Source organism: Rathayibacter sp. AY1F4, assembly GCF_002931775.1.
Lineage (GTDB): Bacteria > Actinomycetota > Actinomycetes > Actinomycetales > Microbacteriaceae > Rathayibacter.
Genome location: NZ_PSVE01000013.1, coordinates 55,427 through 108,011, shown reverse-complemented (window position 1 = coordinate 108,011; position 52,585 = coordinate 55,427). Strand labels below are relative to the sequence as shown.

Here is a 52,585-nt window from a genome sequence, read left to right as displayed (position 1 = left end):
CGCCGGCGTCCTCGCCGCGGCCCTCGCCGTCGGCGGGCTGACGCTCCTCGTCTGGACGATCGACGAGACGCCGTTCGCGCGGCCCGACGCCGGCTTCGACCGTCTGACGAGCGAGGTCGCCGCGGTGCCCGGAGTCTCCCTCGACGGCGCCGAGCGCTGGGTCGAGGCGCCGGCGTTCGGCCCGCCGACCTCGTGGGTCGGGGTCGCGGTCGAGGAGCCGGCGCTCGCCGACGCCCTCGCGACGGCCTGCGCGACCGAGTACGCGGATCCGGTGCTGTGGTCGTTCCGGGTGACGTCAGCAGGCGGGAACGCCCTCTCCTTCGCGGGCGCGGAGGAGCCGACCGGCGCGTGCCCCGCTCCCGCTGTCGACGCGTCGGGCCTGCTCGACCGGATCGACGGCCTCGGCCGCGGCCTGGAGCTGCACGCGTCGCTCCGCGAGGGGGCCTTCGCCCTCGACTCCTTCGAGGACGTCTCCGGCGGGCTGCCCGCGCTGCTCCCGATCGTCCGGGCGGCGGAGGACCTGCGGGACGCTGCGGGAGCGGAGCGGGGCGCCCCGGTCGAGATCTCCGGCCCGTGGGCCGCGATCACCGTCGGTCCCGGCGAGCAGGAGCGGACCGCCGCGCTGCTCACGACCCTCGTCGAGGAGCACGGCGTCACCGCCTACTGGGCGACCGAGAACGGCCTGCGGATCGTCGCGCCCGACGTCGGGCACGCCGCGATCGAGGCCGCCGTGCGCGACTCCGGGCTGCCGGTGGCCGACCGGCCCCTGCGCTTCGAGGCCGACGAGTCCTGACGCCGGGCGGCCGTCATGCGCGCCAGGCCGCCAGCTCCTCCGGGGTCGCCAGAACGCGATGGGTCGGCGAGAGCTCGTGGACGCTCCCGGCCGAGTAGTCGATCCCGAGCGCGACCGGGTCGTACGGCTCGGAGGGGGCGCGGCGGCGCATCGCGCGCGGGTCGGCCGAGAGCACGGCGCGCAGCAGCGAGCGGGTGTAGGGGTGCACGGGCCCGGAGAAGATCTCGGCCGTCGTGCCCGTCTCGACCAGGTGGCCCTTGTGCATGACCCCGATGCGGTCCGAGATGTACTTCACCATCGCGAGGTCGTGGGCGATGAAGAGGTACGCGGTGCCGAGCTCCTCCTGGAGCGCGCGCATCAGGTTCACGACCTGCGCCTGGATCGAGACGTCGAGCGCCGAGACGCACTCGTCCGCGATCACGAGGTCGGGCTGCATCACGAGCGCGCGGGCGATGCCGATGCGCTGCCGCTGGCCGCCCGAGAACTGGTGCGGGTAGCGGTCGGCGTGGGAGCGGTCGAGGCCGACCTTCTCGAGGATCGCGTAGACCTTCTCGTCGCGCTCGGCCGCCGAGGAGTACCGGCGCTGGGTGGTGAGTCCCTGCGCGACGATGTCGAAGACGGTCTTGCGCGGATTGAGGCTCGACATCGGGTTCTGGAAGATCATCTGGATGCTGGAGCGCAGGTGGTCACGCTGGGCGGCGTCGAGCCGGCCGCTGATCGTGCGGCCCGCGAGCACGACCTGGCCGTCGGTCGGGTCGATCAGCCGGATGATCGAGCGGCCGATCGTGGACTTGCCGCTGCCGGATTCGCCGACCAGCCCGAAGGTCTCGCCGCGCCGGATCTCGAAGTCGACGCCGCCGATCGCGGTCACGTGGTGCCGCCGGCCCAGCCGGAACACCTGGGTGAGGCCGCGCACCGAGAGCAGGGTGGGCGCGGAGTCGGGCGTCGGAGCGAGTGCGGTCACGGGGTCGGTCCTTCACTGGGGTCGAGCATGGCGTCGATCTTGGCGCGCAGCGGCGCCGGCGTCTCGACCGGGGGAGCGGAGGGGTGGCAGAGCCACGAGGCGACCCGGTGTCCGCCGCCCACGTCGAAGAGGGGCGGCTCCTCGACGAAGTCGATCTCGAGCGCGAACGGGTTCCTCGGAGCGAAGGGGTCTCCCGGCGCGCGGTTCACCAGGCTCGCCGGGCTGCCGGGGATGGCGAACAGCTCGGGGGAGTCGGTGGTCAGGTCCGGCATCGCCGAGAGCAGGCCCCAGGTGTAGGGGTGCCGCGGATCGTAGAAGACCTGCTCGGCGGTGCCCTGCTCGATGATCCGTCCGGCGTACATCACGCTGACGTGGTCGGCGACGGTCGCGACGACGCCGAGGTCGTGGGTGATGAAGATCACCGAGAGCCCGCGGTCCGCCTGCAGGCGCTTCAGCAGCTCGAGGATCCGCAGCTGGATCGTCACGTCGAGCGCGGTCGTCGGCTCGTCGCAGATCAGCACGTCCGGGTTGCACGACAGCGCAATGGCGATGTTGACCCGCTGGCACATGCCTCCGGAGAGCTGATGGGGGTACTGCTTGAACCGCCGCTCCGGATCGTCGATGCCGACCTCGCCGAGCAGCTCCACGGCCCGGGCGCGCGCCTCGCGACGGCCGAGCCCGAAGTGCTCCTGGATCCCCTCCATCACCTGCTTGCCGACCGACATCGTCGGGTCGAGGCAGGTCAGGGCGTCCTGGAACACCATCGCGATGCGGCGACCGCAGATCTCGCGGCGGATCGCCGACTCGGGCATCGCCGCGATGTCCTTCGTGGTCACCGTGCCGTCGTCGCTCCGGTGCGAGAACTCGATGCTGCCCGCGGTGATCCGCTGGTTGCGGGCCATCAGGCCGAGGATCGCGCGCGCCGTCACCGACTTGCCGCTGCCGGACTCGCCGACGATCGCGACCACCTCGCCCTCGTGCAGGTCGAAGCCCAGTCCGCGGATCGCCTCCACGCTGCCGCACTCGTTGTCGAACGAGATCGCCAGATCGCGCACCGACAGGAGGACCCTGCCGCGCTCCGGTCCGGCCGTGTCCTGACGGGTCGTGCCCGTGCTGCTCTCGGTCATGTCAGTGGCCTCTCGAGTGGGACAGTCGCGGATCGGTGGCCTCTTTCAGCCCGTCGGCGACGAGCGTGAACGCCACCATGAGCAGGCCCAGCACGACCACGGGGACGATCACGAGGAACGGGTAGGAGAGGAACGACTTGTAGCCGACGCTGACGAGCGAGCCGAGCGAGGCCATCGGCGCCTGGACGCCCAGGCCCACGAACGACAGGTACGACTCGGTGAAGATCGCGGACGGGATCGAGAACATGCTCATCGTCACGATCGGGCCGATGATGTTCGGGAGGATCTCGACGAACACGATCCGGCTGTCCCGCGCTCCGAGGGTGCGCGAGGCGAGCACGTACTCCTCCGTCTTCTGGCGCAGCGCCTGCGCGCGGCTGACGCGGCTCATCGCGAGCCAGTTGCTCAGCAGGAGGCCGAAGACGATGGCGCCGATGCCCGGCCCGACGGCGACCACGAAGAGCGTCACGATCACCAGCTGCGGGATGCCGGAGAGCACCTCGACCACGCGCTGCATCGCCGAGTCGGTGCGACCGCCGAAGTAGCCCGAGACCAGGCCGTAGGTCATGCCGATGACCACGTCGATCGCGAAGGCGATCACGGCGATCAGGAGCGAGACGCGGGTGCCGCTCCAGACCCGCGACCACACGTCGCGACCCAGCTCGTCGGTGCCGAAGAGGAAGTAGGTGCCGGGCGGCAGGCCCGCCGCGGCGTACGCGTCCTGGCCGTCGCGGGTGCCGTCGAGGATCCCGAGGCCCTCGAGCAGCGGCACGCGCGGCGGGAGGAAGCGCGAGCCGACGTCCGCGCCTCCTCCGGCCGCGGGGAAGAAGGGGACCACCAGGCTCAGCACGACGATGACCACGAGCAGCACCAGGCCGACCATCGCGGGCCAGTTGCCGCGGAAGCGCCGGGCGATGTCGCGGCCGCCGCCGCGGATGATGCGGGTGGAGGTGGTCGGCGGGCCGGCGGGCCGGTTGCCCGGCGAGACGAGGCGCAGGCCCTCGGGCGGGACGCCGGCGTCGAGGCCGGCCGTGGGGGAGACGCGGTCGCTCATGCTGCCTGTCCTGCCAGTCGGATGCGGGGGTCGATCAGTCCGTAGAGCACGTCGACGAGCAGCATCACGAGGATGTAGATGATGCTGTAGACGAGGCTGATCGCGATGACGATGTTGTAGTCGACGTTCTGGATCGCCGTGAGCAGCAGCTGGCCCAGGCCCGGCGCTCCGAAGATCTGCTCGATGACGACGGAGCCGGTGATCAGGCCGATCAGCAGCGGCGAGAGCACCGTGATGATCGAGACCAGGGTGTTGCGCAGCGCGTGCCGGCCGATCACCTTGGAGGGGCCGATGCCCTTCGCCTTCGCCAGGAGGATGTAGTCGCTCTCGAGGCAGTCGAGCATCTCGGAGCGGGCGTAGCGGGCGGTCACCGCCATCACGTAGGCGGCGAGCGAGATCGTCGGCAGCACGCTCGAGGTGAAGGGGTCCGACTCGGAGTACCGGATCGGCAGCAGCTTCCACTCGAAGCCGACGAAGTAGACCAGCAGCAGCGCGATGACGAACGACGGGACGCTGAAGGCGATCACCGAGACGAACGTCGAGAGGTTGTCGAACCAGCCGCGCGGGCGGATCGCCGAGACGATGCCGATCAGCAGGCCCAGCACCACGCCGAGGACGAGGGCCTGCAGGCCGATGCGGATCGTCACGGGCAGGCGGCTGCCGAGCATCTCCGAGACGGGGAAGTCCGGGATGAGGTTGTACGAGATGCCGAAGTCGCCGCGGGCGAGGTTCACCAGGTAGGTGCCCAGCCGCAGGAGCACCGGCTCGTCGAGCCCGTACTTCTGCGTGAGGAGCGCCTTCTGCACCGCGTCGAGCTTCTCGCTGTTGAAGGGCGAGCCCGGGAGCAGCTGCAGCAGCGCGAACATCACGATCGCGATCGCGACGATCGTGAAGACCGAGGTGAGCAGCCGGGTGGCGACGTACTTCGTCACCGGCTCGACCCCTCGGCGAGCACGGCGCGCTCGCCGTCCTCGGGGATGCCGGCCCAGGAGCGGGCGTGGAACTGGGTCAGCCCCACGCGCACCAGGGCGCGGCGGGCGAGGGAATCGATGATCTCCTCCACCGAGGCGGGCCGCGTGTAGAAGGCGGGGACCGGCGGCGCGATGATGCCGCCCGAGCGGGCCACCGCGTCCATCGCGGCGAGGTGGCCGCGGTGCAGCGGCGACTCCCGCACCATCAGGAGCGTCGGCACGCCCTCCTTGAGGCAGACGTCGGCCGCCCGCGTGATCAGGTTGTCGGCGAGGCCGTAGGCGATGCCGCTCAGGGTCTTGATCGTGCAGGGCGCGATCACCATCGCCGTGGCGGGCGTGGACCCCGACGCGATGGAGGCGCCGATGTGCGCGGGCCGGTGGGCCGTGTCGGCGAGCGCCTCCACCTGCTTCTGGGTGAGGCCGCACTCCTGGTCGAGCGTCATCGCGCCCGCCTTCGAGACGATGACGTCGCTGCGCAGCCCCGGATCCATCCGCAGCAGCTCGAGGATGCGGACCCCGATCCCGACTCCGGAGGCGCCGGTGATGGCGACGATCACGCGGCCGGGGGGCTCCTGGCGGGTGCGGTTCATGCGAGGCCTTCCTTGTCGAGGGTGAGCACGGACTGCGCGAGCGCGTGCACGCCCACCGCGATGTCCGTGATCCCGGTGTACTCCTCCGGGCAGTGGCTGCGGCCGTCCTGCGAGGGGATGAAGATCATGCCGATGGGTCCCAGTCTCGCCATCTGCACCCCGTCGTGCCCGGCTCCGCTGTAGAGGCGGGCGGCGGGGTGGCCGAGGCGCTCGATGGAGCGGCCGATGCCGTCCGCGAGGCGGGGGTCGATGGCCGTCGGGCGCTCCCAGGGCAGCCAGGTCACCTCGTGGCCGAGGCCGCGGGCCGCCGCCTCGGAGGCCGCGGCCTCGGCGATCTGCTCGCGGGCGAGGGTGAACCAGCCGGGGTCGGGGCTGCGGAACTCCGCGGTGACCAGGGCGCTCTCGGTGACGACGCTGGTCGCCTCCGGAGTGAACGTGACGGAGCCGACGGTGCCGACCGCCTCCGCGGCCCGGGACGCGATGCGCTCGACCGCGAGGACCACTCCGGCCGCGGCGCAGCCGGCGTCGTGCCGCAGCGCCATCGGCATGGTGCCCGCGTGGTCGCGGCGGCCCGAGAAGAGGGTGCGGAACCGCGAGATGCCCGCGATCGAGGTGACGACTCCGAGCGGCAGCCCCTCGCGCTCGAGGACCGGGCCCTGCTCGATGTGCAGCTCGAGAAAGCCGAGCACCTCGTCGGGACTCCAGCGGGTGCCCGAGAGCGGGTCGGACCAGCCGGCGGCCTCGAGGGCGGCGCCGAGGGTGCGCCCGGTGTCGTCGGTCGCCGAGAGGTGCTCGCCCGTGAGGGAGCCGGCCAGCGCGCGGCTGCCCAGGCAGGAGAGCTCGAAGCGGTTGGCCTCCTCGTTGTAGAAGTCGACGACGCGCAGGTCGTGGTGGAGCCGGATACCCGACTCCTGCAGCAGGCGCGCCACCTCGATCGCGCCCAGCACGCCCACGACGCCGTCGTAGCGCCCGCCGCCGTCCACCGTGTCCGTGTGCGAGCCGATCACGATCGCGCGGCGGGCGGCTCCCGTGCCGGCGAGGGTGCCGATCACGTTGCCGATCCCGTCGATCCGGACCTCCAGGCCCGCGGAGCGCATCCGCTCGGCGACCCAGTGGCGGGAGTCGGTGTCGACCTCGGTCATCGCCACGCGGCTCCAGCCGGGGCGCGAGGAGTCGACGAGGCGGGCGATCTCCTCGAGGTCGAGGGCCAGCCGGCCGGCGTCGGGGAAGCGCACGTCGGGGGTCATCGCGGGTCCTCCCCGTCGTCGGCCAGGGAGCCGTGCACGACGACGGCGGGGCGGAGGGCGACTCCGTCGGCGACGAGGGCGTCGCGCACCCGGCGGAGGACGTCCCCGGGCGGGACGGCCAGCTCGGCGCCGAGGGCGCGGTCGCCCTCCTTGCGGGTCGCGTCCATCCCGACCTTCGTCACGGTGCCGCCGACCTGCATCGGCACGTTGCGGTCGGTGGCGACCCCGTCGACCAGCATCAGGTCGCGGTCCCACCGCATCCGGCTCGTCCGGGCCCAGTGCACGTGCTCCATGTCCCAGGCGTCCACGTCGGAGTCGACGACGGTGACCTGCTTGACCATGCTGACGGCCGCGAACGCGCCGAACATCACGCGCTTGGCGGTGCCCGGACGGCCGTTCGCGATCGCGACCACCACGTCGACCCGGCCGCCGCCGGAGTGCGTGACCGCCACGTCGACGATGTCGCAGCCGACGTTGCGCAGCGCGTGCCGGATGCCGGCGGCGATGGGCAGCGCCGCGATGTAGCTGTGCTCCGAGGAGAGGCCGGGCAGGATCACCTGGACCTCGGGGGACTCGCGACGGGTCACGGCGGTGACCTCGAGGGTGATGCCGTCGCCGTAGTCCTCGTACATGCCGTGGTACTCGTTCACGAGGCCCTCGTGCACCGGCCGGTCGGCGTGCAGGATCCCCTCGATCACGATCTCCGCGTCGGCGGGGACGAGCACGTCGCTCGTCGTGGCCCGCGCGACCCGCACCTCCTCGCCGAGCAGGTGGGCGGCGTGCTCCAGCTCGTCGTCGCCCAGGGCGAGGTAGCAGCAGGCGGCGAGCTGCACGGCCGGGTGCGCGCCGAGGACCACGGCGACGGGGAGCCCGCCGACGGCCGCGGCCGAGCGCGAGAGCGCGGTGAGGTGGTGGTTCGGCGCGATCCCGACGAAGCCGGTGGTCGCGTCGAGCGGCTTGATCCGCGCGTAGGAGGCGTTGCGGTGCCCGGTCACCGGGTCGAACGCCACGATGAGCCCGGCGGTGAGGTAGCCGCCGGAGTCCTTCTCGAACCAGACCGGAGCGACGACCTCCTCCCACACGGACGCGGCGGGCAGGCGCACGGCCTGCACCGGAGCGTCCTCGACCACGCGCACCGGGGTGCGGTCGGCGACCGCGGCGGTGAGCCGGTCGAGCAGCTCGTCGACGCGGCAGCCGACGGCGCGGGCGATCCGCTCGCGGCTGGAGAGCACGTTGCCGACGACCGGGTGGGCCGAGCCGGCGACCGAGGTCAGGCGCACGGCCGGGCCGCGGTCCAGCAGCGCGAGCACGCTCGCCAGCTCGAAGCGGGCGTCGACGGTGCGCTCGAGGGTGACGAGCTCGTCGGCGGGCAGCGCGTCGACGAAGGCGCGGAGGGACTGCTCGCCCATCAGGCGGCCCTCGCGACGAAGCGTCCGTCGCCCGGCTCCGCGAGCAGGCCCTCGGCCCGGCTGAAGACGGGGATGCCGCGGACGACGGTGGTCTCGAGGCGGCCGGGGAAGGACATCCCGGCGTAGGGGCTCCAGGTGGCGGTCGAGAGCATCGGGGTGTCGTCGATCACGGTCGTGCCGGACGGGTCGACGACGGCGAAGTCCGCGTCCAGGCCCGCCTCGATCGCGCCCTTGCGGTGCCCGAGGCCGAATGCGCGGGCGGGGTTCGTCGCGAGGACCTCGGCGGCGCGCAGCAGCGAGAGGCGGCCGCCGAGGTATCCGGCGCCGACCACGATCGGCAGCAGGGTCTGCACGCCGGGCGCTCCGGAGGCGTTGTCGAAGATCACGTCGGCGCTCTTCTTCGCCAGCGGCCACGGCGCGTGGTCGGAGGTCACCAGGCCGATGCGGCCGTCGGCGAGCGCCTCCCACATCCCGCGGGCGTGCTCGGCGGTGCGCAGAGGCGGGTTGATCTTGCCGAGGGCGCCGAGCCGCTCCATGTCGTCCTCGGTGAGGACGAGGTAGTGCGGGCAGGTCTCCAGCGTCGCGTCGAGCCCGCGGGCGGCGCTCGCCGTCACGAGCTCGACGGTGCCGGGGAGGCTCGCGTGGAAGATGTGGAAGGGCACGCCGGCCGCCGAGGCGAGCTCGAGCCCGAGCGCCACCGAGGAGGTCTCGGACACGGGCGGGCGGCTGCGGACGTGGTCGAGGGGGGCGGTGCGGCCCGCGGCCCTCGCCGCCGCGACGAGGGCGCCGATGATCTCGCCGTCCTCCGCGTGCACGCCGACGCGGACGCCGCGCTCGGCCATGATCGCGAAGGCCTCGAGCAGCTGGTCGGAGGGGATGCGGGGGAAGCGGATCGGGTCGGTCTCGAACAGCGAGACCTTGAATCCGCAGACGCCCTCGTCGATCATCCCGGCCACATCCCGCGCGCCGTCCCCGGGGCGGACCGTGCCGTGCAGGGCGACGTCGACGACGGCCTCGCGCTCGAGGCGCTCGCGCTTGGCGACGACGGCGGCGGCCGTGTTCACCGGGCTGCCCGCGTCGTAGGGCATGTCGAGGATCGTGGTCACCCCGCCCGCGGCGGCGGCCGAGGTCGCGCCGGTGAACGTCTCGGCCGGCTCCGAGAAGGCGTGGACGTGCGCGTCGACCGCGCCGGGCAGGACGAGCATCCCCGCGCCGCCGATCACGACCGAGGCCTCCGCGAGGGCGCGCGCCGCTTCGCGTCCGCCGAGCACGGCGGCGATGCGGCCGTCCTCGACGACCACCGCCCCGTCCTCGATCACGGCGCCCGGCGTGACGACGCGGCCGTGGACGACCGTCCCGCCCGCGGTCACCGCACGGCTCCGATGCGCGCCTCGACGGCGGTGAGGACGGTGCCGAGCACGACCATCGCCTGCGCGTTGATCATCTGCTCCGACTGGTAGATGTCCTCGCGGGTCATCGGCACGATCGAGCGGACCGCCTCGTAGGCGGCCGTGCTGCCCTCGCCGAGCGCCCGGTCCTCCAGGTGCGGCGACGCGAGGTCGATGCCCTGGGTGGCGAGGATGAACTCCACTCCGAGGATCACCTGCGTGTTGTGGATGATGCTGCGCGCCTTCCGCGAGGAGAAGGTGCACATCGAGACGTGGTCCTCCTGGTTCGCCTTCGTCGGGATCGAGTCGACGACGGAGGGGAAGCACAGCACCTTGTTCTCGGAGGCGATGGCGGCCGCCGCGCAGTGCACGATCGAGAAGCCCGTGTTGAGGCCGAGCTGGCCGCCGACGAGGTTGAGCGGCAGGCCGTAGCTGAGGTTGGGGTCGGTGAGGCGGAACGAGCGGCGCTCCGAGATGGCGCCGATCTCGGCGACCGCGATCGCGATGAGGTCGGCCGCGACGCCGATCGGCTCACCGTGGAAGTTGCCGCCGGAGAGGACGTCGTAGCCGCCCTCGCCGTCCGGGAGCACCAGCGGGTTGTCGGTCGCGGCGTTGGCTTCGCGCACCAGCAGCGTCTGCGCGAACAGGAGCGACTCGCGGGTCGTGCCGTGCACCTGCGGCGCGCAGCGCAGCGAGTAGGCGTCCTGCACGCGCGGCTTGTAGACGCCGCCGACGCGCTGCTCGTCCGGGAGGCGGAGGCGGCGCGCCTCCTCGACGGTGCGCTCGCTGCCCGCGGTGAGGGCACGGACGTTCGCGGCGACGTCGACCTGGCCGGGGGCGTTGCGGGCGAGGTGGATGCGCTCGTCGAACGCGTCGAGCTCGCCGCGGATCGCCTCGAGCGAGAGCGAGAGGGCCACGTCCGCCTGGCGGGTGAGGCTCCACGCGTCGTGCAGGGCGAGGCAGGCGGTGGCGAGCGAGATGGTGGAGCCGTTGATCAGGGCGAGGACGTCCTTGGGCTTGAGCTCGAACTCGGTGGCGAGCCCGGCCGCCGTGAGGGCCTCGACGGCGGGCATCCGCACGCCGCGGTGGTAGGCCTCGGCCTTCTCGTGGCCGACCATCACGCTGACCATGTGCGCGAGGGGGGCGAGGTCGCCCGAGGCGCCGACCGAGCCCTGGCCCGGGATGACCGGGAGGACGTCGGCGTTGAGCATCGCGATCAGGCGGTCGATGCACTCGATCCGGACGCCCGACATGCCCTTGGCGATCGCGTTGGTGCGCAGCAGCAGGAGCGCGCGGGTCTCGTCGAGGGGGAGCGGCTCGCCGACGCCGGCGGAGTGGGAGTTGATGACCAGGCGCTGGAAGCGGGCCTGGTCCTCGGCGGGGACGCGGACGTCCATCAGCCGGCCGAGCCCGGTGTTGATGCCGTAGATGGCGGGGGCGTCGGGGGCGAGGAAGTGCTCGTCGACGTAGGCCCGGGCCTCGTTGGTGACCCGGCGGGCCTCGTCGCTGAGGACGACCTCGGGGAACGTGCCGTCCGAGAGCCCGCGGGCGACGAGGGCGATGTCCTCGATCGTGAGCGTGAAGCCGTCGATCTCGACGAAGTCGGGCTGAGAGGAGCCGATCGTGGCGGTTCCGCTCGTCTGTGCCAGTTCAGTCATGGGAGTGAGTCTCTTTCGTTGATCCGGCTTCGGAGCCTCGGTCGTTCGGTGGTAGTGGCTCAAGTCTGCATAGAACACGAGCGAGCGGCAAGTCAGCCGAACAGAAGCGCCGATGCGCCGCTGCTGCCGAAGCGGATTCGGCTGCGTGCGGCAGTGAGGGCTGCCGGCCGAACGATGTTCGGCGCCGAGCCCCTCGCGCCCCGCGCACGACGAAGGGCCGCCCGCCGCGCTCGAGGCGCGGGCGGACGGCCCTGCAGTGGTGCGGTCGGGCTCAGCCGGCCGGGGCCGTGTGCACGGTCCGCGGGTCGTTGAACGACTGGACGCGGCCCGAGAACTCCGACTCGAGGTCGAGCAGCTCCTGCGCGGCGAAGAACGCCATGCCGCTGTGGCCCGGGTACTCCTCCGGCATCAGCTCGTTCGAGTAGGTGTTGCCCATCTCGGCGAGGTTCGCCCGGCCGGCCTCGATCATCCCGGCCATGGACGCCTTCATCGTGAAGTGCATCGTGACCAGCTGGAAGCCCAGCTCCGCCAGCTGCGCGAACGACATCTGCTCGAGGCCGCGCTTGGCGTTGATGTCGGCGAACATCTTCAGCCCCGGCACCCGGCGGGCCACCTCGGCGGCGTCCGCGAGGGTCGTGACGTTGACCACGACCGTCGCGTGCGCTCCGAGGGCGACGCAGTCGATCATCCGCTGGATGCCCTCCTCCAGATTCGCGCTGCCGTAGTTGCTGCGCGCGATCACCATGCAGTCGGTGCCCTCGACGGCGCGGACGGCGGCCCGCACCTTCGCGTAGTACTCCTCGCGGGGGATCATGTTGTCGGCCGAGACGTCCCGGGCGTAGCCGGGCTCGAACTCGTCCTCCATCAGCACCGCCATCGCGCCGGCCTTGGCCACCCGCCTGCAGGTCTCGTAGACCTGCAGGGGACTCGCGCCGAAGCCGTCCTCGATGTCGACCGCGAGCGGCAGCGGCGACATGTCGACGATCCGCTCCACCGCCCAGAGGAGCTCCTCCAGCGAGAGCAGTCCGAGGTCGGGGATGCCCTTCATCGACATCGACACCTCCGATCCGCTCAGCAGCATCGCCTCGAAGCCGGCCAGCTCGACCGCTCGGGCGGAGGAGCAGTCGAAGACGCAGGGGGCCAGGACGCTCCCGGACTCCATCAGCTCGCGCAGGGTCCTCGTCGCGGTCATCGTGCCGTCTCCTCTCGGGGGGTGGTGCGCATCAGTCGTCCTTCGTGACGAGGCGGTAGTTCCAGGTCAGGCTCACGTTGCGGACCTCCATGCCCTGCACGGCGGGGTTGATCAGCATCGCGATGCCGTTCTGCACGGTCGGGATCACCGCCACGTCGCCCATCAGGATGTCCTCCGCGTCGTGCAGGCTCTGCCAGCGCGCCTCCGGCTGGGAGAGCATGTCGGCGGTGCGGGCCGCGGCGATGATCGAGTCGTACTCCGGGTTCGCATAGCCGCCGAAGTCGCGGGCGGAGGTGGAGGACAGCAGCTCCAGGAACGCCATCGGGTCCTTGTAGTCGGGGCCCCAGCGGAAGAGGTAGAGGTCGAAGTCGCCGGCCGTGGCCTGCTCGTTCGCCGTCGCCTTGGGCTGGCTGGTGAGCTCGATGCTCAGACCGGGCAGGTTCGCCTCCCACTGCGAGGCGATGTACTCGGCCTGCGCGATCGAGGCCTCGTCGTCCCAGTAGGAGAGCTTCAGGCTCACCGAGTCGGTGCCCAGGGCGGCGAGGCCCTTCGTCCAGGCGGCCTGCGCCGCGTCGAGGTCGTAGGCGAGGTAGCTGCCGCCCGTGTCGCGGAACTGCTTCCCGTCGGGTCCGACCGCCAGGTTCTGCCCGACGAAGTAGTCGGCGGGCTGGGCGCCGTTCTTCAGCACCTCGTCGGCGAGCGCCTCCTTGTCGAAGGAGGTGGCCAGCGCGGTGCGGATGTCCTCGTTCGCGAGCGCCGGGTTCTGGAGGTTGGGGTAGAAGTACCACATGTGCACCTCGAGCGCCGTGGTCAGCTCGGGGGAGTCGGTGTAGCGGTCGATCAGGCTTCCGGAGATCTCGGTGAAGTCGAGGTCGCCGCTCTCCTGGAGGAGCGCCGCGGTCTGCGAGTCCTTCACCACCTGCCACTTGATCGCGTCCAGGTCGATGCCGGAGGCGTTCCAGTAGTCGGCGTTCCTGGCGACCGAGAAGTTGTTCGCGAAGTCCCACGAGTCCCAGACGAAGGGCCCGTTGTAGATCGTCGTCTCGGGGGTCTGGCCGTAGGTGTCGCCCACGCTCTCCAGGTAGGCCTGGTTCACCGGGAGGAACGCCGGCCGCACCAGCAGCGCCTGGAAGTACGGCACGTCCGCGGCGAGCTGCACCTGCAGGGTCTTGTCGTCGAGCGCCGTGACGCCGAGCTGGGTGTAGTCCATCCCCTCGTTGACGATCTCGTTCGCGTTCTTGATGCCGGCGGCGACCGCCTCGTTGCTGTTCGGGGCCGCGGTGGCCGGGTTCACCAGGCGCTTCCACGAGTACTCGAAGTCCTGCGCGGTGACCGGCGTCCCGTTGCTCCACGACGCGTCGCGGATCGTGAAGGTGTAGGTGAGGCCGTCGTCGGACTTCTCGACGCTCTCCGCCATCAGCGGGTCGATCTGGCCGTCGGCGTCGAGCGTGTAGAGGCCGTCGAAGACGGCGGTGAGCACCTCGTTCGACATGCCGTCGTTCACCTTGTGCGGATCGACGGCCTGCAGGGGGAGCAGCTTGCCGACGGTGAGGACGTGGGAGGACGTGCCGGCCTGACTCGACGACGTCGAGTCGGTGCCGCAGGCGGACAGCAGGCCGACGGCCGCGGTCATCGCGACCGCCGCCATCAGGAGCTTCGGGAGCCGTTTCATGGGAGGAGGTACCCCTTCGTGTGTGGTGCATCGGGAGACTCGGGGGAGTCGGGAGGGTGCGGCGTCATCGAGGGGACTGGCGCATGCGTTCGGTGATCTCGCAGAAAGTCTGCACGTCGATGCCCGTTGAGGCAAACGGTCTGTATCCTGTACAGCGATTCCCACTCTGGCCGCACAGAAGCAGCTCACGCCCGCGAAAGGTGTCTCCCTTGCCGAACATAATTAGGCCGGTCCGGCTCGACGAGGTCGACCGCGCGATCATCAACGTCCTGGTGCAGGACGGGCGCATCCCGAACAAGGAGCTGGCCGACCGGATCGGCCTCGCGCCCTCCTCCTCGCTGGCCCGGGTGCGGGCGCTGATCGAGAGCGGAGTCATCTCGGGCTTCCACGCCGAGGTCGACGCGCGCCTGCTCGGCAAGGGCATCCGCGCGATCCTCCGCGTCCAGCTGCGCGAGCACTCGCGGGCCGAGAACGCCCGCTTCGCCGAGGCGATGTCGAAGCTGCCCCAGGTGGTGAACCTGTGGCTGGTCGCGGGCGAGGACGACTACCTGATCGAGGTGGTCGCCGCGAGCCCCGACGAGCTGAGCGACTTCGTCCTCGACTGCGTCACCTCCGATCCGGTGGTCGCCGACACCTACACGACCCTGGTGTTCTCCCGCTGGCGCGGCGTCGGGCCGATCCCCACCGACGACGACGCGTGAGCGCCGAGCGCCTCCGCCGGCTCCTCGAGGGCGAGGTGCTGCTCGACACGCACAACGACCTGCTCTGCGGGCTGCGGCGCTACGAGGGGTACCGAGTCGAGGGCTTCGACCGGCCCCGCCCGGAGTTCCACACCGACCTGCCGCGGCTGCGCGCGGGAGGCGTCTCGGCGCAGGTCTGGTCGGTCTTCGTCTCGGCGCTGCAGAGCGAGGGCGACGCGGTGGCCGCGACGCTGGAGCAGATCGACGCCGCGTACCGGTTCGCCGCCGCCCACCCGCGCGACCTGCGCATCGTGAACACGGTGCGGGAGGCGGAGCAGGCGGTCGCCTCCGGCCGGATCGCCTCCTTCCTCGGGATCGAGGGCGGCCACTCCGTCGCCTCCTCCCTCGGCGTGCTCCGGATGCTCGCCCGGCTGGGCGTGCGGACGATGACGCTCACGCACAACAGCTCCCTCGACTGGGCGGAGGCCGCCACCGGCACCCCGGTCGAGGGCGGGCTCACGGCGGACGGGGTGGCCGTCGTCCACGAGCTGAACCGGCTCGGCGTCGTCGTCGACCTCTCGCACACCTCCGAGCGCACCCAGCTCGCCGCGCTCGCCGCCACCTCCGCTCCCGTCCTCTACTCCCACTCCGGAGTCGCGGACGTCGCCGCGCATCCGCGCAACGTCTCCGCCCGGGCCCTCGCGGCGCTCGCCGCGAACGGAGGAGTGCTGCAGATCGCCTTCGTCGCGCAGTTCGTCTCGCGCGCCTTCGCCGACTGGTCGGCCGAGGCCGACGCCGCCCGCGCCGCGCTCGGGCTCACCACGTCGATGCCCTGGCCCCGCGCCCCCCGCCCCGCCGAGGCGCCCGAGGACGCCGCGCGGGCGAACCGGGCCGCGTTCCCGGTGGCCGACCCCGCCGCGCTCGCCGCCTTCGAGCAGTGGCGCCGCGCGCATCCGGCGCCGCTCGTCACCGTCGCGCAGGTCGCCGACCACGTCGACGCCGCCCGCGAGGCCGTCGGGTCCCGGCACGTCGGCCTCGGCAGCGACTTCGACGGCGTCGCCGACCTGCCCGAGGGGCTCGGCGACGTCTCGGGCTACCCGCGCCTGCTGGCCGAGCTGGCCGACCGCGGCTGGAGCGACGCGGAGCTGCTCGACCTCGCCGGACGCAACACCCTGCGCGTGCTCCGCGCGGCGGAGGAGGCCGCCGAGACCCCGGAGGACGCGCGCGCCTGAGCGCCTGCGAGGCCCGGATCCCGCCTCCTGGACCCGCGACCCAGGGAACGCTGGCAGGATGTACGGGACGGTCGGTGCGCGAGAGCGCGCCGCACGGACGGCACCGCCCGCTGAGAGCGGCCCCGCCCGGCCCCGTCCCGCACACCTCCACCCGCTCCCGACAGCGCTCACAGCGCCGGAGCGACACATCACCGCGGCCCGACCGGGCGCGCGGTCGGACCCTGCGCCGCGCGCCCGCGTCCAGCCACTCCCTCCCGGAAGAACCGCATGAGAAACGCCAGAACCGCCAAGCCCGCCCGCCACCACCTCGAGCTCCCCAAGCCCAAGCCCCTCGAGAAGGGCGCCATGCGGATCACTCCGCTCGGCGGCCTCGGCGAGATCGGCCGCAACATGACCGTCTTCGAGCACAAGGGCAAGCTGCTCATCGTCGACTGCGGCGTCCTCTTCCCCGAGGAGAACCAGCCCGGCATCGACGTGATCCTCCCCGACTTCGCCGCGATCCGCTCGCGCCTGAAGGACATCGAGGCCATCGTCCTCACCCACGGCCACGAGGACCACATCGGCGGCGTGCCCTACCTCCTCAAGGAGCGCGGCGACATCCCGATCATCGCCTCGACCTTCACCCTCGCGCTGATCAGCGCGAAGCTGCAGGAGCACCGCATCACGCCGCGCACGCGCCCGGTGAAGGAGGGCGACCGGATCGACGCCGGCGTCTTCGACCTCGAGTTCCTCGCCGTGAACCACTCCATCCCGGACGGGCTCGCCGTCGCGATCCGCACCGAGGCCGGCCTCGTGCTGCACACGGGCGACTTCAAGATGGACCAGTTCCCGCTCGACGGGCGCACCACCGACCTCCCCGGCTTCGCGCGCCTCGGCGACGAGGGAGTCGACCTGTTCCTGGTCGACTCCACGAACGCCGACGTCCCCGGCTTCGCGATCTCGGAGGGCGACCTCGCCCCCGCGATCGACCAGGTGTTCCGCACCGCGCCGCGCCGCATCGTCGTGTCCAGCTTCGCGAGCCACGTGCACCGCATCCAGCAGGTCCTCGACGCCGCGCAGCGCCACGGCCGCAAGGTCGCCTTCGTCGGCCGCTCGATGGTCCGCAACATGGGCATCGCCGCCGACCTGGGCTACCTCAAGATCCCGGCCGGCCTCGTCGTCGACATGAAGGTGCTCGAGAAGCTCCCCGCGACCGAGATCGTGATGATCTGCACCGGTTCGCAGGGCGAGCCGATGGCGGCGCTCTCGCGCATGGCCAACAAGGACCACATCATCGACATCGGCCCCGGCGACACCGTGCTGCTGGCCAGCTCGCTGATCCCCGGCAACGAGAACGCGATCTACCGGATCATCAACGCCTTCACCCGCTGGGGCGCCACCGTCGTGCACAAGGGCAACGCCAAGGTGCACGTCTCGGGTCACGCCAGCGCGGGCGAACTCGCCTACTGCTACAACATCCTGCGCCCCACCGCGGTGCTCCCCGTGCACGGCGAGTGGCGCCACCTCACCGCGAACGCGGCGATCGCGACCCGCACCGGGATCGACGAGAAGGACGTCTTCGTCATCGAGGACGGCGTCTCGATCGACCTGGTGAAGGGCCGCTCGCGCATCAGCGGGCGCATCCCGGCCGACCAGATCCTGGTCGACGGCACCACGATGGGCGTCGCCACCGAGGACGCGATGAACGACCGCATCGTCCTCGCCGAGGAGGGGGCCATCACGGTCCTCGCCATCGCCGACCTCGACCGCGGCACGCTCGGCGAGCCGGTCGAGTTCTTCACCCGCGGCTTCGTCGAGGAGCCGGGCTGGAAGGCCAACGCGAGCAAGGCGATCGACGACGCCGTCCTGCAGGCCGCGGGCAAGCCGGTCGAGCTCGAGGCCATGGAGGCGCTGATCACGCGCACCCTCGGCCGCTGGCTGACCCGCCGACACCGCCGCAACCCGGTCATCACCACCATCGTCGTCGAGGAGTAGGCGCCTTCCACGCCGGCCTCCGCCTCCGCTACCCCCTGCCCCGCGAGGCGCGGGCGGAGCAGAGTGGGAGGGTCGGCAGGTCGCCGACGCGAAGGGAGAGCGCCATGAGCACCGACCGCACCACGGGTGAGGACACCGAGAAGACCGAGGACCTCCCCGACGGCACCGGGACGGACACCTCCTCCGGTGGCGGCGACACCGACACCGTCTCCGGCGGCGAGCCGGACGAGCCCGCCGAGTAGGGCCGTGAACGACGAAGGGCGGGACCGCGAGGTCCCGCCCTTCGTCGTTCCGCCGATCAGATCAGCGGGCCGTCGCTCTCGCTCGAGCGGCGGGTGACCTGCTCGCCGCTGGCCGGGTCGACGGCCGAGCGCGTGGTCGAGACGGCCTGGCGGCGGCGCGTCAGCAGGACCAGCCCGAGGATCAGGCCGACCGCTCCGGCCGCCATGAGGATGTAGCCGACCAGCTTCAGGTCGATCCCGGACACCTGCACGTCCACCGCGAAGGCGAGGACCGCGCCGACGACGAGGAGGAAGATCCCAGCTCCGATGCTCATTGCGTGCTCCTTCTGACTGCCGCCGGAGCGCGCGCGGGAAGCGCGCAGGGGCACCGGCGATCGCCCCACGGTAGACCTCGGGTCCGGCGGCCCCCAGGCCTTCCGGCGGGAGCCTCCGGGGGTGTAGGGCGGTGCCGGGTCAGCGGTCGGAGACGCGGAGCATCACGCGGGTGCGGTCGGCGCGGGTGACCAGGCCCTCGATCAGGAGGAACACGCGGTACTCGAGCCGGTACTTCGCCAGGAACACGCGGCCCAGGCGCTCCACCTCGCCGGGGTCGGCGTCGATCTCCGCGGCGGCCTCGACCGGCACCGCGTAGTCGGAGACGCGGCCGCGGCGGTCGCAGGGGACGAGGGTCACCCGCGCGTCGTTGCGGAGGCGCTTCACCTTGCCGCTGCGGCGGGGAGTGGTGACGATCAGCTCGTCGCCGTCGCGGGCGATCCAGACCGGGGTCGAGACGGCGTCCCCGGACTTCCGGAACGTGGTGAGCGAGACGAAGCGCTCGTCGGCGAGAGCGGTGAGGTCCTGGGAGAGGGGCATGTCCGAAGTAGAGCGGCCGGGAGCGGTCACCGCAAGCCTCCGTGGCACCTCGATCCGCCCCCGTAGGGTGGAGTGATGACCGACGCGACGCCTCTGATCGGCCCGAGCGAGGCGCCCGATCTGCACGTGATGACCTACAACATCCGCCGCCGGATGCCGCGCCTCACCTCCCGCGCCGTCGACCAGTGGGACCGGCGCCGCCCGCTCGTCCAGCGGGTGCTGGAGCAGGAGCGCCCCTCGATCCTCGCCGTGCAGGAGGCGCTGCCGGACCAGTCGGCCGCCGTGCACGAGGCGCTGGGCTCCTCCTTCGAGGCGATGGGCTTCGGCCGGGACGCGGACCGCGGCGGCGAGCGCGTGATGCTCTTCGTCGACCGCAGCCGCTACGCCGTCCGGCACTGGACCCAGATCGCCCTGTCGGACACCCCGGACGTCGCCGGCTCGCGCAGCTGGGGCAACCGCATCCCGCGCACCGCCGTGATCGCGGAGCTGACCGATCACGCGACCAGCCGCGAGCTCACCGTGATCTCGACCCACTTCGACCACATCTCGCGGCGCTCGCGCCAGCGCTCCGCCGAGCTGATCGCCCGCCGCGTCCTCGAGCTCGGACGCCCCGCGATCGTGATGGGCGACACCAACACCGACGTCGACACCGTCCCCTACCGGACGATCCTCGACGAGGGCCGCCTCGCGGACGCGTGGGAGACGGCGGAGAAGCACCTCACCCACTCGTGGAGCACCTTCTCGAACTACCGCCCGCCGGCGCCGGGCAAGCGGATCGACTGGCTGCTCGTCAGCGAGGGCGCGTTCGAGGTGGTCTCCGCCGGGATCAACGCCGTCCGCTACGGGGGAGCGGCGCCCTCCGACCACGAGCCGGTCCAGGCCGTGCTGCGCTTCACGAACCCGTGAGCGGCTCCGCCCTCGTCGAGACCTTCCTCGAGCCCCCGCGCACCCGCGGGGAGTGGACAGCCGACGGCATCCGCGCGATCGGGGCGGCGAGCATCGTGGCGGCCGCGATCGGCTGGGACCTGGTGGACGTGGCGGTGCTCGCGCTCGCGGCGATCGGGCTGGTGCTGCCGCGCTTCCTCGGCATCCGTCCGGCGCTCGACGCCCTCTTCGGGCTCGCGCTGCTCGTGGCGTCCTGGAGCAGCGTCCTCGGCCTGTACGAGGCCTGGCCGCAGTGGGACCTGGTCGTGCACTGCGTGCTCAACGGGCTGATCGCCGCGGTGGCCTACATCGTCGCCGCGCGGGCCGGAGTCGTGCCGGCGGTCGCGGGCGATCGCGGGCCGCTGCTCCCGGCGGTCGTGCTCTGCGCCTGCTTCGGGACGACGGCGGGCGTCCTGTGGGAGTGGGGCGAGTGGGCGGGGCACCGCTTCATCGACTCCTCGATCTTCGTCGGCTACGAGGACACGCTCGGCGATCTCGCCGCCGGCGCGCTGGGCTCGATCCTCGCCGGCGCGCTGATGCGCTTCTGGTCCGCGAAGTCCCGGGTGGTCGGACCGGGCGCCTCGCGCGGCGTCGGAGGTGCGGCGTAGCCTGTCCCGCATGTGCGGCCGCTTCGCGATGGACTCCGAGACCGATGAGCTGATCCGCGAGTTCGTCGCCGCGGGCGGGCGCGCCGAGGACTGGGCGCCCGACTACAGCGTCGCTCCCACCGACATCGCGCCGATCGTCCGCGAGCGGCTCCACGACGGCGAGCGGGAGCGCGAGCTCGAGCTCGCGTCCTGGGGCTTCACCCCGTCCTGGTCGAAGGGCGGGGGGCCCTCGCCGATCAACGCGCGCCTCGAGTCGGTCGCGACGAACGGCCTGTTCCGCGGGGCGTTCGCCAAGCAGCGCGCGATCGTGCCGATGCGCGGGTACTACGAGTGGGAGACCCGCGCCGACGGCAAGCAGCCCTGGTTCCTGCAGGGCGAGGAGCCGATCCTCGCCGCGGCCGGCCTCTACACGGCCCGCAAGGAGGGCGACGACTGGCGCGTCTCCTTCACGATCATCACCCGCGAGGCGCGCGACGCCTCCGGCGAGGTGCACGACCGGATGCCGGTGTTCCTCACGCCCGACGTGCGCGACGCCTGGCTCGACCCGGCTCCGCTCGCCTCCGCCGAGGAGATGCTCGCCACCCTCGACCGGGCGTCCGTCGCGATGGCCTCGACCGTCACGGCCCACCCGGTCGACCGCCGCGTGAACAACTCCCGCACCGTCGACCGCCGCGACCCGGACCTGCTGACGCCGCTCGCCTGACGCCGTTCGCCTGACAGGCTCGGGACGATCCGCGCGGTCTGCGGAACCTCCGGGCGAGGGCGGACGACGGGTGGTGGGTGGACGGGAGGGGCGGAGCCGCGGCCCCGCCCCTCCCGGGCGTCCTACTTCGTGCCGGCGTGACCCGGGAACGGCTTGCCGTTCAGCGAGACCTCGTCGGGGTCGACCTCGACGTCACCCACGTCGTCCGGGCCGCCCGTGCCGGGCACGGCCTTCACCTCGGCCGAGCCGGAGACCTCGGTGCGGCTCTCCGCCGGGTCCGAATCCTGCTTGGCCTCGGTCTCGCGCTCGCTGCCGGGCGACTCCGAGATGTCCTTCTCGATGGTCTCGCTCTCGGAGGAGGTGGCGGGCGCCGCCCCGTCCGGCTTGCCGATGGTCGAGCCCTGGTCGTCCTGCTCCGTGCGGTCCTGGTCCATGTCGTCGCCTTTCGTCGGGACTCTGACGCTACGTCGGGGCGCGCGCGGGGGCACCCGCTTGACAGCCCGGCCGGGGGAGGGCGGCGTGCAGGGTGGACGTACTACCCTGGGTCGACGGTCGCACCGGGGGGCGCGGCACACCCGCCGCCGACCGCGAGGAGGACCCGTGGCATCCCACCGGACAGGCGACACCCGCATCGTCGGGACGACGGTCGACGGCCGGTACACGATCGAGGAGCTGATCGGCCGCGGCGGCATGGCCACGGTCTACCGGGCGCGAGACGGCGTCCTCGGCCGCTCCGTCGCGCTGAAGATGTTCGCCCCCGGCATCGACGACGCGCAGGACCTGCAGCGCAAGGCGTCCGAGATCCGGCTGCTCGCGGCGCTCAACCACCCCGCCCTCGTCACCCTCTACGACGCGCACGACGGCGGCGACGACACCAACGGCCAGGCCTACATGGTGATGGAGCTCGCCGAGGGCCCGAGCCTGTCCGAGCGGCTCGCCGAGGGCCCGGTCGCGCCGAACGACGTCGCCTCGATGGCGGGCGACCTCGGCGAGGCCCTGCACACGGTCCACGCGGCCGGAGTCGTGCACCGCGATGTGAAGCCGTCGAACGTGCTGCTCGTCCCGAGCCCGCTGACCAGCCGCGAGTTCCGCCCGAAGCTGGCCGACTTCGGCATCGCCTCCCTCATCGACGCGACGCGGATCACCGCGCCCGGCACCCTCATCGGCACCGCCGCCTACCTCAGCCCCGAGCAGGCGCACGGCGACCCGGTCACCTCGGCGAGCGACATCTACTCCCTCGGCCTGGTGCTCCTGGAGTCGCTGACCGGCCGCCGCCCGTTCACGGGCTCGGCGATCGAGGTCACGCTCGCCCGCCTGCTCCGCGACCCCGAGGTCTCGGAGTCGCTCGGCAGCGGCTGGACCTCGCTCCTGACCGCGATGACGCGGCGCGAGCCCGGCGAGCGTCCCGCCGCGCTGCAAGTGGCGGAGTCGGCGCGCCGCCTGATCGATCCGCGGCGCGACTCCCCGCCGGCGGCCATCGTCGTGCCCGACGTCCCCGCCACCCGGGTGATGTCGACGGAGCCGCTCGCCGAGACCGAGCCGATCACGCGGGCGGAGGCGCTCGATCCGACCCGCCGGCTCGCGGCCGACGCGTACCCGGCCACGGAGGTGATCGCTCCGACGCAGCGCTTCACCGCGACCGAGCGGATCGCTCCGGCGCCGCGGACCGCTCCGGCGCCGCAGACCGCTCCGGCGCCGCTCCGCCCCGCGGCCGCTCCTCCGCAGCGCCGCGGCCCGAGCCCGTGGCTGATCGTGCTGGTGCTCGCGCTGGTCGCGGTCGCCGTCGGGCTCGCGATCATCCTGATCGACGGTCCCCAGTCGCCACTGCCGCAGGTGGACGGCGAGCTGGGCGACCACCTCCGTCAGCTGCGCGAGAGCATCCGCTCGTGAGGGGCCTCCGACTGTGCGCCGCCGGCGCCGTGCTCGCCTCGGTCCTGCTGCTGAGCGGATGCTCCTCCGCGCCGCAGGGCATCGACGAGGGCACCGCCCAGACCCTCGACGACGCGGTGGTGGCCGTCGCCGAGAAGGCGTCGGCCGACGACTACCAGGGCGCTCTCACCGAGCTCGCCTCGCTGCAGTCGGCGCTCGACGCCGCGCTCGCCGAGGGCTCCGTCAGCTCCGACCGCGCAGCGACGGTGCAGGCGCAGGTCGACGTCGTCCGCGGCGACCTCGAGGCCCTGATCGCGGGAGCCCCGGAGCCGGCGCCGGCCGAGACGACCGCCCCGGCTCCCGAGGTGACGACCCCGGTCGAGGAGGAGCCGGAGGACACGCCGGCCCCCGTCGAGACCGAGGACGACCCCGCCCCCTCGCCCGAGGAGTCGGAGCCGGAGGAGACGCCGACCGAGCCGGAGGAGCCCGCGGAGGAGACCCCGGCCGCTCCCGGCGACGACGCTCCGGGGAACAGCGGCGACGCTCCGGGGAACAGCGGTGGCGCACCCGGCAACAGCGGGAACGCTCCCGGCAACGGCAACGGCAACGGCAACGGCAACGGCAACGGCAACGGCAACGGCAACGGCAACGCGGGCGGCAACGGCAACGGCCCCGGCGCTCGCGGTGCGGCGACCGGAGTCGGCGCACCCGCGGGCAGCGGTGCCGCACCCGGGGCCGCGAAGGGCCCCGGCGGCCGCTAGAGCGCTACTCCTGCGTCGAGAGCACGGCGAACGCGGCGTCGAGCTCGACGTCCACGTCCGTGCCGTCCTCGCGGGTGACCTCCACCTCGAAGGCGTGGTCGGCGTCGTCGCTGCGCTCGGCCTCGGTGACGGTCCCGGAGCCGACGGCGCCCAGCGCCGCCTCGCTCGCGCGGGCCAGGTCGTCGCCGGTGAGGTCGTCCGGGTCCACGGCGGCCGCGGTCGGGTCGCCGGCAGGCACGCCGTCGTCGCCCGAGCCGGCCTGGAGGGCGCGGTCGTCGGGGTCCACGGACACGACGGCGAAGGAGTCGTCGAGGCGCACCTCGTACTCGAGGCCGTCGCGGTCGGTCAGGTCCAGCTCGTAGCCGATGGCGCCGTCGTCGTCGCGCTCGGCCGAGGTGACGGTCCCGCCGCCGATCTCGGCGAGCGCGGCCTCGCTCGCGCGGTCCAGGTCGCTGCCGGTGAGGGAGTCGGACCCCTCGAAGCCGTCGGTCGCGGCGTAGGCGATGCCCGTCCCGGCTCCGATCAGCACGACCGCTCCGGCGATCCCGGCGATGATCTTCGTCTTCTTCTGCACGATGGCTCCGTCCCGGCGCCGCTCGTCGACGCCTCCAGCACTCTCGCGGTCGGGCGCTGAAGCAGGCCTGAAGCGCCCGCTCAGCGGACGAGCGGCACCCGCACCTCGACCCGGGCGCCGCCCAGCTCCGAGTCGCCGACGACGACCCGTCCGCCGTGGGCCCGCGCGATCCCGGCGACGATCGCCAGGCCGAGGCCCGACCCTCCGGCGTCGCGCGTCCGGCCCTCGTCGAGGCGGACGAAGCGCTCGAGCACCCGCTCGCGCTCCGCCGCCGGGATCCCCGGCCCGTCGTCGTCCACCGCGAGCACCGCCTCCGCTCCGTCGATCCGGGTCGAGAGCGCCAGCTGCGAGGAGCGGTGCCGCACCGCGTTGTCCACCAGGTTCCGCAGCGCCCGCGAGAGCAGGGCCTCGTCGGCCACCGCCTGCACGGGCGAGATCCCGCTCGCGTCGACCCGGGCTCCGGAGTCGCGCAGGCGCCGCACCTCGCCGAGGGCGAGATCGTCGAGGTCCACGGGAGCCGCCGCCACGGCCAGGCGCGCCTCGTCCGCCCGGGCGAGCAGCAGCAGGCCCTCGATCAGCCCGCCGAGCCGCACCGACTCCTCCGCGACCGTCCTCGCCAGCCGGGCGGAGTCGAGCCGGTCCGGGTGCGCGAGCGCCACCTCCGCGGTCTGACGCAGCGCCGCGACGGGGGAGCGCAGCTCGTGCGAGGCGTCCGAGACGAAGCGCCGCTGCCGCTCCTGCCCGCTCTGCAGCCGATCGAGCATCCGGTTGAGGGTGTGCGCCAGCCGGTCGACCTCGTCGCCGGAGCCGGGAGCGGCGATCCGGCGGTCCAGGGCGGAGGAGGTGACCGCCTCGGCCTCCTCGCGCATCCGCTCCACGGGGCGCAGCGCCCGGCCGACGACGACGGCGCACACCACCGCCACCAGCGCGATCAGCAGCGGGACGGCGACCGCGAGCAGCCCGATCGTCGTGGACACCGCCTCCTCGCGGCCCTCGTCGGGCACGCCGACCACCACGAGGGAGTCGTCGTCGAGCTCGCGGGCGGCGACCACCACCGGCCCCTCGTCGTCCACGTCGACCGTGACCGGGTCGTCGCTCTCGGCCAGCGCGAGCGGAGGGAGGTCCTCCGCGTCCTCGCCCGCGGCGGCGACCCGCCCGTCGACCACGAGCTGGACCAGTCCCTCCGAGCCGCGGACGGCCCCCGGGCCGCCCTGCTCGACCAGCGCCGCGACCCGCTCCGCCTCGGCGTCGGCGGCGGAGGCGGCGCTCGAGGCGAGCACGGAGGAGAGGACCAGGACGAAGAGCACGCTCCCGAGGAGCGCGGCGGCGGCCACCACGGCGGTCGCGGCCGCGGTGATGCGGGTCCGCAGGCTCCGGCGGCTCACCCGGCCACCAGCGTGTAGCCCGCCCCGCGCCGGGTGCGGAGGGTGTCGCGGCCGAAGGGCCGGTCGATCTTGTTGCGCAGGGTGCGGACGTAGACCTCGACGATGTTCGGGTCGCCGTCGTAGTCGAAGTCCCAGACGGCTCCGAGGACGTCGCGCTTGGAGACGACCTCGCCCGCCCGCGAGACGAAGTACTCGAGGACGCTGAACTCGCGCGCGGTCAGCGGCACGGCGACTCCGCCCCGCTCGACGCTCCGGGACGCCGGATCCAGCACGAGATCGCCGACGACGCGCACCGTGGGCCGCTCGGCGGCTCCGCGGCGGATGAGGGCGCGCAGCCGCGCGACGAGCACCGGGAACGAGAACGGCTTGGTGAGGTAGTCGTCGGCGCCGGTGTCGAGGGCCTCGACCTGGTCGAGGTCGCCGTCCTTCGCGGTGAGCATCAGGATCGGAGTCCAGTCCTCGGCGGCGCGCAGCCGCTCGCAGACGCGGTAGCCGCTGACGTCCGGGAGCATCAGGTCGAGGACGATGGCGGCGTAGTCGGCCTCCTGCGCGTACCAGAGGGCGTCGGTGCCGGTGGTCGCGGTGTCCACGGCGAAGCCCTCGGCCTCCAGGCCCGTCTCGAGGGCGCGGAGCAGGTTGATCTCGTCGTCGACGACCAGGATGCGGATGGCGGCCTCCCCGGGCTCGGCGCGCGGGGCCCCGCGCGAGCCCAGGCTAGCCGCGGCCCCGCTGAAGCCCGCCTGAAGCGCCGGCGGACCACCGCGTCCCGCCGAGGCGCCGGCTCCCCGCCGGGACACCGGCCGGAGCGCGGTGTCCCGGCGGGACGCGCGGCGCCCGGGCGCGAGCGCGGGTCACTCGTCGCGGTCGGTGTACTCGCCCTCGCCCTCGGCGGAGGTGCCCGCGGCGCTGGTGTCGACGTAGCTGCCCTTGTCGGCGGTGCTCTGCTCGTTGACCGAGGTGTCGACGTAGCTGCCCTCGGCCTCGCCGGCGGTGTGCGAGACGCCCTCCGTCGAGGTGTACTCGCCGCCCTCGGTGTCCTCGGTGCTCGTGCCCTCGGCGACGTGACGGCCGTGGCCGACGGTGTGCTCGTCGTGACCCTCGTGGTGGTCGTGGTGCTCGTGACCCTCGTGGTGCTCGTTGTCGTGGTCGTGGTGGGCCATGGCGGCCTCCTCGCTTCGTCGCGTCGGTGCGCGGTCGGATCCGCCGCGCTCGCTCCGAGACTTCTGCATCGGGGGCGGGGGTGCAAGACGTGGCGGCTGCACATCCGTGCCGCGCAACTCCTACCGGCGCCGGATCCGTCCGCCTAGCCTCCGAGGATGAGCAGACCCCCTCGCACCCGCTGGAGCGTCATCGGCCAGCTCGGCCCGGCCTTCGACGACGGCGGTCCGATGCTGCTGGTCGAGGCCCGATCGGCGTTCGGGCGCCGCCCGATGCACCGCGCCAAGGCGCAGCTGCTGCTGTCGGCGCTCCGCCACCGCGCCCGCGAGCTCGGGGACCGCGCCGAGTACGTCCGCTCCGAGACCTTCAGCGAGGCCCTCGCCGGGCGCGACGACCTCGAGGTGATCGACCCGCCGACCCGCGGCGGCCGCCGCCTCGCCCGCAGGCTCGGCATGAGCGTCCTGCCCAGCCGCGGCTTCATCACGGCCGAGGAGGACTTCCGCGAGTGGGCGCTCTCCCGCTCGGGCAAGCGCCTGCTGCTGGAGGACTTCTACCGGTGGAGCCGCGAGCGCACCGGCGTGCTGATGCGCGGCGACCAGCCCGAGGGCGGCCGCTGGAACTACGACCACGACAACCGCCAGCCTCCGCCCAAGGGCGCCTCCCGGCTCGGCCTGCCGGACCCGTGGTGGCCGGAGGAGGACGACATCGACGAGGAGGTGCGCGCCGACCTCGCGCGCTGGGAGGCCGAGGGGGCGGTCCGCCTGGTCGGCGCCGACGGTCCGCGCCGCTTCGCCGCGACGCCCGCCGAGGCCGAGGCGGCGCTCGCTGACTTCGTGTCGTCGCGCCTGGGCGACTTCGGGACCTACGAGGACGCGATGCTCTCGGGCGACTGGACGATGGCGCACTCGCTGCTCAGCGCCCCGATGAACCTCGGCGTGCTCGATCCGCGGACGGTCGTCGAGGCGGCCGAGGCGGAGTACGCCGCCGGGAGCGCGCCGATCGCGGCGACGGAGGGGTTCATCCGCCAGATCCTCGGCTGGCGCGACTACGTCTGGAACCTGTTCTGGCACCTCGGGCCGGAGTACCGGAACCGCAGCCGCGCGCTCGGCGCCTCCACGCCGCTGCCCGCCGAGCTGCTGACCCTCGACCCGAGCGGCATCGAGGCGAACTGCCTGCACGAGACGCTCGACGACGTGCACCGGCACGGCTGGGCGCACCACATCCAGCGCCTGATGGTGCTCGGCAACTGGGGACTGCAGCGGGGGTGGGATCCGGCGGAGCTCAACGACTGGTTCGTGGACGTCTTCGTGGACGGCACGGAGTGGGTGATGCCGGCGAACGTGATCGGAATGTCCCAGCACGCCGACGGCGGCGTCGTCGCGACGAAGCCGTACGCCTCGGGCGGCGCCTACATCAACCGGATGTCCGACTACTGCGGCGGCTGCCGCTTCGACCCGAAGGTGCGCCTGGGCGAGAACGCCTGCCCGGTGACCGCGGGGTACTGGGCCTTCCTCGACCGGGCCGAGCCGGTCCTCCGCGGCAACCACCGGATGGCACAGCCCCTCGCGGGCCTGCGCCGCCTCGCGGACCGCGAAGCGGTGGTCGACCAGGAGCGCCTGCGCGAGACGTACTGACGCGGGGTCGGCGGCACGCCCGCCGCTACTCCGCGCGCACGAAGCGCGACACGGTGACCGCGACCGTCACCGCGGTCGTCCCGTCCACCGCCGCGAGCCGCGCGTCCAGCGCCTCGGGATCCACGTGGTGGGCACTCGGCCCCATCAGCACCTCGGCGCGCAGCTCGTCGACGCTCATGAGCACCGTCGTGTCCAGCTCGATGCGCTCCCCGAGCGCGAACCCCGCCAGCTGCTCGTCGAGCCGCTCCGCCTTGCCGGCGTCGATGCCCAGCATCCCGAACCGCTCGCGGATCTCGTGCAGGTGCCTCTCGCGCGGAGTGACGACGACGGCGACGCCGCCCGGACGGAGCACCCGCCGCATCTCCGGGGCGTTCCGCGGCGCGAAGACGGTGAGCAGCGCGTCGGCGGAGGCGTCGGCCAGCGGGAGGGGCTGCCAGAGGTCCGCGGTCGCGATCGCCGCCCGGGGGTGCGCGCGGGCGGCGCGGCGGGCGGCCGGGGCCGAGAGGTCCAGGCCCAGCCCGTCCGCCGCCGGACGCGCCTCGAGCACGGCCGCGAGGTACGCCCCGGTGCCGCAGCCCAGGTCGACCACGAGCCGCGCGCCGGCGGGGACGGCCGCGGCGACCGCGTCCTGGATCACCCGGTAGTGGCCGGAGCCGAGCAGGTCGGCGCGGGCCTGCACCATCGCCGCGGTGTCGCCCGAGGTCGCGTGCCTCCCGCGCAGGAGCGAGGCGTAGCCCTGGCGCGCGAGGTCGGCGCTGTGCCCGAGGGGGCAGCGGAGCGAGGAGGGGCGGGGCAGCGCATCGGGGGCGAGCGCGCCGCCGCAGACCGGGCAGGCGAGGGCGGGCAGCACCGTCGATCCGGGTCGGGCGGCCGGATCGAACGCGCTCACTCCGCGCCGGGCGCGCGCGCCCGCATGGCGGTGACCGCCGCGTTCAGCGTCGCGATGGTCGGCACCGCGAACAGCGCCCCGGCGAGCCCGGCCACCTCGAGCCCGGTCGCGACTCCGAGCACCACGGCGAGCGGATGCACCTTCACGGCGGTCCCGAGGATGAGCGGCTGCAGCACGTGCCCCTCGAGCAGGTGCACCAGGATCACGACGCCGACCATCACCAGCGCGGCGACGGGCCCGCTGAACAGCAGAGCGACCAGTGCGGCGAGCGCACCGGTCACGATCGCACCGAGGATCGGGACGAACGAGCCGAGGAACACCACGATCGCGATCGGCACGACGAGCGGCAGCTGCAGCGCGAGCGCGCCGATGCCGATGCCGACGGCGTTGATCCCGGCGACGCCGAGCTGCGCGATCACGAACTGGCTGAGGGTCCGCCAGCCGGCGGCGCCGCCGCGCTCCATCGCGGGGCGCGCGCGGCGGGGGAGGAGGCGGAGGAACCAGTGCCAGATCCGGCGGCCGTCGAGGAGCAGGAAGATCAGCGAGAACAGGGTGAGGAGGGTCCCGGCGAAGACCTCGGCCAGCTGGGAGCCGACGGCGAGGGCCCCGGACGCGATCGTCGACGCCTGCGCGTCGGCCCAGTCGACCGCGCGCTGCGCCCAGTCCGAGAGCTGGACGTCCGAGAACGACAGCGGCGGGCTCCGCAGCCACGCCTCGACGCCGTCGACCGCGTCGAGAGCGCGCTGCCCCACTCCGCTGAAGCCGGAGCGCGACTGCACGATCACCAGCCCGACGAGGCCGGTCAGCAGGAGGAGCATCAGGACGATCGAGACCAGGACCGCGAGCGGGCGGGGGAGCCGCAGGCGCTCGAGCCGGTTCCGCAGCGGGGTGAGGAGCGCGGTGAGCAGCAGCGCGATCAGCACCGGCACGACGATCACGGGCAGCAGCGAGACGAGGCGGACGAGGAGGTAGAGGAGCCCGGCGACGGCGAGGAAGCGCCACGACCAGGCGGCGGCGATCCGCATCCCGGTCGAGACGTCGCCCGAGGCGTCGTCCGGCGAGTCCGAGGGGGCCGGAGCCGTGACCGCAGCCGGGGGAGCGGCGGCCGCAGGCGGACTCGCCGCCGTGCCGTGCCGCTCGTCGCGCGCTCGCCGTCCCCGCATGACCCCTCCGATCCTCTCGCAGTGTACGGCGGAGCGGCCGTCCGGGACCGGGAGTGAGCCCCGGGGGCGCCCCGCCTAGAGGGATCGGGGCGCCGGATGCGCCGGCAGCGGCTCGTCCGGAGGGCGGAACGCGCCGGATCGCGCCGTCTCCGCCCCGTTCCCCGCCTCGGCCGCGGGAGGCCGGTCCGCGCCGGTAGCGTCGCGCGGGTCGATGCCGAGCGAGGAGGGCGACGGATGCTGGAGGCGGTTCTCGCGATCGCCGCGTGGTGCGCGGGCGCGGTGCTCGTCGTCAGCGGCGCCCTGAAGCTCGGCCGCACGGAGCGGTTCCGGGCGAGCCTCGAGGCGCTCGGGGTCCCCCTCCTCCTCCGGCGCCGCGGCTGGTTCGCGGCCGCCTTCCCCGTCGTCGAGATCGCGCTGGGCGCCGCGGTGGTGCTGGCGCCCGCTCCGGCGCACCGTGCCGCCCTCGTGCCGGTGGCGCTCCTCGACGCCGTGTTCCTCGTCGTCGCCGTCCGCGCGGTCCGCGCGACGGAGGACGTCGACTGCGAGTGCTTCGGCGGGCTGGGCTCGGCGCGGATGACCGGACGCACCGTCGCGAGGAACGCGGTGCTGCTCGCGCTCGCGGTCGCCGGGGCCCTCGGCGGGCTCGCTCCGGCCGCGCTGCTCGGCGGCGGCGGTGCCTCGGCGGCGGCGTCCGGGCTCGCCGCCGCTCTCGCCGCGGTCTCGCTCGTGCTGGTGCGCGACCGCCGTGCGGCGTCGACGGCCGCTCGTGTCCGGGCGGCCGCCCGCCTGTCCGCAGCCGACAGGGAGTCCGCGCCGGGGCCCGAGCCCGAGGGCGACCTCTCGGCCGCCGACCTCGCGTTTTTCACGGTGGCCGGCGAGCTCCTGACGCTCGAGGAGCTGTCCCACCCGGCGACGCACCTCGTCTTCTTCTCGCCCTCGTGCGCCGCCTGCCACGAGCTCGTCGAGCGCTTCCGCTGGTGGCCTCACGGCCTGCGCCCGGGCGAGGAGCTGCTGCCCGTCCTCCTCGGCAGCCGCGAGGACTTCGCGGTGCACGCCGTCTACGGGCCGCTCGTCGACCACGCCCTCTACGATCCGGAGGGCCGCGTCGCCGCCGTCCTCGGCCGAGCGGGGACGCCGGGCCACGTGCTGCTCACGCCCGAGCATCCGCTCGGCGACGGCTGGACCTCGGGAGCCGCGTCGATCGAGGCGCGCGTGCTCCGGCCCGGATTCCTCGCCGAGCTGCAGGCGGGCGGCCCGGACCCGGCGCCGGCGGCGGGTGGCGCGGTACCGGCGGGGTGACGACGGCCGGCGGGCCGAGCAGTGCCGCCGGGCAGACGACGACCGACCGATGGCGGCCGGGCTCAGCGGCGCTCGAACTCGCCGGACATCGAGCCGTGCACGGGGTGGGCGGGATCGTCACCGACGGCGCGGGCGGGATCGTCGATCTCCACGGCGCGGGACGGGGCCTCCTCGTCGCTCGCCTCGAGGCCGAAGCCGTCCTCGAGCAGCTCCTGGGCGATGCGGCTCGACAGGCCGCTCCTCTCGCCCGGTCCGGGGTCGCTCTCCGGGTCGACGGGGGCGGCGAACGCCTGCTCGAGTCCGGACGCCGGCATCCCGGCGTCGTCGATCGAGTCGGCTCGCCCGTCGGAGGGTCCTCGTGCAGGTCTCGGCATGCGCCCGAGCGTAGAGGACGGGCCCCCGGAGGTCGACGCTCCGTCACGCACTGCCGGGCCGCCTGCGCGCCGGGTCAGTCGTGCAGCGACCAGGAGTGGGGAGCGACCTGGACGCCGCCGACGGTCGCCGTCTCGTCGCCGATGTTCAGCGCGAGCCGCGCGGTGCGTCCCTCCGGGCCCTCCGCCACGAGCATCACGGCGGTGTTGGAGAGGTCGACCGTGCGGGTGCTCGCGCCGACCAGCCACGGGTTCCGTCGGCGGAACGCGACGACCTCCTGGTGGGCCCGGTAGGCCTCCCCGCCCGGCCACTCGGCGGGATCGGCCGGGAACTCCGGGCGGATCGCGTCGTCGCCTCCGATCCGCTCCTCCTTGATGCCGCGCAGGCCCCGCTCGTCGCCGGAGTAGATGCTCGGCACGCCGGCGACGAAGCCGAGGATCGCCGTGGCGTGGCCGTGGTGGCGCTCGTCGCTGACGGCGCTGGCGATCCGGGTCACGTCGTGGTTGCCGACGAAGGTCAGGGGCAGGAACTCGCGGACGAAGTCGTCGTGGCGCTTCAGGGACCAGGCCAGCTCGAAGAGGTTCGCCTCCTCGAGGGAGTTGCGGACGGCCTTCCAGAGCTCGTACTGCGTGACCGAGTCGAGCCCCGACTCCCGCACGTAGCCGGTGTAGTCGCCGTGGATGACCTCGCCGACGAACCACGCGTCGGGGAAGCGCTGCCGCACCGGGTCGATCGCCGCGTGCCAGGCCGCCGGCGCGACCGCGTACGCCGCGTCGAGCCGCCAGCCGTCGATGCCCCGCTCGAGCCAGTGCGCGAGCACGGAGGACACGTGCTCCGCGACCTCGGGGTTCCCGTTGTCGAGCTCGACCAGGGCGTCGTGCCCCTCGAACACGTCGACGCGGAGGCCGTCGACCTCCTGCGACCGCTCGCTGCGGGAGAAGCGCGCCGCCTCGGGGGAGCCCTCGCCGGCCGCGACCGCGGCACGCCACCAGGGGTGCTCCCGTCCCACGTGGTTGAAGACCCCGTCGAGCAGCACCCGGATCCCGCGCTCGCGGCACGCGGCGATCAGCGCGTCGAGGTCGGCCTCGTCGCCGAGGCGGGGATCGATCCGGAAGTGGTCGACCGTGTCGTAGCCGTGGGTGGAGGAGGCGAAGACCGGCCCGAGCAGCAGCCCGTTGCAGCCCAGCGCCAGCAGGTCGTCGAGCCAGGGGAGCAGGGCGCGGAGGCGGTGCTGCGGCTCGTCGTCCGGACCCGGACCCTCCGACGCGCTCGCCTCGGCGCCCGTGAAGCCGAGCGGGTAGACGTGCCACCAGATCGCCGTCGAGATCCAACCGTCCGTCTGAGCCATCGTGGCCGTCCTCCCGGCCCGCTCGGGCGCGGGCCGCCGTCACTGTAGCGAGGCGGGCTGGACCGGAGCCGCGCCCGCTCACGGGCCGGGCCGCAGGGCGGTGATCCAGGCCAGCACGGCGAGGCCCGCCCGCACGGAGGCGGGAGCCGTGACGGAGCAGACGAGCAGCGCGAGAGCCGCGCAGGCGAGCCCGGCCACCGCGCTCCTCCGCTCGCCCGCCCACCGCAGCGCCCGCACGGACGCGATCACCGCGGCGACCGCCACGGCGACGGCGGGGAGGGCCCAGAGCGGATGCACGGAGGACGCGAGCGCGAGCAGGCCCAGCGCGAGCGCCGCGAGCCCGGGCTCGTACGGCCTGCGGGCGGGAGGGTGCCGCCGGGGAGGGCGGAGGAGGGCCGCGTCGGCCGGAGCGGGTGGAGGGAGGAGTGCCGTCGTCGTCATGAGCCGATCCTCGTCAGGCCGCGGGCCGCGCGGAGAGGCGATCGGCGGATCGGTGGACGAGGGGCGCCGAGCGCCTCCTGTGGAGGGACCGACTGGCGCGATCGGCGTCGTTCCGGGCGTCTCGAGGCCGGAATCGCCGGAGATCCGGGGCGGGGCTGGTAGGTTACCGACGGTCCGACCGGTTGAGGACGTCCGTCCCCGGCCGAGGACGATCCATCGAAACCAGCTGTTCCGACAGCGAGAACGTCCTGGGAGGACACTCCATGGCTGACAAGTCGCTCAACCGCACCGAGCTCGTCGCGAAGATCGCCGCCGACTCCGGCCAGAGCCAGGCCGCCGTCAACGGCGTCCTCGACTCGCTCTTCACCACCCTCGCCGACTCCGTGTCGAACGACGTGAAGGTCACCATCCCCGGCTGGATCGCCGTCGAGCGCACCTCCCGCGCCGCGCGCACCGGCCGCAACCCGCAGACCGGCGAGACCATCCAGATCGCCGCCGGCCACTCGGTCAAGGTCTCCGCGGGCACCAAGCTCAAGGCCGCCGCGAAGTAGTCGCGCCCTCCGACACGGCCCCGGCACTGCGCCGGGGCCGTCGTCGTCCGCGGACGCGGCTGCCGATCGTCCGCGGACGCGGCTGCCGATCAGCCGCGGAACGTAGGCTGGACCGGTGAATCGAACCGTCCGGATCGTCGGCCCTGCGCTCGTGCTCGTCGCCGCAGCGCTCGTCGCCCTTCTCGCGGCCCTGGCCTTCGGCGGGGGAGCCGCGGCTCCGCTGCTGAACGATCCCGGCCCCGTGGTCCGCTACGGCCTCCCGATCGCCAAGCTGGCCGTCAATCTCGGCGCCGCGGGCATGATCGGCTCGCTCGTGCTGACGCTGTTCGCGCTGAGCCCCCGCGCCGCCGCCGCCCGCGACGCCCGGTCCTCGTCCCGATCTTCGACCGCTCACGCCTCCTCCCGCAGCGGCCAGTCCTCCTCCCGCGCCGGATCGAAGCGCACCGCGGTCGCGCCCGCGCGCCCCGCGCCCGCCGAGGCCGCGCCCGAGCCGCGCACCGAGTTCTCGATCGCCCTCGATGTCGCCGCCGCCAGCGCCGCCTTCTTCGCGGCGGCCAGCGCGGTGACCGGGTTCCTCACCTTCCTCAACGTCACGCAGACGCCCCTGAGCCTCGACCGCGACTTCGGCACCAAGCTCAGCTACTTCATCGGCAGCATCGAGGTCGGCCAGGCCTGGCTGATCACGACCCTGCTCGCGGCGGTCGTCACCGTCCTCTGCTTCGCTGTCCGCAACCAGACCGCGCTCGTCTTCGTCACGGGCCTGGCCCTGCTCACGCTGCTGCCGATGGCGCAGCAGGGGCACGCGGCGGGAGCGAGCGGGCACGACGCCGCCGTCACGGCGCTGGGCCTGCACCTCGTCTTCGCGGCGATCTGGCTGGGCGGCCTCATCACCGTCATCGCCCTGCGGCCTCTTCTCGGCGGCTCCCGCCTGCTGCCCGTGATCGAGCGCTACTCCAGCCTCGCGCTCGTGAGCTTCGTCGTGGTCGCGGCGTCCGGCTACGTCAGTGCCGAGCTCCGGCTCGCCACCCTCGACAACCTGCTCACCGGCTACGGGATCCTCGTGCTGGTCAAGGTCGCGGCGCTGATCGCGCTGGGCCTGTTCGGCGTGCTCCAGCGCCGGTACCTCATCGAGCGGATGCGGAAGGCCGGCGGTGTCGGCGGCCGCAGCTTCTGGTGGCTCGTCGGCGCCGAGATCGCCTTCATGGGGATCGCGTCCGGAGTCGCCGCGGCGCTCGCGCGGACCGCGACCCCGGTCGACCAGATCGCCGCGAGCCAGCTCACGGATCCGACCCCGGCCCAGCTGCTGACGGGCGAGCCCCTGCCCCCGCCCGCGAGCGCGATGAACTTCCTCACGCTCTGGAACATCGACCTGGTCTGGCTCCTGGTCTGCTCCTTCGCCATCGCGTTCTACGTCGCCGGCGTGGTTCGCCTGCACCGCCGTGGCGACCGCTGGCCCCTGCACCGCACGATCCTCTGGATCGCGGGCATGCTCCTCCTGGTCTACATCACGAACGGCGGGGTGAACGCGTACGAGAAGTACCTGTTCAGCGCCCACATGCTCTCGCACATGGTCCTCACCATGGCGGTGCCGCTGCTGCTCGTCCCGGCGGCACCGGTCACGCTCATCGCCCGCGCCGCCGCCCGCCGCACCGACGGCTCCCGCGGCGCCCGCGAGTGGGTGCTGCTCGCCGTGCACTCGCGCTTCGCCACCGCGATCTCGCACCCGATCGTCGCCGCCCTGCTGTTCGTCGGGTCGCTCTGGGGCTTCTACTACTCCCCGCTGTTCCGCTGGGCCACCACGGACCACATCGGCCACGAGTGGATGATCGTCCACTTCCTGATCACCGGCTACCTCTTCGTCAGCGTTCTGATCGGAGTGGACCCGAGCGTGCACCGCGTGCCCTACGCGATGCGCCTGCTGCTGCTGCTGGGCACCATGGCGTTCCACGCCTTCTTCGGCCTCGCACTGATGACGGGGGAGGGGCTGCTCCTCGCCGACTGGTACGGAGCGATGGGCTGGGGCACCTCCGCGCTCGCCGATCAGCAGGCGGCCGGCGGCATCGCGTGGAGCATCGGCGAGATCCCCACCCTCGCGCTCGCGATCGTCGTCGCGATGATGTGGAGCCGCTCCGACGCCCGCGAGACCAAGCGCCGCGACCGCCAGGCCGACCGCACCGGAGAGGCCGAGCTCACGGCCTACAACGACCGCCTGGCCGCCCTCCAGAAGCGCGGCTGATCCGCGCCCGGGCCCCGGGGTCCCGGCGGGCCGCGGGTACAGTGGAGCGGTGACTCAGCCGACCCTCTCCGACGAGCAGCAGCGGGTCTTCGACCTCATCGAGAACACGCGCGAGCACCTGTTCGTCACGGGTCGCGCGGGCACGGGCAAGTCCACCCTGCTCAACCACCTGAGCTGGAACACCGACAAGCAGATCGTCATCTGCGCCCCCACCGGCGTCGCGGCGCTGAACGTCGGCGGCCAGACCATCCACTCGCTCTTCCGACTGCCGATCGGCGTCATCGCCGACTCCGACCTCGACCAGCCGCCCGAGCTGCGCAAGCTCCTCAACACCATCGACACGCTCGTCATCGACGAGATCTCCATGGTCAACGCCGACCTGCTCGACGGGATCGACCGCAGCCTCCGGCAGGCTCGGCAGCGGCGCTCCGAGCCGTTCGGGGGCGTGCAGGTCGTCCTCTTCGGCGACCCGTTCCAGCTCGCACCCGTGCCCGGCGATCCGGAGGAGCGGGCCTACTTCGCCGACCGCTACCGCTCGCTGTGGTTCTTCGACGCCCTCGTCTGGCAGGAGGCGCCGCTGCGGATCGTCGAGCTCGGCCGGATCCACCGGCAGAGCGACGAGCGCTTCAAGTGGATGCTCAACGCGGTCCGCTTCGGCATGGTGACGAAGGAGATCGCCGACGTGCTGAACGCGGCGGGCGCGCGGACGCCTCCGGCCGACGACGCCATCACGCTCGCGACCCGCAACGACACGGTCAACCGCATCAACCAGGCGGCGCTCGCGCGGCTGAAGGGCCCGCTGAAGACCGCGTCGGCCGAGATCAGCGGCGACTTCGGCGGACGCGCCTATCCAGCGGACCAGAACCTCGAGCTCAAGATCGGCGCGCACGTGATGTTCCTGCGCAACGACTCCGAGCAGCGCTGGGTGAACGGCACGATCGGCCGGGTGACGAAGGTCGCGGGGACGGTGTGGGTCGAGGTGGACGGCGAGGTCCACGAGGTCGAGCCCGCGACCTGGGAGCGCTACCGCTACTCCTACTCCGCCGCGACGAAGAAGCTGACCCGCGAGATCGTCGCCGAGTTCGCGCAGTTCCCGCTCCGCCTGGCGTGGGCGGTCACGATCCACAAGTCGCAGGGCAAGACCTACGACTCCGCCGTGGTCGACCTCGGGCAGCGCGCCTTCGCCCCCGGGCAGACCTACGTGGCGCTCAGCCGCATCACGAGCCTCGAGGGGCTCTACCTGACGCGGCCGCTCCGGCCGAGCGACATCATCGTCGACAAGGACGTGCTGCGCTTCATGTCCGAGCGGCGAGCCGAGCCGGCCGCCGTCGCGGAGGCGTCCGCGGACTGACGCCCCGCGGAGGACGTCGGAGCAGGCCCTCAGGCCGCCGCGCAGGTCCGGGCGAGATCGCGGAACAGCTCCGTCGTCAGCCGGTACGCCTCCGCGACCTCCGCGATGACCCGCTCGCGCTCCTCCTCGTCCCAGCCCGCGGCGTCGAGCTGCTCGCGGTAGGTGGCGCGGAAGGCCGACGGTGCGGCGATCTCGCCGAAGAGGAAGAAGCCGACGCCGTTGGTCTCGAAGCCGAACCGCCGCTGCAGCAGCCCGCGGACGATCGCGCAGCCGGAGAGGTCGCCGAGGTAGCGCGTGTAGTGGTGGGCGACGAAGCCGCCGCTCCAACCCGAGGCCACGGTACGGATCCGGTCGACGTAGGCGCTGGTCGAGGGCAGCGGGCGGATGCGCTCCCGCCAGTCCTCGCCGACGAGGAAGCGCAGGTCCTCCGCGATCGCGGGGAGCCGGGTGAGCTTGGCCGAGAGGAAGGGCTCCGCGACGGGATCGCTGGCCATGTCCTCCGCCACGGCCTCGAGGGCCTCGTAGACGAAGTAGTGCTGCGAGATGAGCGCGATGTAGTCGTCGCGGCTGCCGGAGCCGGTCATCAGCGAGGTCATGAAGGCGGCGCCCTCGTCGTCCGCGCCGGACTGCCCGATGCGCAGGCGCAGGGCCTCGGAGAACGGGATGACGTTCGACACGGTGGCCTCCCTCGGCGACTGAGGTCTGCCTTACCTTAGCCGAGCTGAGCCGCTGGGACCAGAGGCGTCAGTGCCCGTGTCCGCCGTCGACGACGGAGTGCATCATCCCGCCCATGTCGCCCGACCCGCCCGAGGAGGCGGCCATGGCGGGGGTGGCGAGGGCGGAGACGGTGAGCGCGCCGGCCAGGAGTCCGACGAGAGCTCGCGACGGCGAGACGGCCTCCTCCTCGACGCGCGGAGAGCGGAGTGAGACGGCCACCACGGCGACCGCGATCAGCTGGAGGGCCGCGGCGGCCAGCGCGGGGAGGGGCTCGGCGAGTGCGCCGAGGGCCAGAGCGAGGGCGAACGCCGCCAGGGAGGCGACCGCGACGACCAGCGCGGAGCGCGGCACGACGATCCGGCCGCGTGCCAGGACGAGGACCGCCCAGAGGATCTCGACGGCACCGAGCACTCCGATCACCGGGGCCTGCACGCCCTCGCCGCCGGCGGCGAGCGAGAGGTGGACGAGCCCGGCGCCGAGTCCGGCGAAAGCGGCGTTGCAGCGGGCCACGGTGGTCATGGCGGCTCCTTCGCTGGATCGGGGAAGAAGAGGAGGCCCCGGATCGACACACCGCATCGTGTCGTCCGGGGCCGTTCAGTCCGTCCGCCGCGGAAAACGGCGGGCCCACGGCGGACGGAGTAGAGGGGGGGCGGCGGGTGCCGCCCGGGTCAGGCGGTCGCGGCGGTGCGCGTCCTCGCCGTCTTCTCGGTGCCGAGTCCGACTCCCAGGAGCACCAGCGCGCTGGCCAGGTGCAGGAAATGGTCGGCGGTGTTCAGCGCCAGCACGTTCAGGGCGGTGTCGACCAGGAAGAAGCCGACGATGCCGAGCAGCAGGTACACCGCTCCGACGGTCACGTTGACGGTCTTCGCCGCGGCGACGGTCGACAGGCCCGCGATCAGCAGCGCGCCTCCGATGAGCAGGTGGGCGATGTTGTGCAGCGGGTTCACCTCGAAGACGCCGAGCAGGAGCCCGCCTTCGGTCGAGAGGAACTGCACGCCTCCGGTCACGACGAAGCCGAGGAGCCCGACGACGACGTAGACGGCTCCGAAGAGAGTCGCCAGCAGTCGATTGGGGGATCTGCGCATGGTCTCTTACCTCCTTCGAGCAGCGCCTCTGCGCTGTACTCCCTCTCTTCGTAACCCGGCGCCTGCCGGTTTGGGAACGGGGTGGACTCCGCCGGTCACGGTCAGGACACGAATCGCGATCGCGCGCTCAGCGGCCCTCTCCGGCCCGACGGAGCCCCCGTACAGTGGTGCCGTTCGCAGACGACGGGGGAGTCGCACGGCATGGGATCTCGCAGACGGACGCGGACGGGACTGCTCGTCGTCCCGGTCCTCGTGCTCGCACTGGCCGGCTGCACGCCCGCCGCCGCCTCGCGCGTGGCGGAGGCGCCCGCGCAGGCGGCGTCGGAGGAGCTCGCCTCCGCCCTGTCGGGGTTCCTCGACGAGACGGTCGGCGTCGCCGGCGCGACCGGAGCAGTCGCCGGGGTCTGGTCGCCGTGGGGCGGCAGCTGGGAGGGCGCGGTCGGCTGGGAGTCGGACGAGCGCACCACCGCCCTCACCACCGACGCGCACCTGCGGCTCGGCACCGGCGGCACCGAGGCGATGACCTGCGACGTGGTCCTCGCCCTCGCCGACTCCGGCCGGGTCGACCTCGACGCCGACGTCGGCGAGACGCTGCGCTCCCTGCCCGGCATCGACGGCCTCACGCTGCGCGAGCTCTGCGCGCACACCTCCGGCCTGGCCGACTTCCGCTCGGCGCTCTGGCCGACCGTGCTCCAGAACCCCCCGCGGCAGTGGCCGACGCTCGAGCTGCTCGCCGCGGCCCAGGTGCGCGGCGCCTCGGCCGAGCCCGGAGCGGCGTGGTCCGACTCCGCCACCGGTCCGCTGCTCGCCGGCATCGTCGCCGCGCAGGTGACCGGCCGGAGCATCGGGGAGCTCTACGACCAGTACGTGGTGCCGCGGTACGGCCTGCGCAGCACGGAGCTGCCCGGCTCCTCCGAGGTCGACCTGCCCGCTCCGTCCCCCCGCGGCTACGCGGTCGCGCTGGACCCGGCGACCGGGGAGAAGCGCTGCGACGTGCGCCTCGACGTCACCGCCGCGTCCCCGTCCGCGCTCGGCGCCGCGGGCGGAGCGCTGACCGATCTGGAGGACCTCCGGCGGCTGGCGACGGGTCTCGCGGCCGATCCCGCGAACGACGCCATGTGGCAGGACCCGGTCGTCCAGGGCCAGGGCCGCGCCGACTACCTCCGTGCCGGGCTCGGCGGGCACGAGGCGGGACCCCTCCGCGGCTTCTCGGGTCTCGCGCCCGGCTTCGTCACCGCGGCCTACTCCGACCCGGTCTCGGGCCTGACCGTGGCCGTCTCGATCAACAGCTCGACGCCCGGCGGCGACTTCGCCGCGACGGTCGCCCGCACCCTGGCCGCCATCGCGGTCGAGCAGGGAGCCGCGGCGGGAGCCGAGGGCCTGCCCCGGCTCCCGTGGACGGCCGACGGCGAGCGCGGCGCCGTGCAGGGGACCCCGACGCGCTGCTGATCCGGCGGCGCCCTACTCTGGTTCCATGCCGATCACTCCCGACACCAAGGACTGGACCTGGGTCCTCGAGCGCCCCTGCCTCGAGTGCGGCTTCGACGCCTCGCTCGTCGACGCCGACGAGGTCGCCGAGCTCATCCGCGAGAACGCCGCCGCCTGGCCCTACGTGCTCGACCGCGACGACGCGGCGGGCCGGCCCGACGACGAGACCTGGTCGCCGCTCGAGTACGCCGCGCACGTGCGCGACGTGCACCGCATCTACCGCACCCGCGTGCAGCTGATGCTCGCCGGCGACGACCCGCTCTACCCCAACTGGGACCAGGACGTCACCGCCGTGGAGGAGCGCTACGACCAGCAGGACCCCGCGACGGTCGGCCGCGAGCTGGTCGAGGCGGCCGAGCGCATCGCCGAGGTGTTCGACTCCGTCGCCGGTGCCCAGTGGCAGCGGCGAGGCCGCCGCAGCGACGGCGCGGCCTTCACGGTCGACACGATCGCCCGCTACTACCTGCACGACGTCCAGCACCACCTGCACGACGTGCAGGGCTGAGCTCAGGTGTCGATGAGCTGCGGATTGAGGAACGAGAGCGTCCGCGCGTAGGCGAGCGCCGCGGAGGCGGGGCTGACCGCGTCGCGCAGGTTGCCGTTCGCGAAGTGCCGCTGCGTGTCCGGGTAGGTGTGCGCCGTGACCGGCGTCCCCGACTCCTTCAGCCGTCCGACGAACGACTCCGGGTCGTCGCCCGCGGGCCACTCGTCGCTCTGCGCGTAGTGCAGGAGGGTGGGGCACGGGACCAGCACGTGCTCCTCCGCACCGAGGGTGGCGTAGTACGCGACCACCGCGTCCACGAGCCCGGTGCCCGCGGCGAGCAGCCCGAGGCGGCCGCCGAAGCCGAAGCCGATGACGGCGCTGCGCGGCGCCCCGGCCGCGACTCCGGTGCCGACCGCCTCGGCGACGGCGGCGAGGGTGCGGTCCTGCGCGGCCATCGCGGCGAGGTCGCGCGCGTCCTCCGGGGCGAGCGTGGCCCAGCCGTCGTAGAGGTCGGGCACGAGCACGTGGTAGCCGTGCTTCGCCACGGCCTCGGCGAACGGCTCCAGCCACGGCAGGCGCCCGAAGACGTCGTGCAGCACGACCACCACGGGCCGGCCGGGGTGCCCGTACTCGAGGGCGACGCCCGGCGACGGGATCTGGACGAGCTCTGTCACCCCTCCACCCTGCCCTCTGCGTCCCGCGATCCTGCGCGCTGCCGCGGATCCGCCCGGCGTGTCGCGTCGGATCCGCCGGGCGTGCCGGCGGTCCAGCCGATCACGACGTCCGAGAGGTCGTGGAGCACGCCGGGGTTGAGGAACAGGTGGCCCCGCAGCAGCTCGCGATCGCGCTCGGGGACGCGCGCCTCTTCGACCGCGTCATCGAAGCCGTCCACGACCGCCTCGATGGTCCTCTCGACGACCGCCCGACCCTCCGCGCGGTCGAGTCCGTACACGGGTGCGGACTTCATGAGGGAGGCGAAGTTCGCGCGCTTCTCGCCGTCGCGGCTGTAGGCGAGGGCCTGAGTGGCTGTCTCGCCGGACCGATTGCCGGGGGCGAGGTCGTACGCGGGCGTCAGAGTCAGGTGTCGACCGTCCCAGAACGCCGCGTGATTGCGTGCGTGGTCGTCGGAGTTGCTGATCGCCATGTTGAAGGCGATCCGCGCGAACAGCTCAGGACCGGGATCCACTCCCGCCGGCCCGTGCCGCCGCAGGACGTCCAGCACCTCCGGATAGGACACGTATCGCGCGGTCCACTCGCTCTCGCCGCTCATGGTGAGGGCGGAGACCGCGTGGCGGCGCCGGCGGCCCTCTCGATCGAACCGCTGGACGAGCAGGACGTCCTTTCCGAGCGAGGAGACGACACGGCTCCGTGCGACGTCCAGACCGGCGCGGCGGGCGAGCGCGAGGGCGGCGCCTTCCGCGTTCACCACCTGGAAGGTCCGATCGCTGCTCGCCGAGAACTTGGCGATGTGCTCGACTCCGGCGTCGTCGAGGAGAGTGGCCTTCGGTCGGGCACCGCCGATGCTGGTGCCGCGGAGGAGTGCCGCGTCGAGAGCGGGCGAGAGGGCGAGCCCGGCCTCCAGTCGATCGGCGGCCTCGTGCAGCTCGTCCAGCGATGAACGGTCCTCCCGGGGTGTGTACTCGGTCGGGGACTCCTGGAAGTCGAGCGCCCCGAACCGCGACGAGCCGGAGGCGATCATGTACTCCAGTTCGGTCAGCCCCCGATCGCGAGCTCCCCGACGCTCGTCGATGACGGTCCGTCCCCAGCCGTCGGGGCTGCCGTCGCGCAGCGCTCCGGCCAGGACGAGCCCGTCGCGCGGTTCGATGGTCCCTTCGCGGAGCGGGAGCTCAGGCCCGTAGAGGCTGATCGACCCGGGGAGGGATCGATAGGAGGCGGCGTAGACGAAGGGGAAGCGGTCGCCCCGCTGCTCCACGGCTCCGGCCACGACAGGGGTTTCGGACCCGGGGAGCCAGGTCCAGACGTAGACGCGGTCAGAAGGCATCGTCGAGCTCGTCGGTCGTGCGACGCCGCATGCGCGAGGGGAGGAGCGCCAGCTTCTCCTCGCCTGAGCGGCGGCGACGGGCCAGCTCGACCGGGTCGTCGATGCCGAAGATCGGGACGCCGACCAGCTCGGCGACGCTGAAGACGGTGGAGACCGCGGTGCCGGGTGCCCCTGCCTCGATGCCTGCGACGGTGGGGGTCGAGACTCCGGCGCGGACGGCGAGCTCCTCCCGAGTCCACCGGTGCCGGAGCCGGGCTTCGCGCACGAGCTGCCCCAGCAGCAGGAGCGCGTCGGCCACGACCGGGCGGGGCGGTACGGATCGTTTGGCCACGAGCACCTCTTTTCTTTCAGTGGAAGCTCTTCACTGTAACTTTATCTTCATCACCCGTGTCCATGCGCTCGGCCGTGCGGCTCCAGCGGCAGGACGACCTGCTCGCGCAGGTGCTCGTAGACGACCGAGGTGCGCACGTCGGCGACCTCGCGGCGCTGCGTCAGCTCGTCGATGACGAAGGCGTAGAGGTCCTGGTTGTCGCGAACGGCGACGTGGATGATGAAGTCCTCCGAGCCGGAGGTGACGAACACGCCGACCGTCTCGTCGAGGCCGGCGACCCAGTCGCGGAAGGCCTCGATGATCTCGCGCGACGGCGGACGGATGCGGACCGCGATCAGCGCCTGCACGCCGCGCCCGAGGGCCGCGAAGTCGAGAGTGAGCGTCGCGCCGGTGATCACGCCGCGGCGCCGGAGGCTCCTCGTGCGGTCGAGGGCGGTGGTCGGCGAGACGTGCACGGCGGCTGCGAGGTCACGGTTCGTGATCCGTGCATCCGACTGCAGGACCTGCAGGATCCGGACGTCGAGTTCGTCGAGTGCCGCTCCTGGGCCGTTCTGCTGGTCGTTCATACGGAGATCCTGCCGAAGGGGAGCCCTCCTGCCTACTGTTCGTGACGTCACTTCGCACGAACCGAGGAGCACCATGACCATCCCCGCCCCCGACGCCGTCGGCTTCCACCCCGACGAGATCGACACCGCCGCGCCCACCCGCTCGGCCCGCCTCAAGTGGGTGGTCGTCGTCGAGGAGTCCCTCCCCGCCGGCCGCGCCGTGAACGCCGCGATCTGCGTGGGCGCCGCGACGGCCGCACACGTCGCGGGGCTGCTCGGACCGAGCCCCGCCGACGCGTCCGGATCGCTGCATCCCGGTCTGCCGTGGGCCGGCTGCACGGTCCTCGCCGCCGACGCGGCGACCCTGCTCGCGATCCGCGCGAAGGCCGAGGCGCACGACGGGACGTTCGTCGCCGACATGCCCGCGTCGGCGCAGGCCACCCGGGTGTACGACGAGTACCGGGAGGCGGTGGCGGCGAGCGGCTCCGACGAGCTGCAGTACGTCGCGGTCAGCCTGGTGGGGCCGAGGAACCGGATCGACAGGATCGTCGGGCGGCTGCCGCTGCTGGGCTGACGGACACCGCTGGGCTGACGGACGCCGCCGCGCTGACGGACGCCGCTGCAGCGCCGGAGGAGGAGCCGCTCGCGTCGGGCCGGAGGACCGGCCGCAGACGAGGGGAGGGAGGAGAGCGAGTGACGGGAATCGAACCCGCGCCATCTGCTTGGGAAGCAGAAGTTCTACCATTGAACTACACTCGCGCGGCGCCGCTCGGGCGCACCAGGACATCGTAGCAAGGCCCGGAGCCGGCCCACGCCCCGGGGTCGCGCCACGCCCTAGGATCGCAGCGTGCTCCTCTCCGACCGCGACATCTCGCTCGAACTCGCCTCCGGCCGCGTGGGGCTCGCCCCGCACGATCCGTCGATGCTGCAGCCGTCGTCCGTCGATGTGCGCCTCGACCGCTTCTTCCGGCTGTTCGACAACCACCGCTACCCGTACATCGATCCGGCCGAGGACCAGCCCGAGCTGACCCGCCTGGTCGAGACGCCCCAGGGCGAGCCGTTCATCCTCCACCCGGGAGAGTTCGTGCTCGGCTCGACCTACGAGGAGGTGTCGCTGCCGGACGACATCGCGGCGCGCCTCGAGGGCAAGAGCTCGCTCGGACGGCTCGGGCTGCTGACCCACTCGACCGCCGGGTTCATCGATCCGGGCTTCACCGGCCACGTCACCCTCGAGCTCAGCAACGTCGCGACGCTCCCCATCACGCTCTGGCCGGGGATGAAGATCGGCCAGATGTGCTTCTTCCGCCTCAGCTCGCCCGCCGAGAAGCCCTACGGCTCGGCGGAGTACAGCTCGCGGTACCAGGGCCAGCGCGGTCCGACCGCGTCGCGCTCGGCGCTCAACTTCCACCGCACGGACGTCTACACCGACTGACGCCGGCGCAGGGATCAGGGCGCGGGGGTCAGCCCAGCAGGCGGGGGAGCTGCAGCACGAGCCAGGGGGAGAACGCCCAGGGGGTCGAGCGGACGGCGGCGAGCGTCGCCTCGGCGTCGACCCACTCGTAGTCCATGACCTCGTCGAGGCGCGGATCGAGGGCGTCGCGGCTCGACAGCGTCGCCGTGTAGACGGGGCAGATCTCGTTCTCGACGACGCCGGACGCGTCGACCGCGCGGTAGCGGAAGTCCGGCAGGGCGACCTCCAGCGTGGCCAGCCGGGCGCCGAGCTCGCGCTCGGCCCGGCGGACGACGGCGTCCTCGATCCGCTCGCCCGGGGCGGGGTGCCCGCAGAAGGAGTTGGTCCAGACGCCCGGCCAGGTGCGCTTCTCGAGTGCGCGGCGGGTCACCAGAAGTGCGCCGTCCGGGGAGAAGACGTGGCAGGAGAACGCGAGGTGCAGGGGGGTGGCCGTGTCGTGCACGGTCGCCTTGTCGGCGACCCCCACGGCGTTCCCGGCCTCGTCGAGGAGGACCACCTGCTCGATCCGGTCCGTCTGCACAGTGGCGGCTGGCGAAGTCATACCCGCAAGTCAAGCACGCCGCAACACATCAGCCGGCTTATCGTCCTGGTTCTCCCCTTTGTTAGCCTTCCCACGTGGATACGCGCGACCCCGTGGTTCTGTCCCGGTTGAGGCAGGAGCACGTCGATGCCGTCCTGGACAGGTTCTTCTCGTTGGCGAGGTCCCGGGCGGTGCGTCTCGGACCCCGCTACCTGACCCTCTGGCAGACGCTGGAGGCCAACACCCGCGGCGGCAAGCGCTTCCGCCCGCTGATGGTGATCTCGGCGTACGAGGCCCACGGCGGCCAGGATCCGGAGGCCGCCGCCCATCTCGGCGCGGCGTTCGAGCTGCTGCACACCGCGCTGATCGTGCACGACGACGTGATCGACCGCGACTTCGTGCGCCGCGGCGGCCCGAACGTCTCGGGCAGCTACCGCGACGAGGCGACGACCGCGGGCCTCTCCATCCCGATCGCCGAGCACCGGGGCACCTCGGTGGCCGTGATCGCCGGGGACCTCGCCCTCACCGGCGCCCACCGCCTCGTCGAGGGCGTCGGCGCCTCCGACGGCGTGCGGGCCCGCCTGCTCACCCTGCTCGACGAGGCCGTCTTCGCCTCTGCCGCGGGTGAGCTGGCCGATGTGGACTTCTCCCTCATGCCGGGCATGCCCTCGGTCGACGAGGTGCTCGAGATGGAGCGCCTCAAGACGGCCGTCTACTCGTTCGAGGCGCCGCTGCAGGCCGGAGCGATCCTCGCCGGAGCCTCGGACGCCGCGGTGGACGCGCTCGGCGAGTTCGGCCGCTGGATCGGCATCGCCTACCAGATCGTCGACGACCTGCTCGGGGTCTTCGGCTCGGAGGGGCAGACCGGCAAGACCACGCTGGGCGACCTCCGCGAGGGCAAGCGCACCGTCCTCATCGCCCACGCGGCCGGCACGGACTGCTGGCCCGACATCGAGGCGCTGATCGGCGACGAGCACCTCGCGCCCGAGACCGCGGAGAAGGTGCGCGGCATCCTCGAGGAGTGCGGCGCCCGCAGCTACGCCGAGGGGCTCGCGAACCAGTTCGCCGACCGCGCCTGGGCGGCGCTGGAGACGCCCGCGGTGTCGGAGGCGTTCCGCAACGAGGTCCGCCCGCTGGTGGCCAGCGTGGTCGGGCGCACCCGATGAGCGCTGTCCGCCACGCGCGGATGCGCGCGACGATGCGCTCCGCCCGGCCGAGCCCCCGTACGGTGGCACGATGAGCCGCCAGAGCGAACTGTACGACCGCGTCGCGCACGAGTCGTCCGCGCAGGTGATCCGCCGCTACTCCACCTCCTTCGGGCTGGCCACGCGCCTGCTCGCCCCGGGCGTCCGCGAGCGGGTGGAGGACGTCTACGCCCTCGTGCGCGTCGCCGACGAGATCGTCGACGGCGTCGCCGAGGAGGCCCGTCTCGACCGGGCCGCGGTGGAGGAGTCCCTCGACGCCTTCGAGGCCGAGACCGAGCGCGCGCTCGCCTCCGGCTACAGCTCCAACCTCGTGATCCACGCCTTCGCGCGGACCGCGCGGGCGACCGGATTCGGCACCGAGCTCACCAGGCCGTTCTTCGCGTCGATGCGCGCCGACCTCCGCGAGACCGAGCACACCCCCGAGTCCTTCGAGGCCTACGTCTACGGCTCCGCCGAGGTCGTCGGGCTGATGTGCCTGCACGTGTTCCTCGCGGCGCCGGACGCGGGGCTCGTCTCCGAGACCGCCCGCGCGCGGCTCGTGGCCGGAGCGCGCCGCCTGGGCGCCGCGTTCCAGAAGGTCAACTTCCTCCGCGATCTCGCCGCCGACGTCGACGGCCTCGGCCGCAGCTACTTCCCCGGAGTCGACCCGCGGGCGTTCTCCGAGCGCGACAAGGCCTCGCTGCTCGCCGACCTCGACGACGACCTCGCCGAGGCCGCCGCCATCGTGCCCGAGCTCCCGCGCTCGAGCCGGCGCGCGGTCCTGCTCGCCCACTCCCTCTTCGCCGCCCTGGCCGACCGGATCCGCGCGACGCCCGCCGAGGAGCTCCTCCGCGCCCGCGTCAGCGTGCCCACGGCCGCCAAGGCGGCGCTCGCGGCGAAGGCGGCCGTGTCGACGCTCGGCCCGCGCCTGGGCCCCGGCCCCGTCCGCGCGACCCGCTCGAGGACCGGCCCGCACCGCGCCGTCGTCATCGGCGGGGGGATCGGCGGGCTCGCCTCCGCCGCGCTGCTCGCGCGCGACGGCTACGACGTGACCCTCCTGGAGGCGCGCGAGGCCGTCGGCGGCCGCGCCGGCTCGTGGGAGCACGAGGGCTTCCGCTTCGACACCGGTCCCTCCTGGTACCTGATGCCCGAGGTGTTCGACCACTTCTTCCGCCTGATGGGCACCAGCGCCGAGGAGCGCCTCGACCTCGTCACGCTCGACCCCGGCTACCGGGTCTACAGCGAGGGTGTCGACGAGCCGATCGACGTGCTCGCCGACCTCGAGTCGAACCTCGCGCTCTTCGAGAGCATCGAGCCCGGAGCGGGCGAGCGGATGCGCGGGTACCTCGACTCCGCGCGCGACACCTACGAGATGGCCAAGCGCCGCTTCCTCTACACGAGCTTCTCGTCCTTCCTCCCGCTGCTGCGCCGCGACGTGCTCAGCCGGACCGGGAGGCTCGGCCGCCTGCTGCTCACGCCGCTCGACACGTTCGCGGCGACGGCGGTCACCGACAACCGGCTGCGCCAGATCCTCGGCTACCCGGCCGTCTTCCTCGGCTCCTCGCCGTTCGCCGCGCCGAGCATGTACCACCTGATGAGCCACCTCGACCTCGCCGACGGCGTGCTCTACCCGATGGGCGGATTCACGAAGCTGATCGAGGCGGTCGCCGACGTCGCCGAGGAGGCCGGCGTCACCGTCCGCACGTCCTCGCCCGCGACGCGGATCCTCACCGCCCGCTCGCCCCGCGGCGGACGCCGCGGCGCCGAGGTCGTCGGAGTCGAGTTCACGGGCCCCGACGGCACGGAGCGGATCCCCGCCGACCTGGTCGTCAACGCCTCCGACCTCTTCACCACCGAGCAGTCGCTCCTCCCCGAGGAGCTGCGGACCTACCCGCCCGCCTACTGGGAGAAGCGCGAGCCGGGCCCGAGCGCCGTCCTCGTCCTCCTGGGCGTGCGCGGGGAGCTGCCCGAGCTCGAGCACCACACCCTGCTCTTCACGAAGGACTGGCGCGACAACTTCGACAAGATCTTCGGCGAGCACCCGACCGTCCCCGATCCCGCGTCGATCTACGTCTGCCGCCCGAGCGCGACCGACGCGAGCACGGCTCCGGAGGGGCACGAGAACCTGTTCGTGCTCGTGCCGATCCCGGCCGACACCTCGATCGGCCACGGCGGAGTCGACGGCGCGGGCGACGCGCGCGTCGAGGCCATCGCCGACCAGGCCATCGCGCAGATCGCGTCCTGGACCGGCGCGACCGACCTGGCCGAGCGGATCGTCGTCCGCCGCACCATCGGCCCGGCCGACTTCGAGAGCGACCTCGGCGCCTGGCGCGGCTCGATGCTCGGACCGGCCCACGTCCTCTCGCAGAGCGCCTTCTTCCGCGCCGGGAACGTCAGCCGGCACGTCGACGGCCTGCTCTTCGCCGGCAGCTCCACGATCCCCGGCATCGGCCTGCCGATGTGCATCATCAGCGCCGAGGTCATGCTCAAGCGCGTGCGCGGCGACGTGTCGACCGAGCCGCTGCCCGTGCGGGAGGCGCCGTCGGCTCCGGTCGCGCCCGTCGCCGTGGGGGAGTAGGCGTGGGGATCCTCTACCTGCTCGCGCTCCTCGTCTCGATCACCGGGATGATCGTGCTCGACCGCCGCTTCCGACTGTTCTTCTGGGCGGACGCGCGACGCGCGGCGATCGTGCTGCCCGTGGGAGTCGCGTTCTTCCTGGTCTGGGACCTCGTCGGGATCGGCCTGGGCGTCTTCTTCCGCGGCGAGACCTCCTACATGACCGGCCTGCAGATCGCGCCGGAGCTCCCGGTCGAGGAGGTCCTCTTCCTCACCCTGCTCTGCTACCTGACGATGGATGTGCACGGCTTCCTCTCGCAGCGGGTCGCCCGGCGGGCGGAGGCGCGCGCGTGACCTACCTCCTCCTCAACGCCGTGTTCCTCGCGGTGGTGCTGGTGCTGCTGCTGCTCGCGCTGCGCCGACGCGTCCTGCGCCTGCCCGCCGTCCTCGGCACGCTCGCCGTGCTGCTGGTGATGACCGCCGTCTTCGACAACATCATGATCGGAGTGGGCCTGCTGGTCGCCTACGACGACGACCTGATCTCGGGGATCCGGATCGGTGTCGCTCCGATCGAGGACTTCGCCTACGCGATCGCCGCGGCCCTCGCCCTCCCGGCGCTCTGGGTGCTCCTGCCCTCGCGTCGTCGGAGCGAGCCGTGAACCGGCTGCGCGCGCTGTTCGTCTCGAGCCGCCCGCTGAGCTGGGTCAACACCGCCTACCCGTTCGCGGCGGCGTACCTGCTGACCACCCGCGAGATCGACCTCGCCTTCGTGCTCGGCACGATCTACTTCCTCATCCCCTACAACCTCGCGATGTACGGGATCAACGACGTCTTCGACTACGAGTCCGACCTGCGGAACCCCCGCAAGGGCGGCGTCGAGGGCGCCGTGCTCGACCGGAGCGAGCACCGTGCGACGCTCATCGCGGCGGTGGCCACGAACGTGCCGTTCCTGGTGGCGCTCGTGCTGCTCGGGTCACCGGTCTCGTGGCTGGTCCTCGCGATCAGCGTCTTCGCCGTGATCGCCTACAGTGCGCCGGGGCTCCGCTTCAAGGAGCGCCCGTTCGTCGACTCGCTGACCTCGGCGACCCACTTCGTCAGCCCGGCCGTCTACGGGATCGCCCTCGCGGGCACCGTGGTCACCGGACCTCTGGTGGCGCTGCTCGTGGCGTTCTTCCTCTGGGGGATCGCGAGCCACGCCTTCGGCGCGGTGCAGGACATCCTGGCCGACCGCGCGGGCGGCATCGGCTCGATCGCGACCGTGATCGGGGCGAAGGCGACCACGCGCTTCGCCATCGGCGCCTACGTCGCGAGCGGACTGCTCCTGCTCCTGCTGCCCTGGCCGGGGACCCTCGCGGCGATCCTCGCGGTGCCGTACGCGGTGAGCATCTGGCCGTACCGGTCGCTCGAGGACGCCGAGGCGGAGCGGGCGAACGCGGGCTGGAAGCGCTTCCTCGCGCTGAACTTCCTGACCGGCTTCCTCGTCACGCTCCTGCTGATCGTGTTCTGGATCGCCACGGTCTGATCCGCGGTCGGCGGCGCGCGGGGAGAGGCCTCGCCCGCGTCTCCGCGGACCGGGCCCCGTCAGTCCCGGCGGGCGGGCGGAGCGAGCCGCGGCTCCGGCACGACGGGGGCGGTGGCCGGCGGGCGGCGCACCGGCAGGAGCAGCACCAGCCCCACGGCGAGGACGAGGACGAGCCCGAGGATGCCCCAGTACTGCACGTTCGCCTCGCCGCTGCCCGAGACGGCCGCGGCGATCGAGACGGCGGCCGCGAAGGCGGCGGGCGCGAGGAACGAGGCCGCCCGCCCGGTGGTCGCGTAGAGGCCGAAGATCTCGCCCTCGCGTCCCTCCGGGATGAGGCGGGCCAGGTAGCTGCGGCTCGCCGACTGCGCC

General features: G+C 73.1%; 56 protein-coding genes and 1 tRNA gene (1 of these 57 only partly in view). 24 read left to right on the top strand and 33 right to left on the bottom strand.

Going from position 1 to position 52,585, the window contains the following annotated elements; all coding sequences use genetic code 11:
- On the top strand, nucleotides 1-793 hold a 793-nt coding region (locus C5C59_RS17270; protein ID WP_181134874.1), incomplete at its 5' end, for a hypothetical protein.
- A 13-nt stretch (nucleotides 794-806) separates the two neighbouring features.
- Here the strand turns inward: C5C59_RS17270 and C5C59_RS10095 are convergent.
- The 11 genes from C5C59_RS10095 to C5C59_RS10045 all read right to left on the bottom strand — a co-directional run bounded on the left by C5C59_RS10095 (nucleotide 807) and on the right by C5C59_RS10045 (nucleotide 14,065).
- Nucleotides 807-1,757 (bottom strand): ABC transporter ATP-binding protein, encoded by a 951-nt coding sequence (locus tag C5C59_RS10095; RefSeq protein WP_104238805.1) that lies wholly within the window; start codon nucleotides 1,755-1,757, stop codon nucleotides 807-809.
- The gene (locus C5C59_RS10090; protein WP_104238806.1) at nucleotides 1,754-2,884 is read right to left on the bottom strand and encodes an ABC transporter ATP-binding protein; all 1,131 of its coding nucleotides are present in this window, start codon (nucleotides 2,882-2,884) and stop codon (nucleotides 1,754-1,756) included. The genes C5C59_RS10095 and C5C59_RS10090 overlap by 4 nt, the downstream gene beginning before the upstream one ends.
- 1 nt (nucleotide 2,885) lies before the next feature.
- Nucleotides 2,886-3,938: an ABC transporter permease gene (locus C5C59_RS10085; RefSeq protein WP_104238807.1), complete on the bottom strand. Its 1,053-nt coding sequence runs from the start codon at nucleotides 3,936-3,938 to the stop codon at nucleotides 2,886-2,888.
- Nucleotides 3,935-4,870 (bottom strand): ABC transporter permease, encoded by a 936-nt coding sequence (locus tag C5C59_RS10080; protein WP_104238808.1) that lies wholly within the window; start codon nucleotides 4,868-4,870, stop codon nucleotides 3,935-3,937. Before C5C59_RS10080 ends, C5C59_RS10085 begins: the two co-directional genes overlap by 4 nt.
- The gene (locus C5C59_RS10075; RefSeq protein ID WP_104238809.1) at nucleotides 4,867-5,499 is read right to left on the bottom strand and encodes a UbiX family flavin prenyltransferase; all 633 of its coding nucleotides are present in this window, start codon (nucleotides 5,497-5,499) and stop codon (nucleotides 4,867-4,869) included. Before C5C59_RS10075 ends, C5C59_RS10080 begins: the two co-directional genes overlap by 4 nt.
- The gene (locus C5C59_RS10070; RefSeq protein WP_104238810.1) at nucleotides 5,496-6,746 is read right to left on the bottom strand and encodes a M20 family metallo-hydrolase; all 1,251 of its coding nucleotides are present in this window, start codon (nucleotides 6,744-6,746) and stop codon (nucleotides 5,496-5,498) included. The genes C5C59_RS10075 and C5C59_RS10070 overlap by 4 nt, the downstream gene beginning before the upstream one ends.
- Nucleotides 6,743-8,155 carry a UbiD family decarboxylase gene (locus C5C59_RS10065; RefSeq protein WP_104238811.1) on the bottom strand — a complete coding sequence of 471 codons (1,413 nt, stop codon included), beginning with the start codon at nucleotides 8,153-8,155 and terminating at the stop codon, nucleotides 6,743-6,745. The genes C5C59_RS10070 and C5C59_RS10065 overlap by 4 nt, the downstream gene beginning before the upstream one ends.
- Nucleotides 8,155-9,525 carry a dihydroorotase family protein gene (locus C5C59_RS10060; RefSeq protein ID WP_104238812.1) on the bottom strand — a complete coding sequence of 457 codons (1,371 nt, stop codon included), beginning with the start codon at nucleotides 9,523-9,525 and terminating at the stop codon, nucleotides 8,155-8,157. Before C5C59_RS10060 ends, C5C59_RS10065 begins: the two co-directional genes overlap by 1 nt.
- Nucleotides 9,522-11,201, bottom strand: a complete 1,680-nt coding sequence (gene hutH, locus C5C59_RS10055; RefSeq protein WP_104238813.1) for a histidine ammonia-lyase — start codon at nucleotides 11,199-11,201, stop codon at nucleotides 9,522-9,524. Before hutH ends, C5C59_RS10060 begins: the two co-directional genes overlap by 4 nt.
- Before the next feature lie 271 nt (nucleotides 11,202-11,472).
- Nucleotides 11,473-12,393: an oxaloacetate decarboxylase gene (locus C5C59_RS10050; protein ID WP_104238814.1), complete on the bottom strand. Its 921-nt coding sequence runs from the start codon at nucleotides 12,391-12,393 to the stop codon at nucleotides 11,473-11,475.
- 31 nt (nucleotides 12,394-12,424) lie between these two features.
- Entirely contained in the window at nucleotides 12,425-14,065 is a 1,641-nt protein-coding gene (locus C5C59_RS10045) for a peptide ABC transporter substrate-binding protein (protein WP_104238815.1), read from the bottom strand.
- Nucleotides 14,066-14,274: 209 nt separating this feature from the next.
- Here C5C59_RS10045 and C5C59_RS10040 point away from each other — a divergent pair, with 209 nt between their 5' ends.
- The 4 genes from C5C59_RS10040 (at nucleotide 14,275) to C5C59_RS17265 (ending at nucleotide 18,193) form a co-directional block, all read left to right on the top strand.
- Nucleotides 14,275-14,766: an Lrp/AsnC family transcriptional regulator gene (locus C5C59_RS10040; RefSeq protein WP_208543320.1), complete on the top strand. Its 492-nt coding sequence runs from the start codon at nucleotides 14,275-14,277 to the stop codon at nucleotides 14,764-14,766.
- Nucleotides 14,763-15,977 (top strand): dipeptidase, encoded by a 1,215-nt coding sequence (locus tag C5C59_RS10035; RefSeq protein WP_104238817.1) that lies wholly within the window; start codon nucleotides 14,763-14,765, stop codon nucleotides 15,975-15,977. Before C5C59_RS10040 ends, C5C59_RS10035 begins: the two co-directional genes overlap by 4 nt.
- A 267-nt stretch (nucleotides 15,978-16,244) precedes the next feature.
- Nucleotides 16,245-17,951, top strand: coding sequence for a ribonuclease J (locus C5C59_RS10030; RefSeq protein WP_104222925.1), 1,707 nt, complete (start codon nucleotides 16,245-16,247; stop codon nucleotides 17,949-17,951).
- A gap of 104 nt (nucleotides 17,952-18,055) precedes the next feature.
- Entirely contained in the window at nucleotides 18,056-18,193 is a 138-nt protein-coding gene (locus C5C59_RS17265; protein WP_159940924.1) for a hypothetical protein, read from the top strand.
- Nucleotides 18,194-18,249: 56 nt separating this feature from the next.
- On the opposite strand, the gene C5C59_RS10025 is transcribed toward C5C59_RS17265, so the two are convergent.
- Both C5C59_RS10025 and C5C59_RS10020 read right to left on the bottom strand, forming a co-directional pair.
- Nucleotides 18,250-18,507, bottom strand: coding sequence for a DUF6458 family protein (locus C5C59_RS10025; RefSeq protein ID WP_104222924.1), 258 nt, complete (start codon nucleotides 18,505-18,507; stop codon nucleotides 18,250-18,252).
- A gap of 139 nt (nucleotides 18,508-18,646) precedes the next feature.
- The gene (locus C5C59_RS10020; protein WP_104238818.1) at nucleotides 18,647-19,045 is read right to left on the bottom strand and encodes a PPOX class F420-dependent oxidoreductase; all 399 of its coding nucleotides are present in this window, start codon (nucleotides 19,043-19,045) and stop codon (nucleotides 18,647-18,649) included.
- Nucleotides 19,046-19,120: 75 nt separating this feature from the next.
- Here C5C59_RS10020 and C5C59_RS10015 point away from each other — a divergent pair, with 75 nt between their 5' ends.
- Genes C5C59_RS10015 through C5C59_RS10005 form a run of 3 tightly spaced genes read left to right on the top strand, consistent with a single transcriptional unit; the run spans nucleotide 19,121 to nucleotide 21,280 of the window.
- The gene (locus C5C59_RS10015; protein WP_104238819.1) at nucleotides 19,121-19,951 is read left to right on the top strand and encodes an endonuclease/exonuclease/phosphatase family protein; all 831 of its coding nucleotides are present in this window, start codon (nucleotides 19,121-19,123) and stop codon (nucleotides 19,949-19,951) included.
- Nucleotides 19,948-20,577 carry a hypothetical protein gene (locus C5C59_RS10010; protein ID WP_104226114.1) on the top strand — a complete coding sequence of 210 codons (630 nt, stop codon included), beginning with the start codon at nucleotides 19,948-19,950 and terminating at the stop codon, nucleotides 20,575-20,577. The genes C5C59_RS10015 and C5C59_RS10010 overlap by 4 nt, the downstream gene beginning before the upstream one ends.
- A gap of 10 nt (nucleotides 20,578-20,587) precedes the next feature.
- Entirely contained in the window at nucleotides 20,588-21,280 is a 693-nt protein-coding gene (locus tag C5C59_RS10005; RefSeq protein WP_104238820.1) for an SOS response-associated peptidase, read from the top strand.
- A gap of 122 nt (nucleotides 21,281-21,402) precedes the next feature.
- Here the strand turns inward: C5C59_RS10005 and C5C59_RS17260 are convergent, their stop codons facing one another.
- On the bottom strand, nucleotides 21,403-21,714 hold the full coding sequence (locus C5C59_RS17260) for a hypothetical protein (RefSeq protein WP_104222919.1): 312 nt from the start codon (nucleotides 21,712-21,714) through the stop codon (nucleotides 21,403-21,405).
- A gap of 166 nt (nucleotides 21,715-21,880) precedes the next feature.
- Here C5C59_RS17260 and C5C59_RS09995 point away from each other — a divergent pair, with 166 nt between their 5' ends.
- Nucleotides 21,881-23,170 carry a serine/threonine-protein kinase gene (locus C5C59_RS09995; protein ID WP_181134873.1) on the top strand — a complete coding sequence of 430 codons (1,290 nt, stop codon included), beginning with the start codon at nucleotides 21,881-21,883 and terminating at the stop codon, nucleotides 23,168-23,170.
- On the top strand, nucleotides 23,167-23,910 hold the full coding sequence (locus C5C59_RS17255) for a hypothetical protein (RefSeq protein ID WP_181134872.1): 744 nt from the start codon (nucleotides 23,167-23,169) through the stop codon (nucleotides 23,908-23,910). Before C5C59_RS09995 ends, C5C59_RS17255 begins: the two co-directional genes overlap by 4 nt.
- Before the next feature lie 4 nt (nucleotides 23,911-23,914).
- Here the strand turns inward: C5C59_RS17255 and C5C59_RS09985 are convergent, their stop codons facing one another.
- The 4 genes from C5C59_RS09985 to C5C59_RS17250 form a co-directional block, all read right to left on the bottom strand.
- Nucleotides 23,915-24,484 (bottom strand): PepSY domain-containing protein, encoded by a 570-nt coding sequence (locus tag C5C59_RS09985; protein WP_104238822.1) that lies wholly within the window; start codon nucleotides 24,482-24,484, stop codon nucleotides 23,915-23,917.
- An 80-nt stretch (nucleotides 24,485-24,564) separates the two neighbouring features.
- Complete coding sequence (locus C5C59_RS09980) at nucleotides 24,565-25,869, bottom strand: cell wall metabolism sensor histidine kinase WalK (RefSeq protein WP_258062697.1); 1,305 nt, start codon at nucleotides 25,867-25,869, stop codon at nucleotides 24,565-24,567.
- Nucleotides 25,866-26,537: a response regulator transcription factor gene (locus C5C59_RS09975; protein WP_104238829.1), complete on the bottom strand. Its 672-nt coding sequence runs from the start codon at nucleotides 26,535-26,537 to the stop codon at nucleotides 25,866-25,868. The genes C5C59_RS09980 and C5C59_RS09975 overlap by 4 nt, the downstream gene beginning before the upstream one ends.
- 183 nt (nucleotides 26,538-26,720) lie before the next feature.
- Nucleotides 26,721-27,029, bottom strand: coding sequence for a hypothetical protein (locus tag C5C59_RS17250; protein ID WP_181134871.1), 309 nt, complete (start codon nucleotides 27,027-27,029; stop codon nucleotides 26,721-26,723).
- A gap of 156 nt (nucleotides 27,030-27,185) precedes the next feature.
- Between C5C59_RS17250 and C5C59_RS09965 the strand changes: the two genes are divergently transcribed.
- Nucleotides 27,186-28,661: a cryptochrome/photolyase family protein gene (locus tag C5C59_RS09965; protein ID WP_104238823.1), complete on the top strand. Its 1,476-nt coding sequence runs from the start codon at nucleotides 27,186-27,188 to the stop codon at nucleotides 28,659-28,661.
- Nucleotides 28,662-28,686: 25 nt separating this feature from the next.
- Here C5C59_RS09965 and C5C59_RS09960 read toward each other — a convergent pair whose 3' ends face one another.
- Both C5C59_RS09960 and C5C59_RS09955 read right to left on the bottom strand, forming a co-directional pair.
- On the bottom strand, nucleotides 28,687-29,511 hold the full coding sequence (locus C5C59_RS09960) for a methyltransferase domain-containing protein (RefSeq protein ID WP_374953898.1): 825 nt from the start codon (nucleotides 29,509-29,511) through the stop codon (nucleotides 28,687-28,689).
- Between the two features lie 35 nt (nucleotides 29,512-29,546).
- Nucleotides 29,547-30,713 (bottom strand): AI-2E family transporter, encoded by a 1,167-nt coding sequence (locus tag C5C59_RS09955; protein WP_104226121.1) that lies wholly within the window; start codon nucleotides 30,711-30,713, stop codon nucleotides 29,547-29,549.
- Between the two features lie 234 nt (nucleotides 30,714-30,947).
- Between C5C59_RS09955 and C5C59_RS09950 the strand changes: the two genes are divergently transcribed.
- Nucleotides 30,948-32,012, top strand: coding sequence for a MauE/DoxX family redox-associated membrane protein (locus C5C59_RS09950; RefSeq protein ID WP_104238825.1), 1,065 nt, complete (start codon nucleotides 30,948-30,950; stop codon nucleotides 32,010-32,012).
- 62 nt (nucleotides 32,013-32,074) lie between these two features.
- On the opposite strand, the gene C5C59_RS09945 is transcribed toward C5C59_RS09950, so the two are convergent.
- The 3 genes from C5C59_RS09945 to C5C59_RS09935 all read right to left on the bottom strand — a co-directional run bounded on the left by C5C59_RS09945 (nucleotide 32,075) and on the right by C5C59_RS09935 (nucleotide 34,173).
- Nucleotides 32,075-32,386, bottom strand: a complete 312-nt coding sequence (locus C5C59_RS09945) for a hypothetical protein (protein WP_146082843.1) — start codon at nucleotides 32,384-32,386, stop codon at nucleotides 32,075-32,077.
- Nucleotides 32,387-32,460: 74 nt separating this feature from the next.
- Complete coding sequence (locus C5C59_RS09940) at nucleotides 32,461-33,732, bottom strand: alpha-amylase family glycosyl hydrolase (protein WP_104238827.1); 1,272 nt, start codon at nucleotides 33,730-33,732, stop codon at nucleotides 32,461-32,463.
- A 78-nt stretch (nucleotides 33,733-33,810) separates the two neighbouring features.
- Nucleotides 33,811-34,173 (bottom strand): hypothetical protein, encoded by a 363-nt coding sequence (locus tag C5C59_RS09935; RefSeq protein ID WP_104226124.1) that lies wholly within the window; start codon nucleotides 34,171-34,173, stop codon nucleotides 33,811-33,813.
- 263 nt (nucleotides 34,174-34,436) lie between these two features.
- Here C5C59_RS09935 and C5C59_RS09930 point away from each other — a divergent pair, with 263 nt between their 5' ends.
- From C5C59_RS09930 to C5C59_RS09920, 3 genes are all read left to right on the top strand, one after another.
- On the top strand, nucleotides 34,437-34,724 hold the full coding sequence (locus tag C5C59_RS09930; RefSeq protein WP_056037903.1) for an HU family DNA-binding protein: 288 nt from the start codon (nucleotides 34,437-34,439) through the stop codon (nucleotides 34,722-34,724).
- 115 nt (nucleotides 34,725-34,839) lie between these two features.
- The gene (locus C5C59_RS09925; RefSeq protein ID WP_258062695.1) at nucleotides 34,840-36,960 is read left to right on the top strand and encodes a bifunctional copper resistance protein CopD/cytochrome c oxidase assembly protein; all 2,121 of its coding nucleotides are present in this window, start codon (nucleotides 34,840-34,842) and stop codon (nucleotides 36,958-36,960) included.
- A 49-nt stretch (nucleotides 36,961-37,009) separates the two neighbouring features.
- Nucleotides 37,010-38,311 carry an ATP-dependent RecD-like DNA helicase gene (locus tag C5C59_RS09920; RefSeq protein ID WP_104222908.1) on the top strand — a complete coding sequence of 434 codons (1,302 nt, stop codon included), beginning with the start codon at nucleotides 37,010-37,012 and terminating at the stop codon, nucleotides 38,309-38,311.
- Nucleotides 38,312-38,340: 29 nt separating this feature from the next.
- Here C5C59_RS09920 and C5C59_RS09915 read toward each other — a convergent pair whose 3' ends face one another.
- From C5C59_RS09915 to C5C59_RS09905, 3 genes are all read right to left on the bottom strand, one after another.
- A complete protein-coding gene (locus C5C59_RS09915; RefSeq protein WP_104237607.1) occupies nucleotides 38,341-38,988 on the bottom strand; it encodes a heme oxygenase (biliverdin-producing) in 648 nt (215 codons plus the stop codon).
- A gap of 67 nt (nucleotides 38,989-39,055) precedes the next feature.
- On the bottom strand, nucleotides 39,056-39,547 hold the full coding sequence (locus C5C59_RS09910; protein ID WP_104237608.1) for a hypothetical protein: 492 nt from the start codon (nucleotides 39,545-39,547) through the stop codon (nucleotides 39,056-39,058).
- 149 nt (nucleotides 39,548-39,696) lie between these two features.
- Nucleotides 39,697-40,113 carry a DUF4383 domain-containing protein gene (locus C5C59_RS09905; RefSeq protein ID WP_104222905.1) on the bottom strand — a complete coding sequence of 139 codons (417 nt, stop codon included), beginning with the start codon at nucleotides 40,111-40,113 and terminating at the stop codon, nucleotides 39,697-39,699.
- Nucleotides 40,114-40,314: 201 nt separating this feature from the next.
- On the opposite strand from C5C59_RS09905, the gene C5C59_RS09900 reads away from it, so the two are divergent.
- Nucleotides 40,315-41,562, top strand: a complete 1,248-nt coding sequence (locus tag C5C59_RS09900) for a serine hydrolase (protein ID WP_104237609.1) — start codon at nucleotides 40,315-40,317, stop codon at nucleotides 41,560-41,562.
- Nucleotides 41,563-41,587: 25 nt separating this feature from the next.
- Nucleotides 41,588-42,106 (top strand): DinB family protein, encoded by a 519-nt coding sequence (locus C5C59_RS09895; protein WP_104222903.1) that lies wholly within the window; start codon nucleotides 41,588-41,590, stop codon nucleotides 42,104-42,106.
- A 2-nt stretch (nucleotides 42,107-42,108) separates the two neighbouring features.
- Here the strand turns inward: C5C59_RS09895 and C5C59_RS09890 are convergent, their stop codons facing one another.
- Genes C5C59_RS09890 through C5C59_RS09875 form a run of 4 tightly spaced genes read right to left on the bottom strand, consistent with a single transcriptional unit; the run spans nucleotide 42,109 to nucleotide 44,984 of the window.
- Nucleotides 42,109-42,759: a dienelactone hydrolase family protein gene (locus C5C59_RS09890; RefSeq protein ID WP_104237610.1), complete on the bottom strand. Its 651-nt coding sequence runs from the start codon at nucleotides 42,757-42,759 to the stop codon at nucleotides 42,109-42,111.
- On the bottom strand, nucleotides 42,756-44,087 hold the full coding sequence (locus C5C59_RS09885) for a type II toxin-antitoxin system HipA family toxin (RefSeq protein WP_104237611.1): 1,332 nt from the start codon (nucleotides 44,085-44,087) through the stop codon (nucleotides 42,756-42,758). The genes C5C59_RS09890 and C5C59_RS09885 overlap by 4 nt, the downstream gene beginning before the upstream one ends.
- Nucleotides 44,077-44,418, bottom strand: coding sequence for a helix-turn-helix transcriptional regulator (locus C5C59_RS09880; protein WP_104237671.1), 342 nt, complete (start codon nucleotides 44,416-44,418; stop codon nucleotides 44,077-44,079). Before C5C59_RS09880 ends, C5C59_RS09885 begins: the two co-directional genes overlap by 11 nt.
- A 50-nt stretch (nucleotides 44,419-44,468) precedes the next feature.
- The gene (locus C5C59_RS09875) at nucleotides 44,469-44,984 is read right to left on the bottom strand and encodes an Lrp/AsnC family transcriptional regulator (protein ID WP_104237612.1); all 516 of its coding nucleotides are present in this window, start codon (nucleotides 44,982-44,984) and stop codon (nucleotides 44,469-44,471) included.
- A gap of 73 nt (nucleotides 44,985-45,057) precedes the next feature.
- On the opposite strand from C5C59_RS09875, the gene C5C59_RS09870 reads away from it, so the two are divergent.
- Nucleotides 45,058-45,537 carry a DUF2000 domain-containing protein gene (locus C5C59_RS09870; RefSeq protein WP_104237613.1) on the top strand — a complete coding sequence of 160 codons (480 nt, stop codon included), beginning with the start codon at nucleotides 45,058-45,060 and terminating at the stop codon, nucleotides 45,535-45,537.
- Between the two features lie 114 nt (nucleotides 45,538-45,651).
- Here the strand turns inward: C5C59_RS09870 and C5C59_RS09865 are convergent.
- Nucleotides 45,652-45,722: transfer RNA gene (locus C5C59_RS09865), tRNA-Gly, on the bottom strand.
- A gap of 88 nt (nucleotides 45,723-45,810) precedes the next feature.
- Here C5C59_RS09865 and dcd point away from each other — a divergent pair.
- On the top strand, nucleotides 45,811-46,395 hold the full coding sequence (gene dcd / locus C5C59_RS09860; protein WP_104222898.1) for a dCTP deaminase: 585 nt from the start codon (nucleotides 45,811-45,813) through the stop codon (nucleotides 46,393-46,395).
- Between the two features lie 28 nt (nucleotides 46,396-46,423).
- Here the strand turns inward: dcd and idi are convergent, their stop codons facing one another.
- Nucleotides 46,424-46,975 carry an isopentenyl-diphosphate Delta-isomerase gene (idi, locus tag C5C59_RS09855; protein WP_104222897.1) on the bottom strand — a complete coding sequence of 184 codons (552 nt, stop codon included), beginning with the start codon at nucleotides 46,973-46,975 and terminating at the stop codon, nucleotides 46,424-46,426.
- A 170-nt stretch (nucleotides 46,976-47,145) separates the two neighbouring features.
- Here idi and C5C59_RS09850 point away from each other — a divergent pair, with 170 nt between their 5' ends.
- The 5 genes from C5C59_RS09850 to C5C59_RS09835 all read left to right on the top strand — a co-directional run bounded on the left by C5C59_RS09850 (nucleotide 47,146) and on the right by C5C59_RS09835 (nucleotide 52,216).
- A complete protein-coding gene (locus C5C59_RS09850) occupies nucleotides 47,146-48,120 on the top strand; it encodes a polyprenyl synthetase family protein (RefSeq protein ID WP_244229492.1) in 975 nt (324 codons plus the stop codon).
- 70 nt (nucleotides 48,121-48,190) lie between these two features.
- On the top strand, nucleotides 48,191-50,716 hold the full coding sequence (gene crtI / locus C5C59_RS09845) for a phytoene desaturase family protein (protein ID WP_104237614.1): 2,526 nt from the start codon (nucleotides 48,191-48,193) through the stop codon (nucleotides 50,714-50,716).
- A gap of 2 nt (nucleotides 50,717-50,718) precedes the next feature.
- Nucleotides 50,719-51,048, top strand: coding sequence for a lycopene cyclase domain-containing protein (locus C5C59_RS09840; RefSeq protein ID WP_104222894.1), 330 nt, complete (start codon nucleotides 50,719-50,721; stop codon nucleotides 51,046-51,048).
- The gene (locus tag C5C59_RS17245) at nucleotides 51,045-51,353 is read left to right on the top strand and encodes a lycopene cyclase domain-containing protein (protein WP_104222893.1); all 309 of its coding nucleotides are present in this window, start codon (nucleotides 51,045-51,047) and stop codon (nucleotides 51,351-51,353) included. Before C5C59_RS09840 ends, C5C59_RS17245 begins: the two co-directional genes overlap by 4 nt.
- Nucleotides 51,350-52,216, top strand: a complete 867-nt coding sequence (locus C5C59_RS09835) for a prenyltransferase (RefSeq protein ID WP_181133417.1) — start codon at nucleotides 51,350-51,352, stop codon at nucleotides 52,214-52,216. The genes C5C59_RS17245 and C5C59_RS09835 overlap by 4 nt, the downstream gene beginning before the upstream one ends.
- 59 nt (nucleotides 52,217-52,275) lie before the next feature.
- Here the strand turns inward: C5C59_RS09835 and C5C59_RS09830 are convergent, their stop codons facing one another.
- Nucleotides 52,276-52,585, bottom strand: the final stretch of a protein-coding gene (locus C5C59_RS09830; RefSeq protein WP_104237616.1) for an MFS transporter. Its footprint extends 1,046 nt past the window's final position; 310 of the gene's 1,356 nt are visible here — the last part of the coding sequence; its start codon lies beyond the right edge, outside the window; it ends in the stop codon at nucleotides 52,276-52,278.

What these genes read in the sequence shown, in the direction of transcription:
- C5C59_RS10090 (WP_104238806.1), bottom strand. Translation starts at nt 2,884, where the DNA reads ATGACCGAGAGCAGCACGGGCACGACCCGTCAGGACACGGCCGGACCG.
- C5C59_RS10085 (WP_104238807.1), bottom strand. Translation starts at nt 3,938, where the DNA reads ATGAGCGACCGCGTCTCCCCCACGGCCGGCCTCGACGCCGGCGTCCCG.
- C5C59_RS10075 (WP_104238809.1), bottom strand. Translation starts at nt 5,499, where the DNA reads ATGAACCGCACCCGCCAGGAGCCCCCCGGCCGCGTGATCGTCGCCATC.
- C5C59_RS10070 (WP_104238810.1), bottom strand. Translation starts at nt 6,746, where the DNA reads ATGACCCCCGACGTGCGCTTCCCCGACGCCGGCCGGCTGGCCCTCGAC.
- C5C59_RS10065 (WP_104238811.1), bottom strand. Translation starts at nt 8,155, where the DNA reads ATGGGCGAGCAGTCCCTCCGCGCCTTCGTCGACGCGCTGCCCGCCGAC.
- hutH (WP_104238813.1), bottom strand. Translation starts at nt 11,201, where the DNA reads ATGACTGAACTGGCACAGACGAGCGGAACCGCCACGATCGGCTCCTCT.
- C5C59_RS10050 (WP_104238814.1), bottom strand. Translation starts at nt 12,393, where the DNA reads ATGACCGCGACGAGGACCCTGCGCGAGCTGATGGAGTCCGGGAGCGTC.
- C5C59_RS10045 (WP_104238815.1), bottom strand. Translation starts at nt 14,065, where the DNA reads ATGAAACGGCTCCCGAAGCTCCTGATGGCGGCGGTCGCGATGACCGCG.
- C5C59_RS10030 (WP_104222925.1), top strand. Translation starts at nt 16,245, where the DNA reads ATGAGAAACGCCAGAACCGCCAAGCCCGCCCGCCACCACCTCGAGCTC.
- C5C59_RS17265 (WP_159940924.1), top strand. Translation starts at nt 18,056, where the DNA reads ATGAGCACCGACCGCACCACGGGTGAGGACACCGAGAAGACCGAGGAC.
- C5C59_RS10025 (WP_104222924.1), bottom strand. Translation starts at nt 18,507, where the DNA reads ATGAGCATCGGAGCTGGGATCTTCCTCCTCGTCGTCGGCGCGGTCCTC.
- C5C59_RS10020 (WP_104238818.1), bottom strand. Translation starts at nt 19,045, where the DNA reads ATGCCCCTCTCCCAGGACCTCACCGCTCTCGCCGACGAGCGCTTCGTC.
- C5C59_RS10015 (WP_104238819.1), top strand. Translation starts at nt 19,121, where the DNA reads ATGACCGACGCGACGCCTCTGATCGGCCCGAGCGAGGCGCCCGATCTG.
- C5C59_RS10005 (WP_104238820.1), top strand. Translation starts at nt 20,588, where the DNA reads ATGTGCGGCCGCTTCGCGATGGACTCCGAGACCGATGAGCTGATCCGC.
- C5C59_RS17260 (WP_104222919.1), bottom strand. Translation starts at nt 21,714, where the DNA reads ATGGACCAGGACCGCACGGAGCAGGACGACCAGGGCTCGACCATCGGC.
- C5C59_RS17250 (WP_181134871.1), bottom strand. Translation starts at nt 27,029, where the DNA reads ATGGCCCACCACGACCACGACAACGAGCACCACGAGGGTCACGAGCAC.
- C5C59_RS09965 (WP_104238823.1), top strand. Translation starts at nt 27,186, where the DNA reads ATGAGCAGACCCCCTCGCACCCGCTGGAGCGTCATCGGCCAGCTCGGC.
- C5C59_RS09955 (WP_104226121.1), bottom strand. Translation starts at nt 30,713, where the DNA reads ATGCGGGGACGGCGAGCGCGCGACGAGCGGCACGGCACGGCGGCGAGT.
- C5C59_RS09950 (WP_104238825.1), top strand. Translation starts at nt 30,948, where the DNA reads ATGCTGGAGGCGGTTCTCGCGATCGCCGCGTGGTGCGCGGGCGCGGTG.
- C5C59_RS09945 (WP_146082843.1), bottom strand. Translation starts at nt 32,386, where the DNA reads ATGCCGAGACCTGCACGAGGACCCTCCGACGGGCGAGCCGACTCGATC.
- C5C59_RS09940 (WP_104238827.1), bottom strand. Translation starts at nt 33,732, where the DNA reads ATGGCTCAGACGGACGGTTGGATCTCGACGGCGATCTGGTGGCACGTC.
- C5C59_RS09935 (WP_104226124.1), bottom strand. Translation starts at nt 34,173, where the DNA reads ATGACGACGACGGCACTCCTCCCTCCACCCGCTCCGGCCGACGCGGCC.
- C5C59_RS09930 (WP_056037903.1), top strand. Translation starts at nt 34,437, where the DNA reads ATGGCTGACAAGTCGCTCAACCGCACCGAGCTCGTCGCGAAGATCGCC.
- C5C59_RS09910 (WP_104237608.1), bottom strand. Translation starts at nt 39,547, where the DNA reads ATGACCACCGTGGCCCGCTGCAACGCCGCTTTCGCCGGACTCGGCGCC.
- C5C59_RS09905 (WP_104222905.1), bottom strand. Translation starts at nt 40,113, where the DNA reads ATGCGCAGATCCCCCAATCGACTGCTGGCGACTCTCTTCGGAGCCGTC.
- C5C59_RS09900 (WP_104237609.1), top strand. Translation starts at nt 40,315, where the DNA reads ATGGGATCTCGCAGACGGACGCGGACGGGACTGCTCGTCGTCCCGGTC.
- C5C59_RS09895 (WP_104222903.1), top strand. Translation starts at nt 41,588, where the DNA reads ATGCCGATCACTCCCGACACCAAGGACTGGACCTGGGTCCTCGAGCGC.
- C5C59_RS09885 (WP_104237611.1), bottom strand. Translation starts at nt 44,087, where the DNA reads ATGCCTTCTGACCGCGTCTACGTCTGGACCTGGCTCCCCGGGTCCGAA.
- C5C59_RS09875 (WP_104237612.1), bottom strand. Translation starts at nt 44,984, where the DNA reads ATGAACGACCAGCAGAACGGCCCAGGAGCGGCACTCGACGAACTCGAC.
- C5C59_RS09870 (WP_104237613.1), top strand. Translation starts at nt 45,058, where the DNA reads ATGACCATCCCCGCCCCCGACGCCGTCGGCTTCCACCCCGACGAGATC.
- idi (WP_104222897.1), bottom strand. Translation starts at nt 46,975, where the DNA reads ATGACTTCGCCAGCCGCCACTGTGCAGACGGACCGGATCGAGCAGGTG.
- crtI (WP_104237614.1), top strand. Translation starts at nt 48,191, where the DNA reads ATGAGCCGCCAGAGCGAACTGTACGACCGCGTCGCGCACGAGTCGTCC.